Annotated in this window: 60 protein-coding genes (2 of these 60 only partly in view); 31 read left to right on the top strand and 29 right to left on the bottom strand. The window is 70.6% G+C overall.

Annotated elements, in window-relative coordinates; translation table 11 throughout:
- The 3 genes from CJZ86_RS09015 to CJZ86_RS09005 all read left to right on the top strand — a co-directional run.
- Positions 1–454: the end of a 50S ribosomal protein L11 methyltransferase gene (locus CJZ86_RS09015; RefSeq protein WP_094585613.1), read on the top strand. Its footprint begins 512 nt before the window's first position; 454 of the gene's 966 nt are visible here — the last part of the coding sequence; its start codon lies off the left edge, out of view; it ends in the stop codon at positions 452–454.
- A 142-nt stretch (positions 455–596) separates the two neighbouring features.
- On the top strand, positions 597–896 hold the full coding sequence (locus tag CJZ86_RS09010) for a ferredoxin (RefSeq protein WP_094585612.1): 300 nt from the start codon (positions 597–599) through the stop codon (positions 894–896).
- Positions 897–975: 79 nt separating this feature from the next.
- Positions 976–1,371, top strand: coding sequence for a DUF8632 family protein (locus tag CJZ86_RS09005; RefSeq protein ID WP_094585652.1), 396 nt, complete (start codon positions 976–978; stop codon positions 1,369–1,371).
- A gap of 67 nt (positions 1,372–1,438) precedes the next feature.
- Here the strand turns inward: CJZ86_RS09005 and psbV are convergent, their stop codons facing one another.
- Together psbV and rnz are read right to left on the bottom strand one after the other, a co-directional pair.
- On the bottom strand, positions 1,439–1,996 hold the full coding sequence (gene psbV, locus CJZ86_RS09000; protein WP_094585611.1) for a photosystem II cytochrome c-550: 558 nt from the start codon (positions 1,994–1,996) through the stop codon (positions 1,439–1,441).
- 96 nt (positions 1,997–2,092) lie between these two features.
- Positions 2,093–3,040: a ribonuclease Z gene (rnz, locus tag CJZ86_RS08995; RefSeq protein ID WP_094585610.1), complete on the bottom strand. Its 948-nt coding sequence runs from the start codon at positions 3,038–3,040 to the stop codon at positions 2,093–2,095.
- Positions 3,041–3,127: 87 nt separating this feature from the next.
- Here rnz and CJZ86_RS08990 point away from each other — a divergent pair, with 87 nt between their 5' ends.
- Positions 3,128–4,453, top strand: a complete 1,326-nt coding sequence (locus CJZ86_RS08990) for a SpoIID/LytB domain-containing protein (protein WP_094585609.1) — start codon at positions 3,128–3,130, stop codon at positions 4,451–4,453.
- A gap of 8 nt (positions 4,454–4,461) precedes the next feature.
- A complete protein-coding gene (locus CJZ86_RS08985) occupies positions 4,462–5,247 on the top strand; it encodes a glucosamine-6-phosphate deaminase (RefSeq protein ID WP_094585608.1) in 786 nt (261 codons plus the stop codon).
- 45 nt (positions 5,248–5,292) lie between these two features.
- Here the strand turns inward: CJZ86_RS08985 and CJZ86_RS08980 are convergent, their stop codons facing one another.
- Positions 5,293–6,069 (bottom strand): YebC/PmpR family DNA-binding transcriptional regulator, encoded by a 777-nt coding sequence (locus CJZ86_RS08980; RefSeq protein ID WP_094585607.1) that lies wholly within the window; start codon positions 6,067–6,069, stop codon positions 5,293–5,295.
- An 18-nt stretch (positions 6,070–6,087) separates the two neighbouring features.
- Positions 6,088–7,011: a tRNA pseudouridine(55) synthase TruB gene (truB, locus tag CJZ86_RS08975; protein WP_094585606.1), complete on the bottom strand. Its 924-nt coding sequence runs from the start codon at positions 7,009–7,011 to the stop codon at positions 6,088–6,090.
- A gap of 12 nt (positions 7,012–7,023) precedes the next feature.
- Here truB and CJZ86_RS08970 point away from each other — a divergent pair, with 12 nt between their 5' ends.
- Entirely contained in the window at positions 7,024–7,785 is a 762-nt protein-coding gene (locus CJZ86_RS08970) for a queuosine precursor transporter (RefSeq protein ID WP_094585605.1), read from the top strand.
- On the opposite strand, the gene rpmA is transcribed toward CJZ86_RS08970, so the two are convergent.
- Together rpmA and rplU are read right to left on the bottom strand one after the other, a co-directional pair.
- Complete coding sequence (gene rpmA, locus CJZ86_RS08965) at positions 7,782–8,048, bottom strand: 50S ribosomal protein L27 (RefSeq protein ID WP_094585604.1); 267 nt, start codon at positions 8,046–8,048, stop codon at positions 7,782–7,784. The genes CJZ86_RS08970 and rpmA overlap by 4 nt on opposite strands.
- Before the next feature lie 55 nt (positions 8,049–8,103).
- Entirely contained in the window at positions 8,104–8,502 is a 399-nt protein-coding gene (gene rplU, locus CJZ86_RS08960) for a 50S ribosomal protein L21 (RefSeq protein ID WP_094585603.1), read from the bottom strand.
- A gap of 149 nt (positions 8,503–8,651) precedes the next feature.
- Between rplU and CJZ86_RS08955 the strand changes: the two genes are divergently transcribed.
- The 3 genes from CJZ86_RS08955 (at position 8,652) to kaiC (ending at position 11,506) form a co-directional block, all read left to right on the top strand.
- Positions 8,652–9,500, top strand: a complete 849-nt coding sequence (locus tag CJZ86_RS08955; RefSeq protein ID WP_094585602.1) for a circadian clock protein KaiA — start codon at positions 8,652–8,654, stop codon at positions 9,498–9,500.
- Positions 9,501–9,509: 9 nt separating this feature from the next.
- Entirely contained in the window at positions 9,510–9,869 is a 360-nt protein-coding gene (gene kaiB, locus CJZ86_RS08950; RefSeq protein WP_094585601.1) for a circadian clock protein KaiB, read from the top strand.
- A gap of 92 nt (positions 9,870–9,961) precedes the next feature.
- Positions 9,962–11,506 carry a circadian clock protein KaiC gene (gene kaiC / locus CJZ86_RS08945; RefSeq protein ID WP_094585600.1) on the top strand — a complete coding sequence of 515 codons (1,545 nt, stop codon included), beginning with the start codon at positions 9,962–9,964 and terminating at the stop codon, positions 11,504–11,506.
- 16 nt (positions 11,507–11,522) lie between these two features.
- Here kaiC and CJZ86_RS08940 read toward each other — a convergent pair whose 3' ends face one another.
- Together CJZ86_RS08940 and purD are read right to left on the bottom strand one after the other, a co-directional pair.
- The gene (locus CJZ86_RS08940; protein WP_094585599.1) at positions 11,523–13,574 is read right to left on the bottom strand and encodes a HAMP domain-containing sensor histidine kinase; all 2,052 of its coding nucleotides are present in this window, start codon (positions 13,572–13,574) and stop codon (positions 11,523–11,525) included.
- The gene (gene purD / locus CJZ86_RS08935) at positions 13,571–14,929 is read right to left on the bottom strand and encodes a phosphoribosylamine--glycine ligase (protein ID WP_094585598.1); all 1,359 of its coding nucleotides are present in this window, start codon (positions 14,927–14,929) and stop codon (positions 13,571–13,573) included. Before purD ends, CJZ86_RS08940 begins: the two co-directional genes overlap by 4 nt.
- Positions 14,930–15,041: 112 nt before the next feature.
- Between purD and CJZ86_RS08930 the strand changes: the two genes are divergently transcribed.
- The 9 genes from CJZ86_RS08930 (at position 15,042) to CJZ86_RS08890 (ending at position 23,887) form a co-directional block, all read left to right on the top strand.
- Positions 15,042–16,241, top strand: coding sequence for a hypothetical protein (locus CJZ86_RS08930; RefSeq protein ID WP_233133928.1), 1,200 nt, complete (start codon positions 15,042–15,044; stop codon positions 16,239–16,241).
- Positions 16,238–16,996, top strand: a complete 759-nt coding sequence (purC, locus tag CJZ86_RS08925) for a phosphoribosylaminoimidazolesuccinocarboxamide synthase (protein ID WP_094585596.1) — start codon at positions 16,238–16,240, stop codon at positions 16,994–16,996. The genes CJZ86_RS08930 and purC overlap by 4 nt, the downstream gene beginning before the upstream one ends.
- Positions 16,997–17,039: 43 nt before the next feature.
- On the top strand, positions 17,040–19,493 hold the full coding sequence (locus tag CJZ86_RS08920; RefSeq protein WP_094585595.1) for a BamA/TamA family outer membrane protein: 2,454 nt from the start codon (positions 17,040–17,042) through the stop codon (positions 19,491–19,493).
- The gene (lpxC, locus tag CJZ86_RS08915) at positions 19,493–20,365 is read left to right on the top strand and encodes a UDP-3-O-acyl-N-acetylglucosamine deacetylase (protein ID WP_094585594.1); all 873 of its coding nucleotides are present in this window, start codon (positions 19,493–19,495) and stop codon (positions 20,363–20,365) included. Before CJZ86_RS08920 ends, lpxC begins: the two co-directional genes overlap by 1 nt.
- A 97-nt stretch (positions 20,366–20,462) precedes the next feature.
- Positions 20,463–20,891 (top strand): 3-hydroxyacyl-ACP dehydratase FabZ, encoded by a 429-nt coding sequence (gene fabZ / locus CJZ86_RS08910; protein WP_094585651.1) that lies wholly within the window; start codon positions 20,463–20,465, stop codon positions 20,889–20,891.
- Positions 20,892–20,910: 19 nt separating this feature from the next.
- On the top strand, positions 20,911–21,717 hold the full coding sequence (gene lpxA / locus CJZ86_RS08905; protein ID WP_094585593.1) for an acyl-ACP--UDP-N-acetylglucosamine O-acyltransferase: 807 nt from the start codon (positions 20,911–20,913) through the stop codon (positions 21,715–21,717).
- Positions 21,717–22,916 carry a lipid-A-disaccharide synthase gene (gene lpxB / locus CJZ86_RS08900; protein WP_094585592.1) on the top strand — a complete coding sequence of 400 codons (1,200 nt, stop codon included), beginning with the start codon at positions 21,717–21,719 and terminating at the stop codon, positions 22,914–22,916. The genes lpxA and lpxB overlap by 1 nt, the downstream gene beginning before the upstream one ends.
- A complete protein-coding gene (gene msrA / locus CJZ86_RS08895) occupies positions 22,907–23,533 on the top strand; it encodes a peptide-methionine (S)-S-oxide reductase MsrA (RefSeq protein WP_094585591.1) in 627 nt (208 codons plus the stop codon). Before lpxB ends, msrA begins: the two co-directional genes overlap by 10 nt.
- Before the next feature lie 150 nt (positions 23,534–23,683).
- Positions 23,684–23,887 (top strand): hypothetical protein, encoded by a 204-nt coding sequence (locus CJZ86_RS08890; protein ID WP_094585590.1) that lies wholly within the window; start codon positions 23,684–23,686, stop codon positions 23,885–23,887.
- 8 nt (positions 23,888–23,895) lie between these two features.
- Here CJZ86_RS08890 and CJZ86_RS08885 read toward each other — a convergent pair whose 3' ends face one another.
- From CJZ86_RS08885 to CJZ86_RS08865, 5 genes are all read right to left on the bottom strand, one after another.
- Positions 23,896–24,171, bottom strand: a complete 276-nt coding sequence (locus CJZ86_RS08885; protein WP_094585589.1) for a hypothetical protein — start codon at positions 24,169–24,171, stop codon at positions 23,896–23,898.
- Positions 24,172–24,255: 84 nt separating this feature from the next.
- The gene (locus tag CJZ86_RS08880; RefSeq protein WP_094585588.1) at positions 24,256–25,761 is read right to left on the bottom strand and encodes a leucyl aminopeptidase; all 1,506 of its coding nucleotides are present in this window, start codon (positions 25,759–25,761) and stop codon (positions 24,256–24,258) included.
- Positions 25,762–25,809: 48 nt separating this feature from the next.
- Positions 25,810–26,427 (bottom strand): hypothetical protein, encoded by a 618-nt coding sequence (locus tag CJZ86_RS08875; protein ID WP_094585587.1) that lies wholly within the window; start codon positions 26,425–26,427, stop codon positions 25,810–25,812.
- Positions 26,424–27,116 carry a ComEA family DNA-binding protein gene (locus CJZ86_RS08870; RefSeq protein ID WP_094585586.1) on the bottom strand — a complete coding sequence of 231 codons (693 nt, stop codon included), beginning with the start codon at positions 27,114–27,116 and terminating at the stop codon, positions 26,424–26,426. The genes CJZ86_RS08875 and CJZ86_RS08870 overlap by 4 nt, the downstream gene beginning before the upstream one ends.
- Positions 27,117–27,149: 33 nt before the next feature.
- Complete coding sequence (locus tag CJZ86_RS08865; protein ID WP_158219534.1) at positions 27,150–27,854, bottom strand: response regulator transcription factor; 705 nt, start codon at positions 27,852–27,854, stop codon at positions 27,150–27,152.
- Between the two features lie 176 nt (positions 27,855–28,030).
- Here CJZ86_RS08865 and CJZ86_RS08860 point away from each other — a divergent pair, with 176 nt between their 5' ends.
- From CJZ86_RS08860 to pyrF, 4 genes are all read left to right on the top strand, one after another.
- Positions 28,031–28,354, top strand: coding sequence for a DUF1825 family protein (locus tag CJZ86_RS08860; RefSeq protein ID WP_094585584.1), 324 nt, complete (start codon positions 28,031–28,033; stop codon positions 28,352–28,354).
- 6 nt (positions 28,355–28,360) lie between these two features.
- The gene (locus CJZ86_RS08855; protein WP_094585583.1) at positions 28,361–29,770 is read left to right on the top strand and encodes a flavin monoamine oxidase family protein; all 1,410 of its coding nucleotides are present in this window, start codon (positions 28,361–28,363) and stop codon (positions 29,768–29,770) included.
- Positions 29,771–29,912: 142 nt separating this feature from the next.
- On the top strand, positions 29,913–31,142 hold the full coding sequence (gene tyrS, locus CJZ86_RS08850) for a tyrosine--tRNA ligase (RefSeq protein WP_094585650.1): 1,230 nt from the start codon (positions 29,913–29,915) through the stop codon (positions 31,140–31,142).
- Positions 31,142–31,894 (top strand): orotidine-5'-phosphate decarboxylase, encoded by a 753-nt coding sequence (gene pyrF, locus CJZ86_RS08845; protein ID WP_094585582.1) that lies wholly within the window; start codon positions 31,142–31,144, stop codon positions 31,892–31,894. The genes tyrS and pyrF overlap by 1 nt, the downstream gene beginning before the upstream one ends.
- 22 nt (positions 31,895–31,916) lie before the next feature.
- Here pyrF and CJZ86_RS08840 read toward each other — a convergent pair whose 3' ends face one another.
- The 3 genes from CJZ86_RS08840 to CJZ86_RS08830 form a co-directional block, all read right to left on the bottom strand.
- Positions 31,917–33,575, bottom strand: a complete 1,659-nt coding sequence (locus tag CJZ86_RS08840) for a sensor domain-containing protein (RefSeq protein ID WP_233133927.1) — start codon at positions 33,573–33,575, stop codon at positions 31,917–31,919.
- A 382-nt stretch (positions 33,576–33,957) separates the two neighbouring features.
- Positions 33,958–35,184, bottom strand: a complete 1,227-nt coding sequence (locus tag CJZ86_RS08835; RefSeq protein ID WP_094585580.1) for a hypothetical protein — start codon at positions 35,182–35,184, stop codon at positions 33,958–33,960.
- A gap of 129 nt (positions 35,185–35,313) precedes the next feature.
- Positions 35,314–35,886: a peroxiredoxin gene (locus CJZ86_RS08830; protein WP_094585579.1), complete on the bottom strand. Its 573-nt coding sequence runs from the start codon at positions 35,884–35,886 to the stop codon at positions 35,314–35,316.
- A gap of 183 nt (positions 35,887–36,069) precedes the next feature.
- On the opposite strand from CJZ86_RS08830, the gene CJZ86_RS08825 reads away from it, so the two are divergent.
- The gene (locus CJZ86_RS08825) at positions 36,070–36,576 is read left to right on the top strand and encodes a DUF1993 domain-containing protein (RefSeq protein WP_094585578.1); all 507 of its coding nucleotides are present in this window, start codon (positions 36,070–36,072) and stop codon (positions 36,574–36,576) included.
- Between the two features lie 9 nt (positions 36,577–36,585).
- On the opposite strand, the gene CJZ86_RS08820 is transcribed toward CJZ86_RS08825, so the two are convergent.
- From CJZ86_RS08820 to CJZ86_RS08805, 4 genes are all read right to left on the bottom strand, one after another.
- Positions 36,586–37,644: a DUF3326 domain-containing protein gene (locus CJZ86_RS08820; RefSeq protein WP_094585577.1), complete on the bottom strand. Its 1,059-nt coding sequence runs from the start codon at positions 37,642–37,644 to the stop codon at positions 36,586–36,588.
- Positions 37,641–37,850, bottom strand: a complete 210-nt coding sequence (locus tag CJZ86_RS08815; protein WP_094585576.1) for a DUF8621 family protein — start codon at positions 37,848–37,850, stop codon at positions 37,641–37,643. The genes CJZ86_RS08820 and CJZ86_RS08815 overlap by 4 nt, the downstream gene beginning before the upstream one ends.
- Positions 37,847–38,152 (bottom strand): 2Fe-2S iron-sulfur cluster binding domain-containing protein, encoded by a 306-nt coding sequence (locus tag CJZ86_RS08810; protein ID WP_094585649.1) that lies wholly within the window; start codon positions 38,150–38,152, stop codon positions 37,847–37,849. The genes CJZ86_RS08815 and CJZ86_RS08810 overlap by 4 nt, the downstream gene beginning before the upstream one ends.
- 101 nt (positions 38,153–38,253) lie before the next feature.
- The gene (locus tag CJZ86_RS08805; protein ID WP_198960105.1) at positions 38,254–39,003 is read right to left on the bottom strand and encodes a TIGR02466 family protein; all 750 of its coding nucleotides are present in this window, start codon (positions 39,001–39,003) and stop codon (positions 38,254–38,256) included.
- 63 nt (positions 39,004–39,066) lie between these two features.
- On the opposite strand from CJZ86_RS08805, the gene CJZ86_RS08800 reads away from it, so the two are divergent.
- From CJZ86_RS08800 to CJZ86_RS08775, 6 genes are all read left to right on the top strand, one after another.
- Entirely contained in the window at positions 39,067–39,753 is a 687-nt protein-coding gene (locus CJZ86_RS08800) for a malonyl-ACP O-methyltransferase BioC (protein ID WP_094585575.1), read from the top strand.
- Between the two features lie 56 nt (positions 39,754–39,809).
- Positions 39,810–40,526 carry a DUF4336 domain-containing protein gene (locus CJZ86_RS08795; protein ID WP_094585574.1) on the top strand — a complete coding sequence of 239 codons (717 nt, stop codon included), beginning with the start codon at positions 39,810–39,812 and terminating at the stop codon, positions 40,524–40,526.
- Positions 40,523–41,503: an NAD(P)-dependent alcohol dehydrogenase gene (locus CJZ86_RS08790; RefSeq protein WP_094585573.1), complete on the top strand. Its 981-nt coding sequence runs from the start codon at positions 40,523–40,525 to the stop codon at positions 41,501–41,503. Before CJZ86_RS08795 ends, CJZ86_RS08790 begins: the two co-directional genes overlap by 4 nt.
- Positions 41,504–41,509: 6 nt before the next feature.
- On the top strand, positions 41,510–41,881 hold the full coding sequence (locus CJZ86_RS08785; protein WP_094585572.1) for an MGMT family protein: 372 nt from the start codon (positions 41,510–41,512) through the stop codon (positions 41,879–41,881).
- Positions 41,882–42,059: 178 nt separating this feature from the next.
- Complete coding sequence (locus tag CJZ86_RS08780) at positions 42,060–43,061, top strand: HD-GYP domain-containing protein (protein WP_198960104.1); 1,002 nt, start codon at positions 42,060–42,062, stop codon at positions 43,059–43,061.
- 19 nt (positions 43,062–43,080) lie between these two features.
- Positions 43,081–43,512, top strand: coding sequence for a PPC domain-containing DNA-binding protein (locus CJZ86_RS08775; RefSeq protein WP_094585571.1), 432 nt, complete (start codon positions 43,081–43,083; stop codon positions 43,510–43,512).
- On the opposite strand, the gene CJZ86_RS08770 is transcribed toward CJZ86_RS08775, so the two are convergent.
- From CJZ86_RS08770 to CJZ86_RS08730, 9 genes are all read right to left on the bottom strand, one after another.
- Positions 43,463–44,413, bottom strand: a complete 951-nt coding sequence (locus tag CJZ86_RS08770; protein ID WP_094585570.1) for a F0F1 ATP synthase subunit gamma — start codon at positions 44,411–44,413, stop codon at positions 43,463–43,465. The genes CJZ86_RS08775 and CJZ86_RS08770 overlap by 50 nt on opposite strands.
- 13 nt (positions 44,414–44,426) lie before the next feature.
- Positions 44,427–45,944, bottom strand: coding sequence for a F0F1 ATP synthase subunit alpha (atpA, locus tag CJZ86_RS08765; RefSeq protein WP_094585569.1), 1,518 nt, complete (start codon positions 45,942–45,944; stop codon positions 44,427–44,429).
- Between the two features lie 63 nt (positions 45,945–46,007).
- Positions 46,008–46,556 (bottom strand): ATP synthase F1 subunit delta, encoded by a 549-nt coding sequence (atpH, locus tag CJZ86_RS08760; protein WP_094585568.1) that lies wholly within the window; start codon positions 46,554–46,556, stop codon positions 46,008–46,010.
- Positions 46,556–47,083, bottom strand: a complete 528-nt coding sequence (locus CJZ86_RS08755) for a F0F1 ATP synthase subunit B (protein ID WP_094585567.1) — start codon at positions 47,081–47,083, stop codon at positions 46,556–46,558. The genes atpH and CJZ86_RS08755 overlap by 1 nt, the downstream gene beginning before the upstream one ends.
- A complete protein-coding gene (locus CJZ86_RS08750) occupies positions 47,080–47,562 on the bottom strand; it encodes a F0F1 ATP synthase subunit B' (protein ID WP_094585566.1) in 483 nt (160 codons plus the stop codon). The genes CJZ86_RS08755 and CJZ86_RS08750 overlap by 4 nt, the downstream gene beginning before the upstream one ends.
- Before the next feature lie 100 nt (positions 47,563–47,662).
- Positions 47,663–47,908 carry an ATP synthase F0 subunit C gene (gene atpE, locus CJZ86_RS08745; RefSeq protein ID WP_015110594.1) on the bottom strand — a complete coding sequence of 82 codons (246 nt, stop codon included), beginning with the start codon at positions 47,906–47,908 and terminating at the stop codon, positions 47,663–47,665.
- Between the two features lie 154 nt (positions 47,909–48,062).
- Complete coding sequence (atpB, locus tag CJZ86_RS08740; RefSeq protein ID WP_094585565.1) at positions 48,063–48,791, bottom strand: F0F1 ATP synthase subunit A; 729 nt, start codon at positions 48,789–48,791, stop codon at positions 48,063–48,065.
- 96 nt (positions 48,792–48,887) lie between these two features.
- Positions 48,888–49,319, bottom strand: a complete 432-nt coding sequence (locus tag CJZ86_RS08735; RefSeq protein ID WP_233133926.1) for an ATP synthase subunit I — start codon at positions 49,317–49,319, stop codon at positions 48,888–48,890.
- Between the two features lie 88 nt (positions 49,320–49,407).
- Positions 49,408–50,643 (bottom strand): class I SAM-dependent methyltransferase, encoded by a 1,236-nt coding sequence (locus CJZ86_RS08730; RefSeq protein ID WP_094585563.1) that lies wholly within the window; start codon positions 50,641–50,643, stop codon positions 49,408–49,410.
- A gap of 149 nt (positions 50,644–50,792) precedes the next feature.
- Here CJZ86_RS08730 and CJZ86_RS08725 point away from each other — a divergent pair, with 149 nt between their 5' ends.
- Positions 50,793–53,819 carry a phycobilisome rod-core linker polypeptide gene (locus CJZ86_RS08725; protein WP_094585646.1) on the top strand — a complete coding sequence of 1,009 codons (3,027 nt, stop codon included), beginning with the start codon at positions 50,793–50,795 and terminating at the stop codon, positions 53,817–53,819.
- A gap of 384 nt (positions 53,820–54,203) precedes the next feature.
- Positions 54,204–54,414, top strand: the 5' end (the start) of a protein-coding gene (gene apcA, locus CJZ86_RS08720) for an allophycocyanin subunit alpha (RefSeq protein ID WP_015110589.1). It continues 275 nt past the right edge of the window; the window shows 211 of its 486 coding nt (coding positions 1–211); its start codon is at positions 54,204–54,206; its stop codon lies beyond the right edge, outside the window.

Raw genomic sequence — 54,414 nt, 5'->3', positions numbered from 1 at the left:
GGCCGATCTGGGCTGCGGCAGCGGCATCCTGGGCCTGGCCGCCCTGCGGCTGGGGGCAGCCAGCGTGGCCGCCGCCGACACCGACCCCCTGGCGGAGCGGGCCACCCGGGAGAACGCCGCCCTGAATGGCCTGGGGCCCTCACCCATGGCGCCGGACGCCCCCTCAGCGCTGGCGGTCACCACGGGCTCGGCCGAGGCCCTGGTGGCGCTGCTGGAGGGACGTCCGGGGGATCTGCTGCTGTGCAACATCCTGGCGCCGGTGATCGAGGCCCTGATTCCCTGGTTCGGGCAGCTGCTGAGCCCCGGCGGCGTGGGCCTGCTCAGCGGCCTGCTGGTGGATCAGGCCCCAGGCCTGGAGAGGGATCTGGCGGCAGCGGGCTGGCGGGTGGAAGGGCGGGTCGAGCAGGACCGCTGGGGCCTGCTGCGGATCCGTTCGGCATCGGATGTTGCATAAGGCACGCTGATCTGTGTCCTGGCTTTGATTGGGCTTCCCGGCCTGCGAGCCCAAGATCGCCGGGAATGCCCCCTGTCGGATGTAGGAAGGGCGGGTCCTACAGGCCCTGGCTGCCGGGTGTCTGTGAGCTCCAATCTCTTCCATGGCTTCCTACAAGGTCACCCTCGTCAATGAGAGCGAGGGGCTGAACAAGACCATCGAGGTTCCCGACGACCAGTACATCCTCGACGCCGCCGAAGAGCAGGGCATTGACCTGCCCTACTCCTGCCGCGCCGGCGCCTGCTCCACCTGCGCCGGCAAGCTCACCGCCGGCACCGTCGACCAGTCGGACCAGAGCTTCCTCGACGACGACCAGATCGAGGCCGGCTTCGTCCTCACCTGCGTCGCCTACCCCACCTCCGACTGCACCATCAAGACCCACACCGAAGAAGAGCTCTACTGAGCTCCTCGCCGGGCGGTCCGGTTGGATCGCCCACTTGAACCCCGCGTTCTTCTCCGCCACCCTCAGGGGTGGCTTTTTCATGGCACTTCAGGTGGACACCGTGCTGGCCTCCGGCAGCGAGCATCCCAGCCCCGGCGGCCAGTACAGCTACCGGGTCCTGGGCCCCTGCTGCCGGCTGTTCGATCGGGAGGAGCTCCCCTGGCCCTGCTGCCGGCTGGCCTGGCGCAGCAAGGAACCCAGCTGGCGCCGCGTCGGCCGCCGCTTCGTGCCCGACCTGGCCGCCCGCCGCTGCCCCTCCTACGCCGTGGAGCTGCTGCAGCCGGGGGCCAGGCCCACCCGCACCGTGATCACCCTGTTCCCCCAGCGCCTGGCCCCAGGCCTGCAGGAGTGGTGGTACAGCAAGCTGCCGGGGTCGCTGGAGGCCGGCAACCTGGCCCCGCCACCACCGCTGCCGCTGCCGGCCCCGGCCCCCTGAGGCGCCGGCGTCCAGGCACAAAAAAACCGGCCGACGCAGGGCCGGCCGGCGGAGGTGGGCCGTGGGATCAGAAGTAGATCTTGCCGCCGCCCCACTGGATGCCCTGGACCTTGGGGGCCACCAGGATGTAGCCGGCGATCAGGCGCAGGTCCTCGTCGTCCAGATCGCGCATCTTCACGAACACGTCGCTGCTGCGCAGGCTGGGGTGCACGTCCGCGATGCTGTACTCACCGTCGTAGGAGGTGGGGTCCTTCATGTAGTCGACCAGGGCGTCCACCGAATCCCGGGCCGGGGTGGCCAGGGCCAGGGTCTCGGGGTCCAGGCCCACGTTCTGGTTGGTCTTGGTGATGCCACCGGCATGGCAGGTGCCGCAGCTTTCGTTGAAGAGCTTGCGGCCGGTCTTGACCTCCTTCTCGCTGAAGGTCACCAGGGTGCCGTCGGGGGAGACCGGCACGGTGAGATCCTCGGCGCTCCACTGGGCCGCGGCCGCGGGGCCCGCGAAACAGACCAGCAGGGCCAGGGGAAGGATCAGCAGCGTCCGGACCACGGCACGGAGGGCGCTGCGAAGGGGAGCGGTGCGACGGACGACTGACAGCGGGGCGGCTGAGCGAAGGAGGGGGGCCATGGGAGAAGCCGGCGGAATGGCGGTCGGACCGCAACTGAGACCTTGTATCACGGGCGACGGGTCCCCCGGAACGGAATCACGCGAACTGTTGCAGGCTCAGCCCCCGGTCCCCACCGTGAGGCTGAGGAAGTCCTTCGCCACCACCGTCTCGGGGAAGATGGCCCGGGCTTCGGCCACCAGGTCGTCGGGGGTCATGGGATTCCCCGCCACGTAGCGGGGGCTCAGGTGGGTGAGCACCAGCTGCTTCACCCCCGCCTCCAGGGCGGTCTGGGCGGCCATCGTGCTGGTGGAGTGCTGGCGGGCGATGGCCAGCTCCGCCTCGCCATGGGAGAAGGTGGATTCGTGGATCAGCAGGTCGGCGCCGCGGGCCAGGGCCACCGCCGCCTCGCTGAACACGGTGTCGGTGCAGTAGACGACGCTGCATCCCGGCCGGGGCGGCCCGCACAGGGCCTCGCCCCGGATCACCCGGCCGTCGTCGAGGGTGACGCTGCGACCGGCCTTGAGCTCGGCGTAGACCGGCCCGGGGGGAATGCCCAGGGCCCTGGCCCGCTCCACGTCGAAGCGGCCGGCCCGCGGCTTCTGATCCACCCGGTAGGCGTAGGCCGGCACCCGGTGGGTGAGGGCCGTGCAGCGCACCGTGATGTCGTCGTCGTCGAGCACCAGGGTGCCGCGGGCGGCGGCCTCCTTCACCCGGTGGGTGCGCAGGGGATAGCCGATGCGGGTCGAGGAGGTGCGCATCACGCCCTCCAGGTAGTCCCGCAGGGGATCCGGTCCGTAGAGGTCGATACCGGCGCAGCTGCCCGCCAGCCCCAGGCTGGCCAGCAGCCCCGGCAGACCGAAGACGTGGTCACCGTGCATGTGGGTGACGAAGATCCGGCGCAGCTGGGACACCCGCAGGTCGCTGCGCAGGAACTGGTGCTGGGTTCCTTCGCCGCAGTCGAACAGCCACAGCTCGGCCCGCTGCGGCAACCGCAGGGCCACGGCGGAGACATTGCGGGCGCGGGTGGGAACGCCGGAGCTGGTTCCCAGGAAGGTGACCTGCACACCCTGGCTGCCTCAGAGCGCATGCTGCCACGGCGCCGGCCGGTGTGCTGGCTGGCGCCGTGGCGCCCGCAGGATGACCCGTCCAGAATGAGCCGTTGTCGCTCGCGCACCCTCGTGACCCTCCTCCGTTTCGGATGGCGCGCCGGCCTCTCGCTGGCCCTGCTTCCCGCCGCCGTCGCAGCAGCGGTCCCCACGGAGGCGAGGGCGCCGGCCCCCGTGGTGCGGGTGCTGCTGCGGGAGGCCCCCACCCTGGAGCTGGAAGCCGGCAGCACCGTGCTGCGCCTCGGCGACGCCACGGGGCGCACCCTGGCGGAGCTGGCGCCGGGGGCGCGGCTGCAGCTGGTGGGCAGCGGCCCGGCCCTGGAGGCCAGGCTGGAGGGACCGACCGGGCCGCCCCGCCGGGTGGCGCTGCCGTCGGGCCAGGCCTGGATTGATCCCGCCCCGGGACGGGGTGCGGGCAGCGAGGCCGTGTTGACCCTGCAGCAGCGCCGCTACCGCGGCCGGCTGCTGGTGCGCAGCGAGGGCGATCGGCTGCAGGCGATCAACCTGATCGATGTCGAGAGCTACCTGCCCAGCGTGGTGGGCAGCGAGATGCCGGCCAGCTGGCCGCTGGCGGCCCTGCGGGCCCAGGCGGTGGCGGCCCGCACCTACGCCCTGCGCCAGCGCCGGCCGGCGGAGCCCTTCGACCTCAAGGCCACCGTCTCCAGCCAGGTCTACAAGGGGGTGGAGGCCGAAACCGACTCCACCCGCGAAGCGGTGCGCAGCACCCGCTCCCAGGTGCTGATGCATGGCTCGGCCCTGATCAACGCGGTCTTCCACAGCAGCAGTGGCGGCCTCACGGAGAACAGCGGCGACATCTGGCGCCAGCAACTGCCTTACCTGGTGAGCGTGCCCGATTACGACCAGGCCAGCCCGGTGCATGTCTGGCAGCTGCGCGTCGAGCCCGACAAGCTGGCCCGGGCCTTCCGGGAGATCGACGGGGCCTTCCGCATCGAGGTGCTCTCCACCACCAGCTCCGGCCGCATCCGCCAAGCCCGGGTGACAGGTCCCGGTGGCTCGCTGCTGCTCTCCGGCGCCGAGCTGCGCCAGCGGCTGGGCCTGCGCAGCACCCTGGCCCGGTTCGACTTCGAGGCGCCCCGGGCCGCCCCCTTCCCGCCGCCGCTGCCGTCCCTGCAGGGGGTCTTCACCCCCGAGGGGATCCGCTCCCTGGCCTCCGGCCTGGTTCAGGCCCCCTGGCGGGCCCCCCGCCCGCCCGCCGCGCCGACCCTGCTGGTGAGCGGCCGGGGCTACGGCCACGGGGTGGGCATGAGCCAGTGGGGCGCCTACGCCCTAGCCCTGCGCGGCGAAGACTATCGGCAGATCCTCCAGCACTACTACCAGGGGGCCAGGATCCAGCCCTACTCCGCCCTTTGAGGCACCCGTTGAGCCGCCACGCCCCCAGCGCCCCGGTCACAGCCCCTCTCACCGCCTCCATCGCTCCGATCGTGCTGGCCGATGCGGCGGCCGTGGGGGAGCGCGTGGCGGCCCTGCTGCTGGCTGATCGGCTGCGGCCGGGCCGGCCCCTGGGCCTGGCCACCGGACGCACCATGGAGCCCGTCTATGCCGCCCTGGCGCGACGGCTGGGGCGCCTGGAGCCCGCCCTGGCGGCGCAGGTGCGCCAGGGCTGGTGCAGCTTCAACCTGGACGAGTACGTGGGGCTGGGGCCCCAGGATCCCGCCTCCTTCGCCGCCACCATGGCCCGCCAGCTGGTGGAGCCCCTCGGCCTGGACCCCGGTCGGGTGCGGCTCCCCGATGGGCTGGCCTGCGATCCCGATGGCGAAGCGCGGCGCTACGGCGCCGCCGTGGCGGCCGCCGGCGGCATCGGCCTGCAGCTGCTGGGCCTGGGCCTCAACGGCCACGTGGGCTTCAACGAACCACCCGCGGGGGCGGCGGTGGCCTGCCGCTGCCTGGCCCTCAGCGACCACACCCGCCGCCAGAACGCCGGCGCCTTCGGGGGCGATCCCGGCGCCGTTCCCCGGCGGGCCATCACCCTGGGGATGGCCGAGATCCTCGCAGCCCGCCGGGTGCTGCTGGTGGTGACCGGCGGGGCCAAGGCGGCGATCCTGCGCCGCGCCCTGGGGGAGCCCCCCACGCCGGATCTGCCCGCCAGCTGGCTGCAGCACCACCCTGCCCTCACGGTGATCGCCGACGCCGAGGCCATGGGCTGAACCTCTGGCGCGGCAGAGGGCGGTGCGGAGGGCGGGGAGGTGGCCTCAGCCGGGCAGGGCGGCCTCCATCAGGGCCTCATCCGCCTCGAGATTGCTGGTGACGCTGCGCACGTCATCGAGATCCTCGAGCACATCCAGCATGCGCAGGCAGGCGGCCAGCACCGCAGCGTCCTCGAGGCGGCAGGGCAGGGAGGAAATCCAGCGATGCTCCCAGCCGGCCAGGGGCAGCCGCAGGTCCCGGAGCCCATCCTGGAGGGCTTCGAGGTCGGCATAGGCGCCGAACACATCGACGCCCTCGGCATCGATCTCGTAGCCCGCCGCCGCCGGGCCACCCCGCTCCTCCAGGGCCAGCAGGTCCTCCAGCAGGCGCTCCTCGTCGGCGCCGGGCAGGGCCAGCCGCACCACGGACCGCTGCTCGAACAGATAGCTGACACAGCCGGTCTCACCGAGGTTGCCGCCGTGCTTGCCGAAGGCCAGCCGCAGGTCGGCCGCGGTGCGGTTGCGGTTGTCGGTCAGGGCCTCGACCAGCACGGCCACGCCCCCCGGGCCGTAACCCTCGTAGCGCACCGCCTCGAACAGGTCGGCCCCGCCACCCCCCTGGCCGCTGCCCTTGGCCACGGCCCGGTCGATGTTGGCGTTGGGGAGCCCCGCCACCTTGGCCTTCTCGATCGCGGTGCGGAGCTGGAAGTTGCCGGCCGGATCAGCACCACCGCGGGCCGCCACGGTGATCTCCCGCCCCAGACGGGTGAACAGCGCTCCGCGCCGGGCGTCCACCACCGCCTTGGTGCGCTTGATCTGGGCCCATTTGCTGTGGCCGGCCATCGCGATGTCGCAGGGGGTTCAACCGGCGGCGTCGAACACCAGCCGGGGCAGGAGCAGGCCCTTGCCATCGGCACGGGCGATGCCGGCCAGGTTGCCATCCGGGGTGAGCACGGCAACCGCCCCCTCAGGCAACTGCTCCACCGTACGGGGCAGGGACCGGCCGCAGCGCCACGGGGACAGCTGGGCCGGATCGAGGCGTTGGCGCGGCAGATCCACCAGCACGTCGAGGGGATCCAGCAGCGGCGGGAGGGGGCCGCTCGCCAGACGCTCCATGGAAACGGCCTGGTGCAGCCCGAAGCCGAGGGCGGCGATGCGGCGCAGGCTGGCCAGGGCGCCGCCGCAGCCGAGAGCTTCCCCCAGATCCCGCGCCAGGGCACGCACGTAGGTGCCGGCGGAACAGCGCACCTCCAGCTCCAGGCGGCCGCGCTCGGCGTCCCAGCCCAGCAGGTCGAGGCCATGGATCCGCACCGGCCGCGCCGCCAGCGCCAGCTGCTCCCCCGCCCGGACCCGGGCGTAGGCCCGCTGGCCATCCACATGCACAGCCGAGACCTGGGGGGGGACCTGGAGGATTTCGCCCCGGAACCGGGCCAGGGCCAGCTCGAGGGCCTCGGGATCGAGGGGCGGAACGGCCGAGCGCTCCAGCACCTCGCCCTCGAGGTCGTCGGTGCCGGTGCGCACGCCCAGCTGGACGGTGCCGCGGTAGGTCTTGTCGCCGGGCAGGTAGGGCAACAACCGGGTGGCCGGGCCGAGGGCGATCGGCAGCACCCCGGTGACGGCTGGATCCAGGGTGCCGCCGTGGCCCACCCGCCGCAGGCCGTAGGCCCGCCGCACCCTGGCGACGCCGTCGTGGGAGGTCAGGCCGGCGGGTTTGTCGAGCACCAGAAACCCGCAGCCGTGGCGCGACGGAGGCGATGGCGGCAGCCTGGAGGGACCTTCTCCCATGCTCAGGCGCCGATGACGCTGCAGGACCGGCGCGAGGTCACCTTTCTGGTGCTGGCCGGCATCTTCCTGGGGACCATGGGCATGCTCAACATCCTGGGGCTGACCCGGTTCCTCCACCTGGGCAGCATCGGGTCCTTCCCGATCATCGTGGCGGTGGGGGCCCTGCCGTACCCCGTCACCTTCCTGTGCACGGACCTGATCAGCGAGATCTGGGGCGAACGGCGCGCCTCCCAGGTGGTGTGGGTGGGTCTGATGCTCAACGGCTGGATCGTCCTGGTGCTGTGGCTCGGTGGCATCCTGCCGGGCCTGGACGGATTCGGTGGGGTGGCGGGCCTGCCGGCCGACACCCACGCCGACGGGGTGCCGGTGTTCTTCGAGGTGCGCCGGCTGGCCTTCGGCGCCGTGGGGGCCTCCATGGCCGCCTACATGGCCGCCCAGTTCACGGACGTGCGCCTGTTCCATTTCTGGAAGCGCTTCAGCAACGGCAAGGCCCTGTGGCTGCGCAACAACGGCTCCACCCTGATCAGCCAGGTCGTCGACACGTCGGCGGTGGTGCTGATCAGCCACTACGCCGCCCATGTGCTGCCGATCAGGCCGGACGAGCCGGTGCTGCCCCAGCTGGGCGTGTTCATCGCCAGCGGCTACGTGTTCAAGCTGGTGGCGGCCCTGGCCGACACCCTGCCCTTCTACCTGCTGGTGGGCTGGCTCAGGCGCTATCTGGAGGTGCCGGGGGACGGCGCCGAACTGGCGGACGCCCCCCTGCCGGGGGCCTAGGCGGCGACGGCGATGTTGATGCGCTTGCGGTTGCGCAGGCCACGTTTGATGGATTCGAAGCTGACGACGCCATCCACCAGGGCGAACAGGGTGTCGTCGGAGCCGCGGCCCACGTTGACGCCCGGGATCACGGAGGTGCCGCGCTGGCGGATCAGGATCGAGCCGGCGCTGACGGTTTCACCGCCGTAACGCTTGACGCCGAGACGCTTGGAGTTGGAGTCGCGGCCGTTGCGGGTGGAGCCTGTGCCTTTCTTGTGGGCCATGGGAGAGCAGAGAAGGGAGAACGGGGGGGAACTGGAGGAGAGGCCGGGGGCCCGATCAGGCGATCGCCTTGCCGCCCACCTTGATCGACTGGACCATCACCCGGGTGAGCTCCTGGCGGTGGCCGTTCTTGCGGCGGGTCTTCTTCTTGGGGCGCATTTTGTAAACGATGATCTTCTGGCCGCGGCGATGGGCCAGCACCTTGAGCTCCACCGTGGCGCCCGTCACATAGGGCTGGCCCAGGGTGGTGCCGGAGGCGTCCTTCACCAGGAGCACGTTCTCCAGGGTCACGGTGCTGTCGACCTCGGCATTGAGGCGATCGAGATCGACGTAACGATCGGTCTGGAGCCAGAACTGCTGGCCGGAGGCCTCGACGATGGCGTAGGCGCCGGTGGCATCGCCCTGGGCACCGGTGGCGGGTGCGCTCAGGGTCTCCTTCTGGGGGGCTTGGGTCATCACTCAGGGGGCGTGGCCAGGCTGGCGGCAGGAAGCCACCATTGGGCCTGGACGCACGGAATCGAAAGACAGAACTAAGATCCTCCCGTCCGGGCCTCCCTTCCGTCAAGAATCAGCCCGGTCAGGGGATCTCCCCGCCGCAGCGGTCGATGCCCCAACCGGTTCTCAACATCCTCTCTCTCATCCAGACCCCGGCCCTGGCCGAGGCCTGCGTCCAGTGGCTCAGGGGCGGTCGCTACCAGCTGGTGCCGGTGGATCCCGCCGCCGGGCCCCTGGAGCAGCTGGAGCAGCGCCGCGAGGACTTCGACGGGATCCTGCTGGAGGAGGGCGCCGTCGACGGGACCTTCTTCGGCAGCCTCCACGACCAGGGCCTGGAGCTGCCGGCCGTGCTGATCGGCCCGGTGGACGGCGAGGTGAAGTTCCACGATGCGGAGGTCCGCCTCCCGCCCGACCAGCTGGAGCAGCTGAGCTACAGCCTGGATGCGGCCGTCTCCCGTTTCCTGCGCAGCAACACGCTGCCCGCCGGCAGCGAAGCCAAGGCGACCACCCCCGACGGCTGGAAACTGCCGAACCGGCTCAACGGGCGGCTCGGTTACCTGGGCGTCTACTACAAGCGGGATCCCTCCCGCTTCCTGCGCAACCTGGAAGCCGAGGAACGCAACGAGCTGCTGGACTCCCTGCGACGCACCTACCGGGACCTGCTGATCAGCTACTTCAAGAACCCCGCCGCGGCCAACCAGGCGATCGAAAGCTTCGTGAACACGGCCTTCTTCGCCGATCTGCCGATCACCAAGATGGTCGAGATCCACGTAAATCTGATCGAGGAGTTTCGAAAGATGCTGATGCTCAAAGGACAGAAGAACGATTTTCTCCAGGACTACCGGCTGGCCCTCCTCGATGTCATGGCTCACCTCTGCGAAATGTATCGACGCTCCATCCCGCCCGACCTGCCCATCGTGCCCGCCGTCGTGGCCGAATCCACCAGCCCCTCCGCCTGAGTCCCAGCCATGACCTTCCGCAAGACCTACATCCTCAAGCTCTACGTGGCGGGCAACACCCCCAACTCGATGCGGGCCCTCAAGACGCTGCGCGACATCCTCGAGTCCGAGTTCCGCGGCGTCTACGCCCTGAAGGTGATCGATGTGCTCAAGAATCCCCAGCTGGCGGAGGAGGACAAGATCCTGGCCACCCCCACCCTCGCGAAGATCCTGCCCCCACCGGTGCGGCGAATCATCGGCGATCTCTCCGACCGTGACCGGGTGCTGATCGGCCTCGATCTCCTTTACGAAGAGCTCACTGAGGATTTCAAGCTCGACATCGATGATCTGGAAGCCGACGATGTTCCCTCTCCCCCGGAAACCTCCTGAGCCCTGATCAAGGCCTGCCGCCGACTTCCGGACCAGGCCATCCCAGCGTCAACCCCGTTCCCCTTCAGACCCCTCGCGCTCCCATCTCTTCGATGCAGGATCCCAACGACCACGACGCCGCTGCCAATCGAATGCAGATGCAGAAACTTCCCACGGGGATCGAAGGTTTCGATGACATCTGCCATGGCGGGCTGCCGATCGGCCGATCGACCCTGATCAGCGGAACTTCGGGAACCGGCAAGACGGTCTTTTCCCTGAATTTTCTCTGCAACGGCATCCGGCAGTTCAACGAACACGGCATTTTCGTCACCTTCGAGGAGTCGCCCCTCGACATCCTGCGCAATGCCTCCAGCTTCGGCTGGAACCTGCAGGAAATGGTCGAACAGAACAAGTTATTTGTCCTTGATGCCTCCCCGGACCCCGATGGCCAGGAGGTGTCGGGCAGCTTCGACCTCTCCGGGCTGATTGAGCGGATCCACTACGCGATTCGCAAATACAAAGCCAAGCGGGTGGCGATTGACTCCATCACCGCCGTCTTCCAGCAGTACGACGCCATCTCCGTGGTACGCCGGGAGATCTTCCGGCTGATCGCCCGGCTCAAGGAGATCGGCGTCACCACGGTGATGACCACCGAACGGGTCGATGAATACGGCGCCATCGCCCGCTACGGCGTCGAGGAGTTCGTCTCCGACAACGTCGTGATCCTGCGCAACGTGCTGGAGGGCGAACGGCGGCGGCGCACGGTGGAAGTGCTCAAGCTCCGGGGCACCACCCACATGAAGGGGGAGTTCCCCTTCACCATGGGCGCCCACGGGATCAGTGTGTTCCCTCTGGGGGCGATGCGCCTCACCCAGCGGTCCTCCAACGTGCGCCTGAGCTCCGGCGTTCCCCGGCTCGATGAGATGTGCGGCGGGGGCTTCTTCAAGGACTCCATCATCCTGGCGACCGGTGCCACCGGCACCGGCAAGACCCTGCTGGTCAGCAAGTTCGTGGAGGACGCCTGCCGCAGCAAGGAGCGGGCGATCCTGTTCGCCTACGAGGAATCCCGCTCCCAGCTGCTGCGCAACGCCACCAGCTGGGGCATCGATTTCGAGCAGATGGAGCAGGACGGCCTGCTCAAGATCATCTGCGCCTATCCGGAATCCACCGGCCTTGAGGATCACCTGCAGATCATCAAGACGGAGATCAGCCAGTTCAAGCCGTCCCGGATGGCGATCGATTCCCTCTCCGCCCTGGCTCGTGGTGTCAGCCACAACGCCTTCCGGCAGTTCGTGATCGGGGTGACGGGCTATGCCAAACAGGAGGAAATCGCTGGCTTCTTCACCAACACCTCCGAGGAGTTCATGGGAAGCCATTCGATCACCGACTCCCACATCTCCACCATCACCGACACCATTCTGCTGCTGCAGTATGTGGAGATCCGCGGTGAAATGGCCCGGGCCCTGAACGTGTTCAAGATGCGCGGCTCCTGGCACGACAAGGGCATCCGGGAATTCGTGATCACGGGCAACGGGCCGGAGATCAAGGATTCCTTCGCCAATTTCGAGCGCATCATCAGCGGCGTTCCCCATCGGATCACCACCGACGAACGTGCCGACCTGGGCCGGATCATGCGCAGCGTCGACGGCGAGAGCTGAACCCGACCAGGGGCACCTAGGCGGGGATCCTTCGCTCCGCTTCGATCTCCGCCAGGGAGGCGGAGCGCTCCGCCTGGACCCGCAGTTCATCACCGTCGGCCTCCTCCAGGGGCAGGTCGAACCAGAAGGTGGTGCCCACCCCGGGCTCGCTGGCCATCCGGGCCTGGCTGCCGTGCTTCTCGAGGATGCCCCGCACGATCGAGAGCCCCAGCCCGGTGCCGGCTTCGGTGTGCACGGCGTTCTCGACCCGGAAGAAGCGCTCGAAGATCCGCGCCTGGTCGGCCTCGGAGATGCCGCAGCCGGTGTCGGCGATCTCGACCCGCAGCCGCGGCAGGCGCGAGGTGAGGGTGCAGGAGGGATGGTGCTCGGCTTCGCCGTCGGGATCCAGCGGGCAGTGGTCGGGCCAGGGGTAGGCGCGCAGCAGCAGCTGGCCGCCGCTGCGGGTGAACTTGAGGGCGTTGCCCACCAGGTTGTCGAACACCTGCAGCAGCAGATCCCAGTTGCCCCGCACCCGGGGCAGGTGCTGATCGCCGGCGAACAGCAACATCACCCCCTTCTCCTCGGCGTTGAGCCGGTAGGTGCGCAGGGTCTGCTCGATCGCCGGGGCCAGGTCCATGGGCTCCAGCTGCCAGACCCGGTCGGACTCCAGCCGTGACAGGTCGAGCACGTCGGTGACCAGACGCGAGAGGCGGTCGGTCTCGGCGTTGGCGATGCTCAGGAACTCCTTCTGCTCCTCGGCGCTGAGCAGGTCGCCCATGTCATGGAGCGTCTCCACGTAGCTCTTGATGTTGCACAGGGGGGTGCGCAGCTCGTGGGACACGTTGCTGATGAAGCGGCTCTGGGCCGCATTCAGCTCCACCTCCCGGGTGAGGTCCTGGATCGTCATGGCGATGCCCTTGAGGCTCTCGCCGCTGGCATCCCGCACCGACTGGAGCACGATGCGCAGGGTGCGGGGGGGATCCCCGAAGCTGCAGCGCACCTCGGTGGTGTCCCGCTCGCTGATGATCAGGCTCTCCAGCGGATCGTGCAGTTCCATCGCCAGCCGGTCCGGCAGTTCGGCGGCCAGCTCGCTGCCCTCCAGGTTGCGGCCCTCCCAGCGGAACAGGCGGCGGGCGGTGGGGTTGGCCAGCACGATCCGCCCCTCGGCATCGAGCAGCACGGCCCCATCGGCCATGGTGGCGATCAGCGACTGCTGCTTCACCTGGGCGGCGGTGAGCTCCTCGATGTTGGCCGCCTTGTAGACCTCCAGCTGGGAGGCCATGGTGTTGAAGCCGTTGAGCAGTTCCCCCAGCTCCCCACCCACCGGCAGGGCGATGCGGGTCTCGAAGTTGCCCCCGGCGATCGATCGCACCCCCCGCAGCAGCTCCTTCACCGGCTGGGTGATGGTGAGGGCGTTGAACACCGAGCCCAGGATCACCAGCACCCAGATCGAGATGAACACCGCCACCGTCACCTCCCGGGTGAGGGCGGCGCTGGCCAGGAGCGTCTCGTTGGGGTTGATGCCCAGGGCCACCACCCCCAGGTAGCGGCCGTCGCTCACCATCGGCACGAACACGTCGGTGACCTGGCCGTCAGGGGTGAGGTGCTGGCGGATCAGGGGGTTGTCGGGGCGGCGCTGGATGTCGGCCGGCAGCTCCAGGCGCCGGCTGAGCACGCGCTCGCCCATGCCGGTGCTGCCGCCCATCGGGATGCCGAGGTAGATCACCCCGTCGGAATCGGCGAAGAAGATGTAGCGAAGGCTGCGGCTGGACTGCCAGAAGCGTTCGGCCACCGAGGCCAGTTCCCGGTCGTTGCCCTCCGCCACCAGGGGGGTGACGTTGGCCGACAGCAGCAGCCCGAGATCCCGGGCGAAGCGGGTGTCGCTCATGCGGGCATCGCGCTGGATGCCGTTGAGGGCCAGGAAGGTGATGCCCGTCATCAGCAGGCTCACCACGAGGGTGGCGACCGCCAGCAGCTTGGTCTGGAGGCTGAACTCCGCCCACCAGCGCTGCAGCCGCGCCCGCCAGAGGCTGAAGGCTCCGGCGTCCTCGCTGCCGCCCAGGGTGGGACCGGAAACGGAGCGGGTCATGGCAGGGCCGGGCGTTGCGACCGCACCTGGTGGCCGATGTCGCGGCGGTAGACCATGCCCTCGAAACCCACCCGTTCCAGGCCGTCATAGGCCCGCTCGAAGGCCGTGTCGAAGTCGTCGGCCTGGGCCACCACCGCCAGCACCCGGCCGCCCGCCGTGACCACGGGGCCCGCCTCGGTGCGGCGGCTGCCGGCATGGAAGAGCTGCCGATCGGGGGCGTCCCCCAGATCGCCGTGGATCGCATCGCCGCGACGCACCTCGCCGGGATAGCCCTCGGCGGCCGCGATCACGCAGGCGCTGCAGCGCGGCGCGATCGTCAGCGGGGGGGCCTCCTCCAGGCGGCCGGTGGCGCAGGCCAGGAGCACCCGGGCCAGTTCCGGGCCGAGCAGGGGCATCAGGGTCTCGCACTCCGGATCGCCGAAGCGGCAGTTGAACTCGATCACCCGCAGGCCGGCCTCGGTGAGCATCAGGCCGGCGAAAATCACGCCGCGGTAGTCGATGCCCCGGGCCCGCAGGGCCGCCAGGATCGGCTCCAGCACCAGCTGGCGCACCTGCTCCAGTCCCGCCGCGTCCAGCAGCCGGGCCGGGGCGTAGGCCCCCATGCCGCCGGTGTTGGGGCCCGTGTCCCCCTCGCCGATGCGCTTGTGGTCCTGGGCCGGAGGCAGCAGCACCATGGAGCGACCATCGGTGAGGGCGAACACCGACACCTCCGGGCCGTGCAGGCGCTCCTCCAGCACCAGGGAGGGGGCGGCGGCGGCTTCCCCGGGGGCAGCGCTCTGGAAGCGGCCCGCGAACACCTCCTCGATGGCGTCGCGGCACTGCTCGAGGCTGTCGGCCACCGTCACGCCCTTGCCGGCGGCCAGGCCATCGGCCTTCACCACCAGGGGGCGGCCATGGCGTTCGAGGGCCTCCAGGGCCTGCTTGCGATCCGTCGCCGCCCAGTAGCCCGCCGTGGGCACGCCCGCCTCCTGCATCAGGTCCTTGGCCCAGCGCTTGCTGGCCTCCAGCAGGGCCCCGTCGGCCCCGGGACCGAAGACCGCCAGCCCCTCCGCCCGCAGCCGGTCCGCCAGGCCGGCCGCCAGGGGCGCCTCCGGTCCCACCACCACCAGGTCGATGGCGTGCGCATGGCAGGCCGCCGCCAGGGCGCCATGGTCGGTTTCGGCGATGGCCAGCTGGCCGCAGCCCGCCAGGGCGGCGGTGCCGCCGTTGCCGGGCGCCACCAGCACCTGCTCCACCCCCGGGCAGCGCGCCAGGGCCCAGCCCAGGGCGTTCTCGCGGCCACCGCCGCCCACCACCAGGATCCGGGCCGGCACCGGGGACGGGAGGGAAGCGTCGGAAGCGGTCAACGGGGCCATGGGGCGGAGGGGAAGCAGAACGGGGGTGGATCGGGGTGGAGAGCTCCCCTAGGTTGTGCGCCGGCACGGGTGCTGCACCGGTCGCCCTCACCAGCCTTGCTGCCACTCCCCTTTGCCATTCTCCCCGACCGCCGCCTCGACTGCCGTGCCGCCCAGCGGATCCGGGCCGACCCCCGTCCCGCCGGCGCCCCGGCTGGGCCGCGGCTGGTCCGTTCTCGGCGGCCTCGGAGCCCTGGCGTTGATGGGTCTGCTCCCGGGGATCGGGCCGGCGGCAGCCCGTGCCGCGGCCCCTGGGCCGGAGGCGGCGGTGACAAAACCCGCCCCAGCGGGAGCGGCGACCACCGCCACTGAAGCCAGCCCCAGCGGGCCGGCGGAACCCACGGGGGAGGCCGTCGAGGAGCGGCCGCCCCTCCTCACCGACAAGGAGTTCGCCGACCTGCTCCGCGACGGGGATCTGGAGCAGATCGACGTGGCCTGCCGGCAGAGCGCCGAGGCCGATCAGCTCGAGCGGCTTCGGCAGCTGCAGCAGCGGCTGCTGACGCTGCATCCGGCCCCCCAGCCCCTGGAGGTGGTGCTGGCCAATGCCGACGTGCTGCTCAGTTGCCGGGCGCCCAGCGAGGCCATGGACGTGCTCAACCGCTACGGCCCGGCTGCCGGAGCCGAGCGGGTCCAGTGGCTGCAGCTGCAGTGGCGGGCCGCCGCCGCCGGACTGGACCACCGCCGGGCGGCCCTGGCCCTGGAACGGCTGCGGAAGGAGAGCGGCACGTCCCTCGATGGCATCGCCCTGCCGCTGCAGCGCCGGGAGGATGGCACCGTGATCAGCCGCTCGGCCCTGGAGCTGCTGGCCCTGCACCTGGAATCGAGGGGCTTCCCCAGGGTCGGCGGCGAACTGCTGGTCCGGGCCCGCCAGGGCGGCCTGGGCGGGGCTCTGCGGCTGCAGCAGGCGGTGGGTCTGCTGGCGGAGCTGCCGGCGTCCCAGCGGGAGGCCCTGCTGGAGGCGGCCCTGGAGCAGGCGGCGGCGGCGAAGGCCTGGGGGCTGGTGGCCGAGCTGCTGGACACCCAGGCCGCCCTGCCCTCGGAGCGGGCCGTGGCCAGGCGCCTGCGGCTCAGCGGGCGCATCGACGACGCCTACGGCGAATGGCGCTGGCGGCGCGAGGATCCGGCGGCGGCGCCGCGCACCCGCCAGCTGGAGATCCGGCTGCGCTCCCCCCGGGATCCGGGCGGCCACGCCGCCGACCTTGCGGTGCCGGACCCGACTCCGACCCCGGCCCCGACCCCTACTCCGGCCCCGACCCCTTCCCCTGCCCCATGACCCTCTCCCCTGCCACCGGCCCCCTCCTCTACGAAGGCAAGGCGAAGCGGGTGTACGCCACGGACCAGGACGACCTGGTGGCGGTGGAGTACAAGGACGACGCCACGGCCTTCAATGCCCTCAAGAAGGCCCAGCTCCTGGGCAAGGGGGCCCTGAACTGCCGCATCTCCGCCCTGCTGTTCGAGCACCTCGAGCGGCTTGGGGTGCCCACCCACTACCTGGGTCTGCAGGGGGACCACTGGATGATGGTGCGGCCGGTGCGGGTGGTGCCGGTGGAGGTGGTGGTGCGCAACGTGGCCGCCGGTTCCCTCTGCCGCCAGATGCCGATCCCGGCAGGCACCCCCCTGGATCCGCCCCTGCTCGACCTGTACTACAAGGACGACGCCCTGGGGGATCCGCTGCTCAGCGAAGCGCGGCTGGAGCGCCTGCAGCTGCTCACGCCCGACCAGCTGGGGGCGATCCGGGAACTGGCCTTCCGGGTCAACGACGCCCTGCGCGATCTGTTCGCCCGGGTGGAGCTCGAACTGGTGGATTTCAAGATCGAACTGGGGTTCACCGCCGACGGCGCACTGGTGGTGGCGGACGAGATCAGCCCCGACACCTGCCGCCTCTGGAACCGGGCCGTGAGCGATGCCCAGGAGCGGATCCTGGACAAGGACCGATTCCGCCAGGACCTGGGCGGCGTTGTCGAGGCCTACGGGGAGGTCCTCAAACGGGTCCAAGGGGTCTGTCCCGAAGCGCGGGTCTACGGGTAAGGTCAGCGGAATTTGCGGCCTGGCCGCTCTGCAGACGACATCCATGATTGGCGTTCGCCTCGGCAGGCCCCACATCCTTCGAAGCGTCACGCCCCGGGCGGCGACCGCCTCCCTGCCCCTGCTCGTGGCCCTGCTGCTGGCCGGCGGCCAGGCCCGGGCCGCCGAAAGTCCCCCCGGCAAGGGCCAGGCCCCCGCAGGCCCCGTGGCCCAGGCCGGCGCAGGCGCCGTGGGCCAGGCCCCCGCAGGCTCACTGGCCCAGGCCGGTGCCGATCCCTTCGCCGGTCCGGCGGACGCCACCCCTCCGGCCGGGGCGACCCCGGTGACGCCCGCCCCCGCAGCCACACCGGCCCCCGCGACCACTCCCGCACCGGCCGCCACCCCCGGCGCCACGCCCAGCCCCCCCGCCGCCCGCGACGACCGGCCCGGCAAGCCCTCCCTGGGCCCGGCCCCCACCCCTTCGGCCTCCACCGAACCCCGGGTGCTGATCAGCGAGGTGGTGATCGAAGGCCTGGCCGACCATCCCGAGCGTGAGCGTCTCGAGCTGGCGGCCTATGCCGCCATGGCGGTGACCCCTGGCAACGCCATCACCCGCAGCGAGCTGGAAACGGACCTGCAGGCCATCTATGCCACGGGCTGGTTCTCCGACGTGCGGATCCAGCCCCAGGACGGCCCCCTGGGGGTGCGGCTGGTGGTCTCGGTGGTGCCCAACCCCGTGCTCACCAAGGTGAGCCTGGATCCGGCCGACGCCAAGGTGCCGGAAACGGTGGTGCAGGACACCTTCGCCAGCGATTACGGCAAGACCCTCAACCTGGTGACCCTGCAGGGCCGCATGCAGGAGCTGCAGAAGTGGTACGCCGACCAGGGCTTCTCCCTGGCCCGCGTCACCGGCCCCTCCCGGATCGGACCCGACGGCGACGTGCAGCTGCTGGTGCGCCAGGGCACGGTGAAGGGCGTGGAGGTCCAGTTCCTCAACAAGGAGGGATCGGCCACCAACGACAAGGGCCAGCCGATCAAGGGCAAGACGAAGGAGTGGGTGATCACCCGGGAGATCTCCATCAAGACCGGCGAGATCTTCAACCGCCGCAACCTGGAGGACGACCTCAAGCGCCTGTACGGCACCGGCCTGTTCAGCGACGTCAAGGTGACCCTGCGCCCTGAACCGGAGGATCCCGGCTCGGTGGTGATCGTGCTGGGGGTCGTCGAGCAGTCGACCGGCTCCCTCTCCGGCGGTCTGGGCTACAGCCAGAGCCAGGGCGTCTTCGGCCAGATCCAGGTGCAGGACAGCAACCTGTTCGGCCGGGCCTGGGACCTCTCCACCAGCTTCACCTACGGCCAGTTCGGCGGCCTGGCCGACATCTCCTTCAGCGACCCCTGGATCAAGGGGGACAAGTACCGGACGGCCTTCCGCTTCAAGGCCTTCGTCAGCCGGGACGCCCCCCAGGTGTTCCAGAGCCAGAACAACGGCAACTTCTTCACCGTTTCCGACTTCTACCAGGCCCCGGGCACCCAGGTCGCCTACAACATCTTCTCGCCGTTCAACCCCCTCCTCGACGTCTTCCCGTCGGTGACGGCGGCCCGCATCGCCGCCGAGACCAGCGGCCAGAACCTCAGCTGGTTCCAGTTCGACGGCAACAGCGTGCTGATCCAGCGCGTCGGGGCCAACGTCCAGTTCGTGCGTCCCCTCAACGGTGGCAACCCCTTCAAGCGGGCGCCCTGGACGGTGCTGCTGGGGCTGACCGGCCAGGTGGCCACGCCGATGGACTTCTCAGGCACCTCCCGCCGCTTCGCTCTGGCCACCCCGAACGAAGCCACCTCGCTGCTGGCCGCCCCCACCAGTTCGTTCATCTGCCTCGCTTACAACTGCGCCGCCCGCAACCAGCTGGTGGGCCTGCGGCTGGCGGCGACGATGAGCACCCTCAACGATCCCCGCAACCCCACCCAGGGCAACTTCCTCAGCATCGGCACCGAGCAGTTCTTCTCTGTGGGCCCCGATTCCCCCACCTTCAACCGGATCAGGGGCAGCTTCACCCACTACATCCCGGTGCGCTGGCTGAAGTTCTACAAGGGCTGCCGGCCGAAGGCCGGCGAGACCGAGGATTGCAAGCAGGCCCTGGCCTTCCAGGTGTCCGCCGGCACGGTGATCGGCGACCTGCCGCCCTACGAGGCCTTCTGCCTGGGCGGCGGCAACTCGGTGCGGGGCTACTTCGACTGCGATCTCGGCGTCGGCCGCAGCTTCGGCGAGGCCACGATCGAATACCGCTTCCCCCTGTTCAGCATCGTCAGCGGCGAGCTGTTCATCGACGGCGGCACCACCTTCGGCAGCCAGACGAAGGTGCCGGGCAACCTCGGCGGCCTGCTCAACAAGCCCGGTTCCGGCTTCTCGATCGGCACCGGCCTGATCGTCACCACCCCCGTCGGCCCGCTGCGCCTGGAGGTGGCCAGCCAGGACTTCACCGGCGAGTGGCGCTTCAACCTCGGCGTGGGCTGGAAGTTCTAGTGACCAGCTGGCCCAGCGACTATCGCCAGGCCTGGACCCTGCGCTCCTGCGTGGAGCGCACCGGGGTCGGGCTGCACAGCGGCGCCATCTCCCGGGTCCGTCTCGGCCCCTCGGAGCGGCCCGGCTACTGGCTGGGCTGGCTGGATGCGCCTGAACGCCCCCTGCAGCGTCTCGGCCCCACCCAGGTCAGCGACACCCGCCTCTGCACCTGCCTGCAGCTCGGCGATCGCCGCCTGGCGACGGTGGAGCATCTGCTGGCGGCCCTGGCCGGCACCGGGGTGAGCCAGGCGGAACTGTGGGTGGACGGGGAGGAGATCCCCCTGCTCGACGGCTCCGGCCTGCCCTGGGTGGAAGCGATCGCCGAGGCGGGCCTCAGCGAACGGGGCGAGCGCATCGAGCCCCCGCTGCCCCCGCTGCCCCTCACCCTGGGCCAGGGGCTGGGGTTCGTGACCGCCCTGCCCAACGACCGGCTGCGGCTGGCGGCGGCGATCGAGTTTCCCCAGGCGGCCATCGGCCGCCAGCTCTATGCCCTCGATCTCACCCCCGAGAGCTTCGTGTCCGAGATCGCGCCGGCCCGCACCTTCGGCTTCCGGGAGCAGGTGGAGCAGCTGCTGGCGGCGGGCCTGATCCGCGGCGGCGCCCTCGACAATGCCCTGGTCTGTGACGGGGACCACTGGGTGAATCCGCCCCTGCGCTTCGCCGACGAACCGGTGCGCCATAAGCTGCTGGACCTGCTGGGAGATCTGGCGCTGGTGGGCCTGCCGACGGCCCATGTCTTTGCCTACCGCGGTTCCCATGGCCTGCACACCGCCATGGCCGCGGCCCTTGCGGCCCAGGCGCCCCGCCTGCCCGTACCCGTACCGACCCACTGAATCCTTGACCGTTCTTCCCTCCGCCGCTCCCGAGGCCGCCACGGCCGCTGCCCCCGCCACGCCCGCGGGCCCCGCTGCGGACACGGCCCGGTCCGTGGTGCTCAGCAGCGAACAGATCCTCAACCTGCTGCCCCATCGCTATCCCTTCGCCCTGGTGGATCGGGTCATCGAGTACGTCCCCGGCCAGCGGGCGGTGGCCCTGAAGAACGTCACCTTCAACGAACCGCAGTTCCAGGGCCATTTCCCCGGCCGGCCCCTGATGCCGGGCGTGCTGATCGTCGAGGCCATGGCCCAGGTGGGCGGCCTGATCGTCACCCAGATGCCGGATCTGCCCAAGGGGCTGTTCGTCTTCGCCGGCATCGACGGGGTCCGCTTCCGGCGGCCCGTCGTTCCCGGCGACCAGCTGCTGATCACCTGCGAACTGCTCAGCCTCAAGCGCAAGCGCTTCGGCAAGGTGCAGGCCACCGCCACCGTCGATGGCGAGCGGGTCTGCTCCGGCGAGCTGATGTTCTCGCTCGTGGACTGACGCGATGTCGAGTGCAGCCATGACGACATCGGTGCATCCCACCGCCCTGGTCGATCCGAGGGCCCGGCTGGCCTCCGGTGTGGAGATCGGCCCCTATGCGGTGATCGGTCCGGAGGTGGAGATCGGCGAGGGCAGCCGCATCGGTCCCCACGTGGTGATCGACGGGCGGGTGCGGATGGGGAAGGGCAACCGGATCTTCCCGGGGGCCTGCATCGGCCTCGAGCCCCAGGACCTCAAGTACGGCGGCGCCCCCACCGAAGTGGTGATGGGCGATGAGAACACGATCCGGGAGTGCGTCACCATCAACCGCGCCACCGCCGAGGGCGAGCGGACCGTGCTGGGCAACGGCAACCTGCTGATGGCCTACAGCCACATCGGCCACAACTGCCAGCTCTCCGACCGCATCGTCATCGCCAACGGGGTGGCCGTGGCGGGCCACGTGGTGATCGGTGAGCGGGCCGTGATCGGCGGCGTGCTCGGCATCCACCAGTTCGTCCACATCGGCAGCCTGGCCATGGTGGGCGGCATGAGCCGCATCGACCGGGACGTGCCCCCGTTCATGACGGTGGAGGGCCACCCCGGCCGCATCCGGGGACTGAACCGCGTCGGCCTGCGCCGCAGCGGCATGGCCCTGCTGGACGACGGCGCCCAGTTCCGCCAGCTGCAGGATCTCTGGACCCTCATCTACCGCAGCGATCTGGTGCTGGCCGCCGCCCTGCGCCAGGCCAGGGAGCGGCCCCTGCTGGCCGCGGCCGACGAGCTGTGCGCCTTTCTGGAGGCCTCGGTGGGGCCGGGCCGGCGCGGACCGCTGCCGGCCCAGCGCTGATGGTGCGACTGCTGGTCAGCACCGGGGAGGTTTCCGGTGATCTGCAGGGCTCCCTGCTGGTCAAGGCCCTGCACGAGGAGGCGGCCCGCCGTTCCCTGCCCCTCGATGTGGTGGCCCTCGGGGGGAGTCGGATGGAGCGGGCCGGGGCCCAGCTCCTGGCGGACACCACCAAACTCGGGGCCATCGGTCTGTGGGAGCCGATCCCGCTGGTCATTCCCACCCTCAAGCTGCAGGCCAGGGTGCGCCGCTGGCTGAAGCAGCACCCCCCCGATGCGGTGGTCCTGATCGACTACATGGGGGCCAACGTGAACCTGGGCCTGCGCCTGCGGCGGCTGTACCCCCATGTGCCCATCACCTATTACATCGCTCCCCAGGAGTGGGCCTTCCGCCTGGGCGACGGCGGCACCACCCGGCTGATCGGCTTCACCGACCGCATTCTGGCGATCTTCCCGGAGGAGGCCAGCTTCTACGCCGCACGCGGCGCCCAGGTCACCTGGGTGGGCCACCCCCTGATCGACACCCTGCAGCAGCGCCCCTCCCGGCAGGACGCCCGCCAGCGGCTGGGCCTGCCGGCGGAGGCGCCGGTGCTGCTGATGCTGCCCGCCTCGCGGCGGCAGGAGCTGCGCTACGTGCTGCCGCCGATGGCCGCTGCGGTGGCCCTGCTGCAGCGGCAGCATCCCGACCTGCAGGTGCTGCTTCCCGCCGGCCTGCCGGGGTTCGAGGCGGTCCTGGCCGAGACCATGCGGGCGGCAGGAGCCACGGCGGTGCGGGTGATCCCGGCCGGTGAGGCCGATGCCCTGCGGCCCCTGCTCTGTGCCGCGGCCGACGCCGCCCTGACCAAATCCGGCACCGCCAACCTGGAACTGGCCCTGCGGGGGGTGCCCCAGGTGACCGGCTACCGGGTGAGCCGGCCGACGGCGTTCCTGGCGAAACATGTGATCCACTTCAACGTGGCCCACATCTCCCCGGTGAACCTGGTGCTGGAGGAACGGCTCGTGCCGGAACTGCTGCAGGACGATTTCACCCCGGACGCCATCCTGGCGGCCCTGCTGCCCCTGTTCGATCCCGCCTCCGGGGCACGGGAGCGGGTGCAGGAGGGCTACGTTCGGCTGCGGCAGAAGCTGGGGGAGCCGGGCGTCACCCGCCGGGCGGCGACGGCCATCCTCGAACCGTTCTCGGGACACACGCCATGCGACTGATCGCGCTGCTGCTGGGGTTGCTGCTCGCCCTCGGCGGGCCGGTGGCACCGGCCCTGGCGGCCACCGAGGAGGCCGTGCTGGCCGGGGGCTGCTTCTGGTGCCTGGAGCACGATCTGGAGGTGCTCCCCGGGGTCCTCGACGTGGAGAGCGGCTACAGCGGCGGCAAGGGGGCCAACCCCACCTACCGGCAGGTCTCGGCCGGCGGAAGCGGCCATCAGGAGGTGGTCCGGGTGCGCTTCGACAACACCGAGATCCGCTACGACACCCTGCTGCGGGCCTACTGGCGCAACATCGACCCCCTCGACGGCGGCGGCCAGTTCTGCGACCGCGGCGATTCCTACAGGCCCGTGATCTTCACCACCAGCGCCAACCAGGCCGTGGAGGCCCGCAACAGCCTGGTGGCGGCCGCCCGGGAGCTGGGCAAGCCGGCGGCGGCGATCAAAGTGACGATCCGGCCCCTGGCGAAGTTCTGGCCGGCGGAGGGCTACCACCAGAACTACGCCAAGCGGAACGGCGTCCGGTACAACTACTACCGCTGGTCCTGCGGCCGCGACCGGCGCCTGGACACGGTCTGGGGCCGGCGGGCCCGCACCAGCCAGCGCTGGCAGGGCGGCTGAGCCAGCGCCGGAGCCCTTCTGACGGGCCTTTGGCAGGGCGTACATCGGCGGTGATGCCGATCAGCCGCAGGGGAATCCGAACAGCCCTTCCCCCCCTGTCGCGACCGGGAAAATGCCTTAGCGTTTGTTCCATCACCGGAGGGCTTCTGTATGTATCTGCTGACCATCCGGGACGGTCTGCAGACGCGCCACATCGGGCCCTACGCGAGCCCGAGGCAGGCGTCCGACGATCTCGACAAGCTCCAGGCCCGTTTCGGTGACAAGGCCACCTGGCAGATCCACCGCCTCGAATCCCCCGCCGAACTGCACGCCCACATCCCCGGCAGGGGCGACACCGAGCCGGTGGCGGTCTGAGGGGTGGCTCAGGCCCGGGGCGGGGTGCGGGGATAGCCACGCAGCAGGCCGCTCTCGATCATCAGTCCGACCCCGGCGTTGATCAGGATCAGGCCCAGGGCCCCGTACCAGACCCAGGGGCCGGCCTCCGGCAGCGACTGCCCCTGGTCGGCCGCCGCCGCCAGGGCCGACCAGGTCTGGATGCCCTTGCGGATCACCCCCTCCCCGAAGAGGCAGAGCCCGGCGGGGAGCAGGAGCACACCGAGCTGGGCCTTCACGTACCAGCGGATCTTGTGAACGGCCATGGGGCGATGCGTTGTCTGGTCTGGAAGCAAACCTAGGCCGCAAGCTCCGGCCGCCAAAGCCGCCGGGGACGGCGGCGCTGCCGTTCAGACCGCGGCGCCCGCCACCAGCCAGGCCACCAGGGTGCGCACCCCGAAGCCGGTGGCCCCCGCCGGATCCAGCCCCCTCGCCTTGTCGCTCCAGACGGTGCCGGCGATGTCGAGGTGGGCCCAGGGCAGCCCCCGGGTCACGAAGTCCTGCAGGAAGAGGGCGGCGGTGATCGAGCCCCCGGGCCGCGGGCCGGTGTTCTTCATGTCGGCGACGTGGCTCTTGAGCCCTTTCTTGTAGGAACCGCGCAGGGGCATGCGCCAGAGGGCCTCGCCACCGGCCGTGCCGGCGGCGATCAGGGCCTCGGCCAGGCCGTCACTGGGGGACCAGAGTCCGGCGATCTCCTCGCCCAGGGCGATCACGCAGGCGCCGGTGAGGGTGGCGAGATCGACGATGGCATCGGGCTCCAGGCCGCAGGCGTAGACGAGGGCGTCGGCCAGGGTGAGGCGCCCCTCCGCGTCGGTGTTGTTGATCTCGATGGTCTTGCCGTTGGAGGCGGTGAGCACATCACCCGGGTGGATGGCGCCGCCGCTGATCATGTTTTCGCAGCTGGCCACGATCACGTGCACCTCCAGGCCGGCGGGACGGATCTCGGCGATGGCGCGGGCCGCCCCCAGCACCGCGGCGCTGCCGCCCATGTCGTACTTCATCATCTCGATCTGGGAGCCGGCCGTCTTGAGGTTGTAGCCGCCGGAATCGAAGGTGAGCCCCTTGCCCACCAGCACCACCCGCCGGGTCACCTCTCCGGTGGGCCTGATGGTGAGGTGGATGAACTTGGGGGGCAGGTCGGAGCCCTGGGCCACCCCCAGGTAGGCCCCCATGCCGAGGGCCTCACAGTCGGCCCGCTCCAGCACCTTGAGCTCGAGCCCGAAGGCGTCGGCGATGGCGGCGGCCTCGTCGGCCAGCGACTGGGGGGTCGCCTTGTTGGGCGGAGCCGCCACCAGCCGCCGGGCCAGTTCCACGCCGCTGCAGGTGGCTGCCACATGGGCCAGGCCCGCCGCCGCGGCCTCCCCCAGCCCGAGCACGGTCACCCGGGCCGGCAGGGGGCGGGGCTCGGCCTCGCTCTTGAAACGCTGGTCGTCATAGAGGCCGAGCCGCACCGCCTCCGCCATCGCCGCCGCCGCCGCCGCCGGCTCGAGCCCCTCCAGCGGGAACCACAGGCCGAGCTCCTCGGCACCGGCGCTGGCGGCCGTGCGGGCCGCACCGGCACCGGCCTGGCGCAGGGCGTCCAGCCCGAACTCGGCCGGATCCCCCAGGCCCACCAGGATCAGCGTCGCCGGGGTGCCGCCGGGCCGCTCCAGGGTGATCGTCTGGCCACTCTTGGCCTCGAAGCGGCGGCGCTGCAGCCAGCCCTCGAGGGCTTCCCCCACCAGCTCCTCGACCAGGTCCCGCCCGTCGCCGCTGCCGCCGCCGGCGAACAGACCCACCACCAGGGTGTCCCCCGTCCAGCTCTCCGTGAGGGGACGTTGGCCGTCCCGGTCAACGGCAAGACAGCGAAACTCCATGGACCCAGCGCAGGCGGCCCGTGATCGTAGCCAGGCCAGCCCTGGAATTCAGGCGGGATCGGCCGTGAACGGGGTGGCCCAGCGGTCCCGCGTCTCCTTGTTGAAGGGGGGCAGCCAGCGCCGGATCAGGGCCTGCTCCAGGGCCCGGCGGGGGGCGACCGCCGCCGGCACGTCCGACCAGAAGCGGATGCTCGGCCGCGCCTCCAGGCCCGCCCGCGCCAGGGCCTCGCCGTAGGCCGCCAGATAGTCCTTGCAGTCGTGGTCGCCCTTCCAGCGCTGGTCGGCCCGGCCCGTCTCGCCGACGTAGAGCAACAGGGGCAGCGACAGCTGGGGCGGGCGATCCATCACCAGATAGAGGGCCGCCCCCTGCTGGGGAAGCCGGGGCCAGCGCCAGAAGGACAGGCTCTGGGGGCTGAGGCTGAGGGGATCGAGGCGCCGCGCCTGCTCCAGGGGATCGCCGGGGTCGGCGGGGACGGGGAAGAGCTGCCCCTGCTGGAGGGGGGCGGCGGCAGCGGCGGCGGCACCGGTGGCGGCATAGAGCGGCGCCTGATGGTCGGCGAGTCGGGCCTGCCAGGCGAGCAGCTGCTCCCGCCACAGGGGCAGCGAAGCAGGCAGCGGGGCGCCGGCCACCGCCGCCGCCGGAAACAGTTCCCCCTGCCGACTCATCGGGCCCGCCCCGGGGCCGGGGGCAGCACCGGCCCCGGGGCGGCGTCGTAGCGGAACCGGCCGATCCAGCGCTCCACCTGCTCGGGGGAGATCTCCAGGCGGTGCTGGAGATCGGCCAGGTCCCGGAAGGGCTGGCGGGCCCGCTCCTGCAGCAGCCAGCGGCAGCGCTCCGGCCCCAGGCCGAGCCGCTCCTGCAGCAGCCGTTCAGAGGCCTGGTTGATCGCCAGTGGCGGCGGCAGGGGCGAAGGCCTGGGCTGGCCCCGGCGCCGGAAGCGCAGCACCGGCAGCCAGATCCCCACCTGGGCGGAGGACACCTGGAGCCCGGCGGCCAGATCCCCGGGGCCCGACCACTGCTGACCCTCGCCCTGAAGCCGGATCAGCCGGTCCACCAGCTCAGGGGGGCAGCCGGGCAGCCGCAGCCAGTCGCCGGCCTCGGCGAGGTTGACCTCGAGGCTCCAGCCCAGGGCAGCCGCCTGGCGCACCTCGGCCCCATCCCGGAACCGCAGCGCCGGGTTCAGGGCCAGCTTGAGGGCGAGCAGTTCCCGCTCGACCGCTTCTTCAGCGCCCATCCCGGCGGCCCCAGTCCCGGCGGCCCCTGGCTGCGGCGGTGATGGCGGCAGCGGCGGCAGCTGGCCGGTGGCCTCCAGCAGGCGGCGGGCCAGGGGATCCAGCCAGTGGCGTCCTGCCATGGAGGCCCAAGCGCGCGCACGTCGGGCCTGAAACTAGCGGGTGCCTCCCGGTCGGGGCCAGTCGACCAGGCCCAGCTGCAGGCCGATCACCACCGCCTGGATCCGGCCCCGGACCCGCAGCTTGAGCAGCACGTTGCGCACGTGGGTCTTGATGGTGTCGACGGAAACCATCAGCTCCCCGGCGATCTCGTGGTTCGTCAGGCCGTGCACCACCCGCTCGAGCACCTGCCGCTCCCGGGCACTGAGCGGCTCGGCGGCGTCACCGCCGGGCTCCTGGTCCGCCAGGACCGCCCCGACCAGCGCACGGTCGAGGTACAGGTCGCCGCTGAGCACGGCATGCAGGGCCTGGAGGCCGGAGCCGAGCAGCCGCGACTCCGACACGATGCCGTCGCAGCCCGCCTGCAGGGCCTGGCGGATCCGGGCGAAGCGGTGCTCCTGGGTCACCAGCAGCAGGGTGCGGACCTCGGGGTGGCGGGCCTTGACCTGCACCACCAGGTCGACGCCGCAGCCCTCCTCCAGCCGGTCGCTGACCAGCAGCAGGGCGGGTCGATGGCGGCGCACCTGGGCGAGCCCCTCGGCGGCGGTGGTGGCGGCCCCCAGGATCCGGGCGGGCGTGCCCATCAGCAGGGTGATCTGGGCCCGGCTGCCCAGGCACAGCACCAGCCGGACACCGTTGAGCAGCGCCAGTCCCCGGCTGAGGTCGTCACGCACCTGGGGCAGCAGGGGGGTGAGGTCCACGGGCGCAGCGGCGGGGACACCCCAGCGATGGGGGCCAGCCATCTTCACAAGGGAATCGGCTCCATTTCGGTATCGGCCATGGCGGGCCGGGCACCGCGATACGTGGATCCGCACTCCCCAGGGGTGCCCGGTCTCTGCAGAATCGATCTCTCCCGCAGTCCGGAGCAGACGTCCCCATGGCTTTCTTCGACTCCGAGATCGTCCAGGACGAAGCGAAGCGGCTGTTCAGCGATTACCAGCAGCTGATGCAGCTGGGCAGTGAATACGGCAAGTTCGACCGCGAGGGCAAGAAGCTGTACATCGAGCGGATGGAGGAGATGATGGAGCGCTATCAGGTGTTCATGAAGCGCTTCGAACTGTCCGAGGACTTCCAGGCCAAGCTCACCGTCGAACAGCTGCGCACCCAGCTGGGCCAGTTCGGCCTCACCCCCGAGAAGATGTTCGAACAGATGACCCTCACCCTCGAGCGCATGAAGGGCCAGCTGGATGCGGCGGGCTGATCCGGCGTGAAGGACGTCATCGTCGTCGGGGCAGGGCTGGCCGGGCTGGTGGCCGCCAGGGACCTGCGCAGGGCCGGCCTGACGGTGCAGGTGATCGAGGCGGCGCCGGCCGTGGGCGGCCGCATGGTGCGGGCGCCCCTGAACGTGGCGGGGGCCGGGCCAGCCGGGGGCCAGCTCGCCGCCTGGATCGACCTGGGCGGTCAGTGGGTGGGCGCCACCCACTCCCGTTTCCGCTCCCTGCTCGAGGAGCACGGCCTGCGCCGCTTCCCCTCCCCCCACGACGGCGAGACGGTCCTCTGTTTCGGCTCCCATCGCTGCACCTTCAGCGGCTTCTTCCAGGGGTTCCCGGAGGGGCAGCCACCCTCGGTGCCCAGGGCGGACTGGGAAGACGCGATGCAGGCCCTGGAGCGCTTCCAGGAGCTGGTGGTGTCCCTGCCGGAGGGCCATCCCCATCACCATCCCGACGCCGCCGCCCTTGACCGGCTGAGCTTCCAGGACTGGATCGAGGCCAACACCCACACCCCCTTCGCCGCCTGGTACTTCGCCTACTTCTGCCGGGCCGTCGGTTTTCTCGGGCCGGCGGAGCCGGAGCAGGTGTCGCTGCTGCACGTGGCCTGGGGGCAGCGCACGGCCTCCCAGGGCGACCACCCCGAGGAGGAGCTGATCCACGGCGGTGCCGGCCAGCTGCCGGCCTTGCTGGCCGAAGGCCTGGGGGACGCCCTGGTGCTGGGGGAGCCCGTGCGGGCCATCCACCAGAGCGAGGGTCCCTCGGGCCCCGGTGCGGAGGGCGCCATCACGGTGACCACCGACAACGCCAGCCACCGCTGCCGGGCGGTGATCGTGGCCATGCCGCCGGCGATGGCGGGCGCGATCCGCTTCACGCCCGAGCTGCCGGCCGATCGGCTCGCCCTCCAGGAGGGCATGGCCATGGGCCGCTGCACCAAGGTGCTGGTCGCCTACGACCGCCCCTGGTGGCGGGAGGCCGGACTGGCCGGCATCGGCATCGGCGATCGCCCCTGGGTGGAACTCTGCGCCGACAGCTCCGATCCCGAAACCGGTCTGGGGGTGATCGCCGCCTTCGTGGCGGGCCGCCGCCACGGGCGCTGGTCGACCCTGGACGCCGAGCAGCGCCGGGCGGCGGTCCTGGAGGATCTGGCCGCCTACTTCGGCCCGATGGCGCTGGAGCCGCTCGACTACGTCGAGAAGGACTGGCCGCGGGAGCCCTTCGTCGGCGGCGCCTTTGCCGGCTGGATGCCCCCCGGGCTGTGGACCGGCAGCGGCGACGCCCTGCTGCGGCCCCACGGCCGGGTGTTCTGGGCCGGCACGGAGGTGGCGGAGCGCTGGCCGGGCTTCTTCGAGGGTGCGGTGGCCAGCGGCGAGCGGGCCGCGGCCGATGTGGTGGCCCTGCTGGGCTGAGCGAGCGGAGCACCACGGCTGCCTACCATCCCCCCCAGGCAGGCGGCTGGTGTCGATGGGGGGAGCGGAGCACGCGAAACAGGCCGAACGGCCGGGAGATCCGCTGGCGGTGCCGCCGCTGGCCGACGCCCTGGCCCGGGGCATGGCTGACCTGTTCCCCGCCGGCAAGGATCCCGACCCGGATCAGCGGCTCGAGGCCCGGCTGGCGGAGGCGGAACGCCAGGGCCGGCCCCTGCGGGTAAAGCTGGGCATCGACCCCACCGGCAGCGACATCCACCTCGGCCACAGCATTTTGTTCCGCAAGCTGCGGGCCTTCCAGAACGCCGGCCACACGGCGGTCCTGATCATCGGCGACTTCACGGCCCGCATCGGCGATCCCACCGGCAAGAGCAGCACCCGCGTGCAGCTGGACGCGGCGGCGGTGGAGGCCAATGCCGCCACCTACCTGGCCCAGCTGGGCCAGGGCCAGCCCCCCGAGCGCTCCCTGCTCGACTTCGAGACCCCCGGCCGGCTGGAGGTGCGGCGCAATTCCGAGTGGCTCGCCGACCTGGCGCTGCCCCAGGTGATCGAGCTGCTGGGCATCAGCACCGTGGGCCAGATGCTGGCCAAGGAGGACTTCGCCAACCGCTACGGCTCGGGCACCCCCATCAGCCTGCACGAGTTCCTCTATCCCCTCCTGCAGGGCTACGACTCGGTGGCCGTCGCCGCCGACCTGGAACTGGGCGGCACCGACCAGAAGTTCAACGTGGCCATGGGGCGCGACATGCAGCGCCACTTCGGCCAGCGGCCCCAGTTCGGGCTGCTGCTGCCGATCCTGCCCGGCCTCGACGGGGTGCAGAAGATGAGCAAGAGCCTGGGCAACACGGTGGGGCTGATGGAGGACCCCCTCTCCATGTATTCCAAGCTCGAGAAGGTGCCGGACGCGGTGGTGGAGGACTACCTCACCCTGCTCACCGATCTGGACACGGCGGCCCTGCCCGCCAACCCCCGGGAGCGGCAGAAGGCCATGGCCCTGGAGGTCACCGCCAGCCGCCATGGGCGCGACGCGGCCCTGCAGGCCCAGGGGGATGCGGCCGGGCTGGTGGGCGCCGGCCTCGCCGGAGCGGGCAAGATATCGGGGGAGATAAGCGCGGACAGCGTGCCCGAGGCCTCCCTTGCCGGGCTGGCCTTCCCGCTGAAGGCCTTCTACCTGCTCAGCGCCCTGCAGGTCTGCGCCAGCAGCAGCGAGGGGCGGCGCCAGATCCAGGGGGGCGGCGTCAAGCTCGACGGCGAAAAGCTCAGCGACCCCAACCAGGAGTTCGCCAGCGCCGAGGAACTGGACGGCAAGGTGCTGCAGCTGGGCAAGAAAACCTTCCGGCGCCTGGTGGCCTGATGGTGGACGCTGCACGCCCCGGCACCGCCATGGAGCCCACCCTTGACCCGGCCGAGCGGATCATCCTCGCCCTCGACCGCCCCGACGCCGAGGCGGCCCTGGCCCTGGCGGCGGCGGTCCCGGAGCTGCGCTGGGTGAAGGTGGGCCTGGAGCTGTTCACCGCCGCCGGACCCGGCGTGGTGCGGGAGCTGCGGCGGCGGGGCCTGCGGGTGTTCCTGGATCTGAAGTTCCACGACATCCCCGCCACCATGGCCGGCGCCTGCCGCAGCGCCGCCCGGCTGGGGGCGGAACTCATCACCGTGCACGCCTGCGCCGGCAGTGAGGCCCTCGCCGCCGCCCAGGCCGCGGCCGAGGAGGGGGCCGCCGAGGAGGGGCTGGGCGCCCCCACCCTGCTGGCGGTGACCGTGCTGACCAGCTGGGACCCCGACCGCTTCCGCCACGAGCTGGCCATCGAACCTCCGCTGGAGGCCTACGCGGGTCAGCTGGCGGCGCTGGCGGCGGCCGCCGGCCTCACCGGAGCGGTCTGCTCCCCCCTGGAGGTGGCCCGGCTGCGGGCCGCCCATCCCCGGCCCTTCGCCCTGGTGACCCCCGGGATCCGTCCCGCCGGCAGTGACGCGGCCGATCAGCGGCGGGTGATGACACCGGCACAGGCCGTGGCGGCCGGCGCCAGCCAGCTGGTGATCGGGCGCCCGATCAGCGGCGCCGCCGACCCGGCGGCGGCCTTCGCGGCCTGCTGCGCCGAACTGGGCTGAATCAGCTCCGGCCGGCAGGGCCCTACGGTGCCAGGGGAGTCGCCTTGCCGTAGAGCCAGCCCTGGCCCCGCAGCCAGCCCTGGGAGGTGAGCAGACGGGCCTCCTCGATGGTTTCCACCCCCTCGGCCACGGTGTCGAGTTCCAGTCCTTCGGCCACCCCCACCAACGCCTGGGACAGCCGCAGGCTCTTGGTGTCCTTCGCCCGCATTGCACAGGTGAAGGACCGGTCCAGCTTCAGCCCGGCGATGGGCAGATCCCGGAGATGGCTGACCGAGGAGTAACCGGTGCCGAAGTCATCCACGTACCAGCGGACCCCACGGCCGGCGAGCTGCTCCATCTGCTGCCGGATCCGGTCGGTGACGCTGAGCAGGGCCGTCTCGGTGACCTCCAGATGCAGCCGATCCGGGCTCACCCGGGCGGCCTCGAGGGCTTCGGCCACCAGCTCGGGGTGATCGGGCTGGGCGAGGGTGGCCGCCGAGACGTTCACCGCCATGGTGAGGCCTTCGGGCAGCCGGGAGAGGGTCGCCAGGGCCTGGCGCAGCACCAGCTGGTCGATCCGGACGATCAGGCCGCGGCGCTCGGCGCAGGGCAGGAACTCGGCGGGAGTGACGTCGATGCCATCGGGGCGCACCCAGCGGGCCAGGGCCTCGTAGCCGGTGACCTCGCCGCTCGCGAAGCAGACGATCGGCATGAACCAGGCGGCGAACTCCTCCATCACCAGTCCGCGCTGGATCTCGGCCGCGAACAGCAGGCGCGTGTGGGCCTCGGTGGCCAGGGCGTCGTCGAGCAGGGCGAAGCAGTTGCGGCCCCGGGCCTTGGCCTGACGCATGGCGAGGCTGGCATCCCGCAGCAGCTCGTCGGGGAGGGCGCCGCCGGCGGTGGTGGCGATGCCGATGCTCACCGTGGGATCGATGGGCTGCCCGCCGATGGTGATCGACGCCCGGCAGGCCGTGAGGATCCTCTCGGCCGTATGGGCGGCCTCGGCCGCGGAGGCCAGATCACTGAGCAGGACGATGAATTCATCGCCGGTGCCGCGGCCCACCCGGTCCGGCTCGCCGATCTCCCGGACGATCCTCCCCGCCAGGAAGGCGATCAGCTGGTCGCCGCCGGCATGGGTGAGGGCATCGTTCACCGGGGTGAGCCCGTCCACGCCGATGCTGAGCACCGCCAGGATCGAGCCGGAGCCCGCCTGGCGATCGAGGGCCTGGCGGATCCGGGCCAGGGCGACGCTGCGGACGGCCAGGCCGGAGACGGCGTCGTGGCGCTGGCTGTGGTCGAGCTCCGAAAGCCGTCGGCGCAGGTCGGCCGGTTCGCTCGCCCCGCTCCATAGGCAGCAGAGCCACCCGCCGGCGGGGAACAGCCGCAGGGTCCGTGGCGCCACCGGGGCATCGCCCGGCCGGCCGGGGGCTGAAACCTCCACGGTCTGGCCAGCCTCGAAGGCCCGGACACCTTGCTCAAACAGGCCGCTGGGGCACTGGGACGGGTGGAGATCCAGCAGCCGGGCCCCCACGATCCGGTCGAGCTGGTGGCCATGGAGACGGCAGGCCGCCCCATTGGCATAGGTGCAGATGAAATCGTGGATGGCGCCGCCGGCGACCCGCTCGGGCCGCAGCAGCAGGAACGGATCCGGCAGGGCGTCGAGGATCGGCTGGAGGCCGGCCGCCGCACCCGCAGCCGCCAAGGAGGCGTCGGGAAGGGGAGAAGTCCGGGGCTCAGCCATCGCCGTCAACCTCTCCAGAAGAGGTTCACAGTTAACGGCAGTATCGCTGATCACCTTTTTGCGTTTTCTCTGCCGGGAAACCGGATGCAGGAAAGGAAACGTGTCGGAAAAGCCCATCGAAACCGTTCACCATCTCCATGGGGCGTGATGCAGATCCGGGGCAGAAGCACTGGGGTGAAGCAGCCCTTCTGCGGCAAATCTGTAGAGATCACAAAAAAAATGCTAGTCGACTTTCCTGGTTCAGCCACCGTGACGGCGCCGCCGTTGGCACCGGGAGAAGCAATGGATCCCCGGCAGATGTTTGCTGCCAGCGGATGGTTGATCCCCGCAGGATCCGGGCCCATCAGGTGTCCGGCCGCCGCGCGGCCGCTTCGGCCCCGGCCGCCTCGGCCCGCTCCAGCTGCCGGGCCGCCCAGCGCCCCAGCCGCCCGGAGCCGGCCAGCTGCTGGCGGAGTCGCTCCATCTCGGCGCGCCGCTGCCGGCGCCGCTGCTCCTCGCTGGGCACCCGGTCGTCGAAGGGCACGTGGGAGCGCATCGCCAGCCAGGCCCCCAGGTGGCGCAGGGGGGTCGGATCGGTGGCGTGGTCGTCGACCCGCAGGGGCGGATCGGGGGGCCTGAGGGCCTGGAGGCGGTAGGAGCGGTCCCCTTCGGAATCGACCAGCTCGACCAGCTCCAGGGCCCGGGCTTCCCCCAGGGTGCGCAGGCGCTGGCCGAAACGGCGCTGCAGCACCAGGACCCGTGGCTCCAGCCGCCACTCCAGGCGCCCGAAGGCCAGCCACAGCTGGCCCCAGCCGCCGGCCAGGGCCAGCAGCGCCAGCGGAATCCCCAGGGCCCAGAAGACCGGCCCGGCGGGGCCGCCCCGCAGCAGCAGGGCCAGCAGCCCCCAGAGCACCAGATTGACCAGGCCCATCACGCGGCGCTGCTGCCGCCGCAGGGCCTGCTCGGGCACCAGCAGCGCACTGCCGAAGGAGGGGGTGAGCTCCTGCCAGCCCGCCGGCAGGACCGGCACCGCGGGAATCTGGGCCTGGCCCGGGCCATCGGCCGGGTCTTCGGCGAGGGGGCGCAGGCCCAGCCGCCGGTTGAGCTGATCGGCCGCCTCCTGCCGCTCCCGCAGGCTGCCGAGCCGGGTGATCTCGAGGCTGCGACCGGACAGCTCGGCCACCAGCGGCCCCCCCCAGGCGCCCGCTCCGCGCACCTGGAACTGACGGATCTCCCGGCAGGGCATGGCCCGCCGGCGGCGGAAGGGTCCGCGATGGGCCTCGCGCACGAGACTGCCATCCGCCCCGAGCACCAGTCGATCCTCCGACCAGAGAGCGCCCAGCACCTGTCGCAGGGCAACGGCGCCGCCGACACTCCAGAGGCTGAGCCACACCAGTAGAAACAGAACCGCCGGCAGGGCCCACTGGCCGGTGGCCAGCCCACTTCCCAGCAATCGCCACAGGACCCAGAGGGCGAAGATCTCCCCCGCCAGCCAGCCACACAGCCAGAACGACAGGAACGCCGCCACGAAAAAGCGGCCGGGACCCTGGGGGCGGAAACGGAAGCTGGTGGTGCCGATCCCGTCACTCACCGTCTCGTCCGCCCCCGGCTGATGGGCCCATGCTGGCGACGCTTCGCCGTTGGGGCATCCTCCCGAAAACGGGAAGCCCCCGGCTCCTTTGCAGGAGTCGGGGGCGATCTGATCAGCGGTGGCGAGGCCTCAGCCGACGAATTCGCGGCTGGGGGCGGAGACGCCGGCGGGGGCGGTGCCCTTCAGGTAGGCCAGCATCGTGTCGGCGTCAGAGCACTCAAAGGGGTCGGTGGGGCAGTTGTCCTCGAGACCGGGCTCCACGAACATCTTCTCGACGGTGCCGTCGTTGACGAGCATCGAGTAGCGCCAGGAGCGGGCACCGAAGCCCAGGTTGTCCTTCTCGACGAGCATGCCCATCTTGCGGCTGAACTCACCGTTGCCGTCGGGCAGCAGGAACACCTTGTCGGCGCCCACCTGCTTGCCCCACTGGAACATCACAAAGGCGTCGTTGACGGACACGCAGACGATGCTGTCCACACCCAGGCCCTTGAACTCCTCGTACAGGGCCTCGTAGCGGGGCAGGTGGTTGGAGGAGCAGGTGGGGGTGAAGGCACCGGGGAGGGAGAAGACCACCACCTTCTTGCCCTTGAAGATGTCGTCGGTGGTCAGGTCCTGCCAGCGGAAGGGGTTGGGGCCGGGCACGGATTCATCGCGCACACGGGTCTTGAAGACGACGCTGGGGACCTTTTCGATGACAGCCATGTGAATGTGTGAAGAACGACTTGACGACGCGCCGCCCGGAGCAGCGATCGCAGAGAGCTTAACTCGCAATCGGTCCGCCTTAGGGGGGAAACCGGCTGAGTGTTTCTGCTCATCGCCGCTGCCGGGCCACCCGCTCGACCGGCCTACAGTCCGCTTCGCCTGCCCCCGGCCCCCGCCCCAGCCATGACCCTCTCGATGTTCGAGGCGGCCGTTCCGCCCATGGCCCGCAGCCTGCGCAACCTGGCGGCGATCCTGGCCAAGGCGGCTGCCCACGCCGAAGCCAAGGGGATCGATCCCGCCGTGCTGCTGCAGGCCCGCCTCTACCCCGACATGTTCCCCCTGGTGCGCCAGGTGCAGATCGCCACCGACATCGCCCGCCGCGGCCTGGCCCGGTTGGCCGGGGTGGAAAGCACATCCATGGAGGACAACGAAGCCGGCTTCGACGACCTCATCGGCCGCATCGAGACGACCCTCACCAGCCTGGAGGCCTTCACCCCCGAGCAGATCGACGGCACCGAAACCAAGGCGATCGAACTGCCGATCCGCGGCGAGACGCTCCGCTTCAGCGGCCAAAGCTTCCTGCTGCTCTTCGTGCTGCCCAACGTCTATTTCCACGTCACCACCGCCTACGACATCCTGCGCCACAACGGCGTGGAGCTTGGCAAGCGGGACTTCCTCGGCGAGCCCTGAGCCCCACCCTCAGCCTGGGCCTTTAAGGGTCGGCAGGGGCCGCCGCAGGGCCGCCGGATCGACGCCCTCCCGCAGGGCCAGCACGATCCCGGCCGCTTCGGCGTAGCTGGCGGCCGGGATCACCGGCAGCCCCAGGGCCTCGCCACCCACCTGCAGGAGACAGGGGTTCCCCTCCACGGCGATCACGGGCACGCCCCGCTCGGCGCAGGCCAGCACCGCCTCCCCCCCCAGGGCCCCCGCCGGCGCCACCACCGCCCCGAGATCGGCGCCGTGCAGCAGGCCGTTGCCGCTGGCCGGTTCGGGGCGCAGCGAGGGGGCCCGGCTGAGGCCCACCAGCACGCAGGGCAGGAAGGTGTGGCCCAGCTCCTCGGCCGCCGCCCGCGGATCCAGAGCGGGGTCGGGCGGCAGCGGCGCCAGGGCGGGGGCATGGGCACAGGGCACCCCCAGGTGGCGCACCAGCAGGTGGCTGATCACCGCCTCCGCCCCGGCCAGGCCATCCACCCCCGTGCCGTGGCGGTAGGCCGCCAGGGCGTCGCTGCCGGGCTCGTCGGGGAAGCGGGCCACCACGGCGATGGCCGTGGCTCCGGCCGCCAGCAGCGCCTCACCGGCCCGCAGCAGGGCGTCGGGGCGGCCGATGGTGCCCCAGCTGCTGCCACTGGGCCCGATCGAGAGGCTCACCTCCAGGGGGCCATCGCTGCTCAGCACCGGACCGATCGTCAGCCCCAGGCTGGCGCGGCAGGCCTCGATCACCTGGCGGTGGCGCAGCAGCAGCTCCGCTTCGATGCCCGCATCCAGCAGCACGCCCACCCGCTGGGAGGGCACCGGAGCGAGGGCCAGCTCGCCGGCGGCGAAGCGGTCGAGGCTCCAGCCCTCCACGTAGTGCAGGCGCCGGTCGCTCCAGTAGAGGGAGGCGGCGTTCATCACGTTGGGGTGGGTGATCAGGCAGCCGCTGGCCGCCGCCAGCAGCCGGGCCGCCGGCAGCCCATCGCCGGCGAAGCCGCCCACGGCGCAGCCCACCCCGGTGGGGATCACCAGCAGGGTGGGCAGGGGCGGGGCCGCCGCGCTCAAGGGCCGGGTGCCGGCACCGGCGCCACCACGATCCCCTCGAGCCGCAGGCCGCGGCGGGGATCCACCGCCGTGATCGCCCAGCGCAGGGGCTCGGCGCCCTCACCGGCCAGGCGGCGGGCCTCCCGGGCCAGCCCCTGCCGCAGCTGGGGCAGCAGCGGACCGGGGGAGGCCTGCAGCCACAGCTCCAGGGGCACCAGGGCGCTCACTTCTGGAACTGACCGAACTGGGCCTCGTAGAGGGCGTCCTCCTGGCCGGCCAGCAGGTCGAGGTCGGCGAGGGGATAGGAGACGCACAGCAGGGCATAGCCCTTGGCCTGCAGCTCGGCCTTGACGCCCATGGCATCGGGCTGGTGCACGGTGCCGCTGCGCAGCAGGGCGGCGCAGGTGGTGCAGACACCCGAGCAGCAGGAGCTGGGCAGGGGCACCCCGGCGGCCTCGGCGGCGCTCAGCACCGTCTGGTCGCTGCGGCAGGGAAAGCTGTAGGCGGTGCCATCCAGGCTGGCGCTGATCTGGAAGACGGGGAGCTCCGACGCAGTGGCTGGGCTCGTCGCTGGGGTGATCTCGGACACGGGGGATGGGGGTCGGGGAGGGGCGGCGTCGGCAGGGCGGCTCAGGCTCCCGGCTCGGTCCCATCTTCCCCGATCGCCAGCCAGCGACCGGGGTGGGGGGCGAGGTACTCGCCCGGATCGGGCGCGTTCGCCGGGGCCGTGAGCACGAAGTCGATGCTGAGCGAGAAGCGGGTGTCCTCCGGGTCCCCGTTGGGCAGCACCGCATGGTCCACCGACGAGGGGAACAGCAGCAGCAGCCCCGCCCGGGGGGCCACGTCGTGCCAGGGGCGGTTGAGGGCGGCATCGGCCCCGATCGGGCCGTCCTGGCCCACCGCCAGCCCCGGCACCAGCTCATTGACTTGCCGGGGAGCGAACAGGCGCAGGCAGCCGCTGCGGCCGCTGCCGTCACCATTGAGGTAATAGATCGCGCTGAGGTGGGCGTTGGGGTGGTGGTGGCGCCCCACCTGCTCGCCGGCCTCGCTGATCACCGGCCAGCTGCGCTGCACCTGCAGGGCCAGGCGCCGGCGATCAAAGCCCAGCGCCGCCAGATACTTCCAGGCATGGCCCGCCAGCCGGCCGATCAGGGGGGCGAACAGGGGGTCGCGGTGCAGTTCACCGGCGCCGCGCACATCGCCGGTCCAGGCCACGCCCTCCTCGCTGGGGTCCCGCTCCCGCAGCTCCAGGGCCCGCTGCAGCAGCAGGGCGGTGTCGAGGGGATCGGGGGCCAGCTGCACCCGGCCCAGGGCCATCGGGAACAGGGACTCGATCGCCAGCGCGGCGGGGGTGGCGGCGGGGGCGGCGGCATCGGCCATGGACGAACCGGGCGGGAACGGGACAATCATTCCCTGGCTTGAGCTCACCCCTCCAGTTCCACCATGTTCACCCTGGATCAGGTCGTCCCCTGGGGCCGCTCCTTCGAGGAGTACGGGGCCATGTTCGCCCTCTCGGCGGACGACCTGACGGGCCGGATCCTGGGCTGCGGGGATGGACCGGCCAGCTTCAATGCCGAAGCCAGCCGCAGGGGCACGGCGGTGATCTCCTGCGATCCGATCTATCGCTTCAGCCGGGAGGAGATCGGCTCCCGCATCGCCGCCACCTACGACCAGGTGATCGAACAGATCCGGCAGAACCACAGCGACTTCGTCTGGGAGGCCATCCCCACGCCCGAGGAACTCGGCCGACGACGCATGCAGGCCATGGGCACCTTCCTGGACGACTATCCGGCCGGTGTGGCCCAGGGGCGCTATGTGGAAGCCGCCCTGCCCTCCCTGCCCTTCGCCGACGCCAGCTTCGAGCTGGCCCTCTGCTCCCATCTGCTGTTTCTGTACAGCCTGCAGCTCGATGCCGCTTTCCATCGGGCCTCGCTGCTGGAGCTGGTCCGCGTGGCGCGGGAGGTGCGGGTGTTTCCGCTGCTCACCCTGGGCGGTGAAGTGTCGCCCCACCTGGAGGAGAGTGCGGCAGCCCTGCGCGCGGAGGGTTTCACGGTGGCGATCGAAGCGGTGCCCTACGAATTTCAGCGCGGCGGCAACGCGATGCTGCGGATTCTTCGCCCGGCGGGCTGAGGCAGACCTCCTGTTGGCCCAGGCCCTTAGGTTGGGCCCAGCCTTCCGCCACACCCATGCTGCGGCGCCTCGCCGATGATCTCTGGGTGGCCGAACAACCGCAGCGCTACTTCGGCCTGAGCATCGGCACCCGGATGACCGTCATCCGCCTGGAGAACAGCAACCGGCTGGTGATCCTTTCGCCGATTCAGCCAACCCCAGAGCTCGAAATCGAACTGGCCGCCATCGGTGTCGTCACCGACATCGTGGCGCCCAACGCCTTCCACCATCTCTATCTCCAGGCCTTCCAGCAGCGCTTTCCCCAGGCCATCAGCTGGGGTCCGTCCTTCCTGAGGCAGAAGTGTCCCCACCTGGAGCTGGACCGTCTGCTCAACGCGCAAGAGCCCTCCCCATGGCCGGGATTGCTGCTGTGCGGCCTCAGCGGGCTCCACACCCTGGGGCCCACCGGCCCATCGCCGCTGCACGAGGTGGCGTTCTGCCACACCCCCAGCCGGACCCTCGTCCTGACGGACAGCGCCTTCCACTTCGATGCCTCCGCCCCCTGGCTCACCCGCTGCCTCACCCGGATCGGCGGTGGTTACGCTCGCCTGGAGCCCACCATTCTCGAGCGCCTGGCCACCACCGACAGAGCTTCGCTGCTCAAGGCCATGAAAGCTCTCCTGCGGTGGGACTTCGACCGGGTGATCGTGGCCCACGGCGCCGTGGTGGAAACGGGCGGCAAGCAAGCCCTCTCCAGGGCCTATTCCTCCTTTCTCGGATCCCCCCTGCCATGAAGGCCGTGCTCGCCGAACGCTACGGGCCGCCGGAGGTGCTGCAGATCCGAGAGATCGCCACACCCACCCCGAAGGCCAAGGAGATCCTGATCCGGATCTATACCACCACGGTCACCTCGGCCGACTGGCGGATTCGGAGCCAGACGGTGCCGACGGGATTCGGCCTGATCATGCGGCTGGTGTTCGGCCTGCGAAAGCCCAGGCAGCCGATCCTCGGATCGGAGCTGGCCGGGGTTGTCGCGGCGATCGGCAGGGATGTCACCCGATTCCAGGTGGGGGAGCGGGTCTTCGCCTTCAGCGACATGGCCATGGGCTGCCATGCCGAGTACCTCTGCCTGCCCGAGGACGGCATGGTGGTGGCCACACCGCCCGGCCTCACGGACGCCACGGCCGCCGCGCTGTGCTTCGGCGGCACGACGGCCCTGGATTTCCTGCGCCGGGCCAGGGTGCGACCCGGCGAGAAGGTGCTGGTGAATGGGGCCTCCGGGGCGGTGGGCAGCGCCGTTATCCAGCTGGCCCGGAACGCCGGGGCCGAGGTCACCGGGGTGTGCAGCTCCGCGAACCTCGAACTGGTGCGCTCCCTGGGGGCGACCCAGGTCGTCGACTACACCCGGGAGGACTTCAGCCGCAACGGCGAAACCTATGACGTGATTGTCGACACGGTCGGCACGGCGCCCTTTTCTCGCTGCCGGCGCTCACTCCGGAAGGGGGGGCGGCTGCTGCTGGTGCTGGCCGGACTGCCCGACATGCTGAAGGGGCTGTGGGTCTCGCTGACATCCGGCCGCAGCGTGATCGCCGGCCCCGCGACCGTGAAACGCGACGATCTGCTCACGCTTGCCGCCCTGGCGGAGGCGGGAGCGTTCCAACCCGTGATCGATCGGATCTATCCGTTCGATCAGATCGCGGAAGCCCACCGCTATGTCGACACAGGACGAAAGAAGGGTAACGTCATCATCTCGGTGCGCGAGCCGAGCTAGTCATTGATGGCAAAGTCCGAGGCTTTCGCCCGCATCAAGGATCAGGTGCTCCGGATCGTCGCGGCGATTCCCGAATCGAAGATCACCACCTACCAATCCATCGGCGAGCATCTGGCGGTGATGCCCAGACACGTGGCCTACATCCTCAGCCAGTTGGACGACAACACGAAGCTGGACGTGCCCTGGTATCGCGTCGTGTCAGCAGACGGAAGCCTGGGCGCGACCAAGCGCGATCCCAACGGCGATACCCAGGCCCAGCTGCTGCAACGGGAAGGGATCGACGTGGTCGGCCATGCGGTCGCTCCCCCGCTGGAGGCCGTTGTTCTCCCGGCCGCCGCGTTGCCCCACGGGATCCCCAGACAGGTGCGTGGTCGCTGACCCAGGTGTAGCGTGAAAACAACAGAAAAGCATCGACCGCCGTTGCAGGTGCTTCGTGCTGATCTGCTCCTCTGGGAGTGACGGCGAGATGGACGCTGGCATAGGGAAGCGATACGGGCCCCGTGGCGGGAGGAAAAAGGGGGTGGCATCCCGCTCCCTCGAGGGTCTGAGGCTGCCCTTGGAGCTGGCCCTCATCGAACGGATGAAGGAGCTCCACTGCCTCCACCAGATCGAGCGCATCATCAGCACCAGCCAGGGCACGATCGACGAGATGCTGGCGGCGATCGTCACGACGATCCCGGCGGCCTGGCTGCATCCCGCCAGCGCCATCGCCCGAATCCGCCACGGCGACCGCCGCTACCAGACGGGTGATCTGGAGCGTTGCCAGTCGGTGCAGTCTTCGGAGATCAGGGTCAACGACCGGGTGTACGGCTCGGTGGACGTGGGCTACACCGACCGTTTCGAGGAGGCCAGCGAAGGGCCCTTCCTGGCGGAAGAGCGCTTGCTGCTGGACACGATCGCCACCCGACTCGGCAGCCTCGTTGCCAGGGAGCTGGCGGAGGCGGGCTGGATCGACACCCTCAGGGAACAGGAGCTGCTCTACCGGCACCTCGTCTCGGTGCTGGGGGCGATGGCGGAGATGCGGGACCCCTACACCGCCGGACACCAGAAGCGAGTGGCCAACCTGGCGGTCGCGATCGGGGAGGAGCTGGGGCTGGCACCGAAGGAGTTGGAGGGCCTGCGGCTGGCGGCGTCCGTGCACGACATCGGCAAGATCATGGTGCCGGCGGAAATTCTCTCCAAGCCCACCAAGCTGACCTGCCTTGAGTACGACCTGATCAAGGAACATGCCGAGGCCGGCTTCCAGATCCTCAAGGACGTGGCCTTCCCCTGGCCGATCGCGCGCATCGTCCATGAGCACCACGAGCGGATGGACGGCAGTGGCTACCCCAACGGCCTGACGGGCGATCAGTTGCTGCCGGAATCCCTGATCGTGGCCGTCGCCGACGTGGTGGAATCCATGTGCGCCCACCGCCCCTACCGGGCCGGCCTGGGCACCGAGGCCGCCCTCCGGGAAATCGAGAAAAACCGCGGCGTGCTCTACGACTCCCTCGTGGTGGACGCCTGTCTGCGGGTCTTCCGCGAGAAGGGTTACCGCTGCGCCTGTTCCAACGCCTGAAGAAGGGCGCCGCCACGCCATGCCGTACCGACCCCTCCGTCTACCGCCGGGCGTGGATCTGCGCGGCGAACTCGAACGGCTCGCTCAGGCGGACCCGGAGTTCTGCGGCTTCATCGTCTCTGGGATCGGCAGCCTGGAGCGTCCCGTGCTGCGCTTCGCCGATCAGGCCCGGGGGGTCGTGCTGGCGGGGCCGCAGGAGGTGATCACGCTGGCGGGCAGCGTGAGCAGGGATGGGGCCCACCTGCACCTGGTGGTGGCCGACGCCGAGGGGCACACCCTGGGGGGGCACCTCTGCCACGGAAGCCGGGTGCGGACGACAATGGAAATCCTGCTGCTCTGCCCGGAAGGCTGGCAGCTGGGCCGGGAGCGGGATGCCGCCACCGGCCACCTGGAGCTGACGATCAGCCCATCGCGGCCGCGCCACCCACCACTTCCAGGATCTCCTGGGTGATGGCCGCCTGGCGGGCCTTGTTGTAGTCGAGGGTGAGGGTCTTGGCGAGCGCCTTGGCGTTGTCGCTGGCGTTGTTCATGGCCGTCATCCGGCTGGCCAGTTCGCTGGCGGCCGCTTCCTGGAGGGAGCGCAGCAGCTGGTTGGCCAGGTAAAGAGGCAGCAGGGCATTGAGCAGCTGCTCCGGGCTCTGCTCGAACACGAAGTCGGGCTGCAGGGCCGGCTCGGCGTTCTCCACCTTGCCGATCTCCACCCCGAGTCGGCCGTCCCGGGTGATGAGACGGAAGATCTCATCGTCGGAGCTGGCGATGCCCTGGGGATCGAGGGGCAGCAGGGTCTGGACCACCGGCTGGGAGCTCACCAGGTTGATGAAGCGGGTGAAGACGATCTCCACGCGGTCGGTGCTGGCGGAGAGGAACTCGGCGAGCACTTCGTTGGCGATGTCGTTCGCCTCCTGGGAGGTGGGCACCTGCTCCAGACCGGTGAAGGTGGCCCGGATCGGGTAGGAGCGGTTGGTGAAGTAGGTGATGGCCTTGCGGCCCATCAGCACCATGTCCACCGTGAAGCCCTGGCCCTTGAGCTCGGCGAAGCGCTGCTCGGCCCGGCGGATCACGTTGGCGTTGTAGCCGCCACAGAGGCCCCGGTCGCCGGTGACCACCAGCAGGGTGATGGTGCCCACCGGCCGGCGCTCGGCCAGCAGCGGTGAATCGGCGCCCTCGAAGCCCATGCGGGATTCGAGGTTCTGGAGCACCCGGGCCAGGCGGTCGGCGAAGGGGCGGGTGCGCAGAACCTGCTCCTGGGCGCGACGCACCTTGGCGGCGGCCACCAGCCTCATGGCTTCGGTGATCTTGCGTGTGTTCTTGACCGAACTGATCCGGTCACGGATTGCCTTGAGATTGGCCATGGGTGGAGATTCCTCAGGCGGCGGCCAGCATCGTGGAGGTGACCTCGCGGATGGCCTCCTTGAGCATGGCTTCGGATTCGTCGCTCAGCACCTTGTCGGTCTGAACCTTGCTGATGTACTCGGGCTTGCTGCTCTTGAGGTACTCACGCAGTTCGCGGGCGAACTGGGGAACCAGCTCCACGGGCACGTCGTCGATCAGACCCTTGACGCCCGCGTACACCACGGCCACCTGCTCGGCCAGGATCAGGGGGCTGAACTGGGGCTGCTTGAGCAGCTCGCGCAGACGCTTGCCCCGGGCCAGCTGGGCCTGGGTGGCGGCATCGAGGTCGGAGGCGAACTGGGAGAAGGCGGCCAGCTCGTCGAACTGGGCCAGCTCCAGCTTCAGGGTGCCGGCGATCTTCTTGATGGCCTTGGTCTGGGCGGCGCCACCCACCCGGCTCACGGAGATGCCCACGTTGATGGCGGGCCGCAGGCCGGAGTTGAACAGGTCGGAGCTGAGGAACACCTGGCCGTCGGTGATCGAGATCACGTTGGTGGGGATGTAGGCCGAGACGTCACCGGCCTGGGTCTCGATGATCGGCAGGGCGGTCATGCTGCCCTTGCCCATGGCGTCGGACAGCTTGGCGGCCCGCTCCAGCAGGCGGCTGTGGCAGTAGAAGACGTCGCCGGGGTAGGCCTCACGGCCGGGGGGACGGCGCAGCAGCAGGGACATCTGGCGGTAGGCCTGGGCCTGCTTGGTGAGGTCGTCGTACACCACCAGGGTGGCCTTGCCCTTGTACATGAAGGACTCGGCGATGGCCGCGCCGGTGTAGGGGGCCAGGTACTGGAGGGCGGCCGCTTCCGAGGCGCTGGCCGCCACCACCACGGTGTAATCAAGGGCGCCGCGCTCACGCAGCACTTCCACCACGTTGGCCACCGAGGCGTTCTTCTGGCCGATGGCCACGTAGACGCAGACGACGTCCTCACCTTTCTGGTTGAGGATGGTGTCGATGCAGATGGCGGTCTTGCCGGTCTGGCGGTCGCCGATGATCAGCTCGCGCTGGCCCCGGCCGATGGGAATCATGGCGTCGATGGCCGTGATGCCGGTCTGCATGGGCTCATGCACCGACTTGCGCTGGATGATGCCAGGCGCCATCGACTCGATCAGGCGGGTCTCGGTGGTGGCGATCTCACCCTTGCCGTCGATCGGCTGACCCAGGGCGTTCACCACCCGGCCCAGCATGGCGTCGCCCACGGGCACCGCCGCGATGCGGCCGGTGGCCTTGACGGTGCTGCCCTCCTGGATGCCCAGGCCCTCGCCCATCAGCACGACGCCGACGTTGTCGTCCTCCAGGTTCAGCGCCAGGCCCTCGGTGCCGTCTTCGAACAGCACCAGCTCGCCGGCCATCACCTGCTCGAGGCCGTAGACCCGGGCGATGCCATCACCGATCTGCAGGACGGTGCCGACGTTGCTGACAGAGACCGACTTGTCGTAGTCGGCGATCTGCTTCTTGAGGATGGCGCTGATCTCGTCGGGGCGGATGGAAACCATGGGTGGGAGTCCCCGGAGGGGAGGCGATGAAGTGGGGAGGAGTGGGGGGGAGGGAAGGAAGCGTCAGCTCACGTTGGCGAGCGTCAGGCCCAGGCGCCGCACCTGGCCGGCGAGGCTGGCGTCGATCACCCTGGAACCGACACTGAGGATGAAGCCGCCGATCAGGGCAGGATCCACCGCGAGGCTGATCTCCACCTTGTCGGTGCCGGCCACGGCCTTGGCCTTCTCGGCGAGCAGCGCCTGCTGGTCCTCGCTCAGGGGACTCGCCGAGGTCACGGTGGCCAGGGCGATCTGGTTCTGCTCGCGGTAGAGATCCAGGAGCCGCTCCAGGACGGCATCGAGGAAACCGATGCGCTGGCGGTCGGCCAGCAGCTTGAGCAGATTCAGGAAGGAGGGGGAGATGTCCTTGCCGAAGAGTTTCTCGAGCGCCGCCTTCTTGCCTTCGACCTCGAGGACCGGGGAGGCCATCGCCTCACGCAGGTCGCTGGAGTCGTGCCAGAGGGCGAGGATCGCCCGGGCCTGATCGATCACCGCCTCGGTGTCGCCGTTGGCGTCGCACACCTGAAGGAAGGCGTCGGCGTAGGGGGTGGTGATGGTGTTGAGCAGAGGCATCAGGCGTTCCCCATCGATTGAATGGACTGATCGATCAGCTGGGCCTGGGTGCTGGCATCGAGGCGACCGGGCAGGCTGACCAGGGCCTTGGCGATGGCCATCTCGGCGGCCTCGCGCTGCAGCAGCCGGCTGACGCGGGAGACCTCCGAATCCAGGTCGGACTGGGAGTCCTGCTTCAGGCGCGCCATCTCCTCGACGGTGCGCTTCTCGCTCTCGAAGCGGATGGCCTCGGCGCGGACCTTGCCGTCGGCGCGGATCTTCTCGGCGCGGGTGCGGGCCTCACCCAGGCTCTTCTGGGCCTCGGCGAGGGAGGCGGTGGCCGCGTTCAGCCGCTCCTCGGCGTCCTTGAGTTCCCCCAGGATCCGCTCGCGGCGGCGCTCCAGGATGCCCCCAAGGAAGCCCCTCAGGAACCACGTCAGGCCGGCGATGACGATCGCCAGGTTGATGATGTTGGTCTCGAAGATGTCGAGGTTGAGGCCGAAGCTGCCGTGGCTCGCGAGGAGCGGCGGGATGGTGGAGGTGATCATGAGGCGGTCAGGAGACGGTCGACGATGAGGTCGGCGAGCTTGTCGGCATCGGCCTCGAGAGCGCTCAGAGCTTCGGCGCGCTGAGCATCGATCTTGCTGCGGGCGCTTTCGCGGCTGGCGATGGCGTCCGCCTGGGCCACCGCCAGGGCCTCACGGTAGAGACGGTCGGAATCCTGCTCGGCCTCCAGAATCACCTTCTGGGCTTCGAGCCTGGCCCCCTTCAGCTGTTCCTTGAGATCAGCCTCGAGGCGCTCGGCCTGGGCGAGCTTCTCCTTCGCCTGGGTCCGGCTGGTGGCGATGTAGCCCTCACGGTCCTCGACGGCCTTGCCGACCGGTCGGAAGAACAGGCTGTTGAGAATGAAGGTGAGGATCACCACCTGCAGCGCCATGAGCGGCAGGGTGGCGTCGAGGTCGAACAGACCTCCCTCGGGCGACCCTGCGGTCGCACCTGCCTCGGCAAGCAGAAGCCAGCTGGTCATGGGGCAATAAGGCGGGCGGTGGTGGAGGCGTGGATGGAGCCGGGGGTGGAGAAGGGCCGCAACGAACGGGCGGCCCTGTCATCCCCGCGATGGCCTCCGATCAGGAGAAGGGGTTGGCGAACAGCAGCACCAGGGCGACCACCAGGCCGTAGATGGTCAGCGATTCCATGAAGGCCAGGGAGAGCAGCAGGGTGCCGCGGATCTTGCCTTCAGCTTCGGGCTGACGGGCGATGCCTTCGACGGCGCCGCCGGAAGCGGTGCCCTGGCCGATGCCAGGACCGATGGAGCCGAGACCGACGGCAAGACCAGCAGCCACGACGGACGCAGCGGAAGTAAGGGAATCCATGGTGGGGTTAGAAATGTGGGGCGCCGGGGAAGCGCGGAAGGAACCTTGTCGAGAACCCTGCGCCGGGGACACCTGGGAAGGCGGGCCCGGATCGAGCCGGACCTGCGCGCAGAGAGTTTGCCAGACCGGGGGGACGGGCCGGCGAGGGGCAGACCTAGTGGTGCTCCTCGTGGACGGCCTCACCGATGTAGTAGGCCGCCAGCGTGGCGAAGATCAGGGCCTGGATGGCGCTGGTGAACAGGCCGAGGAACATCACCGGCAGGGGCACCACCAGGGGCACCAGGAACGCCAGCACCGCCACCACCAGTTCGTCGGCAAGGATGTTGCCGAACAGACGGAAGGAGAGCGAGAGCGGCTTGGTGAAGTCCTCGACGATCTTGAAGGGGAGCATGATCGGCGTGGGTTCCACGTAGTACTCGAAGTACCGGAAACCCTTGCGGCTCAGGCCCGCATAGAAGTAGGCCAGCGACACCAGCAGCGCCAGGGCGATGGTGGTGTTGATGTCGGCGGTGGGGGCGCCCAGTTCACCGCTGGGCAGGTGGACCAGCTTCCAGGGGATCAGGGCCCCGCCCCAGTTGCTCACGAAGATGAACAGGAACAGGGTGCCGATGAAGGGAAGCCAGTCGCGGTAGGCCTTCTCACCGATGTATTCGCGGGCGATGTCGCGCAGGTAATCCCAGAGGAACTCCAGCAGGTTCTGCACGCCCCTGGGATCGCGCTCCAGGCGGCGCGTGCCGACCACGACCACGGCGAGCAGGGCGCCGATCACGACCCAGGAACTCAGGAAGACCTGGCCGTGGATCTTGTAATTGCCGAGCTGCCAGTAGAGGTGCTGGCCGACCTCGAGGGCGGCGAAGGGAAGGGCTAGGGGCAACGGAGCCATCGGGGGTAGGGCCTGGCGGAACGTCTGGGCCGCCGGAGCGGCTGAAGAGGGCCGCCGGAGCGGCTGAAGAGGGCCGCCGGAGCGGCTGAAAAGGGATCAGGTGTCGAGGACGGCCTGAACGATCAGAGCGGGCTTGTAGAGGAGAAATCCCAGCACGGCGGGCAGGATCTCGAGGACGGGGAGCCTGGCGGCCGCGACCACCAGCACCACCGGCACCAGCAGCTGGGCCTTGCCCACCCCCTTGGTTTCGACGCCGAAGCGGGTCACGCTGCGGGCCAGGAGGCGGAGGTACAGGAGCCCCGCCAGGGCTCCCACCAGCAGACTGAAAGCGGTGGGAAGGTCGAACCACAGGGCCGTGAGGGGCACCGCCAGGGCGGTGACACAGACCGTGGAAAGAAGCATCCGGCGCTGCAGCCGCAGGTAACCGTCCATGCCGTTGTTCACCGTCGCCGGAGCGGCGGCGAGTTCAGGCTGGGGGGGAGGCTCGATGGTCGGATGGACTGCGACCTCTTCGGTCGACGTCTCCATGGGGGGGACGGCATCCGGGGAGGGGGTCAGGGCAGCCTGCAACCGACGAGGCTCCGTCTTGGCGTGCGGACTTTATCACTCGGCCCGTTCAGGCTCTAAGCAACAGAAGTACCCGCTCCTCCAGGAGCCGCCGCGCCGCCGCCAGCCGCTCGGCGGGGCCCTGGGCCAGGGGAAGCGCCCCGATCGGCGTGCCGGCAGGAGCCGCCTCCAGGGCCTCCATCAGGGCCCGCTCCTCCTCCGAGATGGTCAGGGGACGCAGGTCGGGACCCAGCAGTGCCGTGGAGGGCCAGCCCCACAGGCAGCGGTTGCACTCGCCCCCGGCCGCCAGCAGGGCCGCGTCGCTCCACTCCTGCGTCGCCGTGCCGCTCCAGGCGTCGGGCGCCCCGTCGCCGTCCTGGCGCCGCAGGAAGAACTCGAAGTGGCTGATGTCGGGATCGAGGCTCTCCACCAGGGCCCACTGCTGCCGGGGCGACAGCGCCCGGGCCCGCTCCAGCAGTTCCCCCTGCAGCAGCCGGGCCGGATCCCAGACCTCGGGATTGGAGAAGCCGGCGAAGCGGATGCCGGGCTGGTCGACGAAGCGGAACAGGCGCTCCAGGTCGTAGCTGGTCTCCTGGGGGTGGAGGTACATATCCGCGAAATTGGCATCGGCGGCGGTGTCGAGGGCCCAGCGCTGCTCGTGGTGCCGCCGCAGGCGGTTGGTCTCGGGCAGGGTGGCGAACAGCTCCCGGCCCAGCCGCAGACCCGCCGGTCCGGTGCCCACCCCCATCAGAGCCAGGGCCCGCTGGGTGCGGTGGATCTCCCAGCGGCCGCCGTCGGCATAGAGAAAGAGGTGCAGCAGGCCCCCCGGCCGCAGCAGGGGCACCAGGGCCCGCAGTCCCTCCTCGGGCCGGTCGAGGTGGTGCAGCACTCCCACCGAGTTGATGTAGTCGAAGGGGCCTTCCCCCGCCAGGTCGAGCAGGCTGCGCTGCTCGATGCGCAGCTCCGCCACCCGGGCGGCGGCCCCGGAGCGGGCGGTGCGCTCCCGGGCCACCGCCAGGGCACCGGCGCTGATGTCCACCGCCAGCACGCTGGCGCCGGGGTTGAGATGGCAGAGGTAGTCGGTGCTCACCCCGGTGCCGCAGCCGGCGTCGAGGATCCGCCAGGGCCGCGGCGGCGGCGGCAGGGCCCCGTCCACGGCCGCCACCACGCTGTCCACGCACCAGCGCCAGTTGTATCCAGGGGGCGGGCCGTCCTGGAGGGGGTCCCCCGGGTAGGGGAAGCGGTCGTAGAAGGCGCTGACCACCGGCGTGGCGGCATCCAGCGGGGCCTCCGGGGGGTGATCCATCAATGCCTTGGTGCGGGTTCCGGCAGCATTCCACGGCGCCGGCCGCCGTTCAGCGTGAGCGCATCAGAAGGCTGCAAACATTTGTTCATCCCGCCCCGGAGGGCCAGGGGGCCAGCCGTAACGTGACCCAGCCCGGCTCGCTCTCGTTCATGACCGTGACCGCCAGCAGCGGCAGCACCAGGGTCGCCCCCCAGCGCTACGACACCCTGCCGCTCTCCAGCGTCCGGAAGGCGGAGCAGCAGGACCGTTTCCCCGACGGCGGCGAACTGGACGCCCTGACCACCTTCTTCCGCAGCGGCCAGATCCGCGTCGAAGCCGCCCGACGGATCTCCGCCAACGCCGACGCGATCGTGGCCAAGGCCGCCAACCGGATCTTCACCGGCGGCACGCCCCTCTCCTATCTCGACGCCCCCCTCAGCACGCCGAGCGTGGGCGCCGCCGACGGGGTCGCCCTCGCCGCCGACCAGGCCGCGTTCCAGCGCTCGGTTCGCACCTTCGCCCAGGGATCGGGGGGCAGTGGTCTGCTCGGCCGCATCCTCGAGGGTGTCCAGGCCGACGCCGACGTGCGGGTCGTGCTGCCCAGCGGCTTCAACCCCATCTCGGTGGCGATCTACGGCAACGCCCGCATGCGCAAGTCGCTGCGGGACCTGGCCTGGTTCCTCCGCTACGTGGGCTATGCCGTGATCGCCGGTGATCCCAGCATCCTGGCGGTGAACACCCGCGGACTCCGCGACGTGCTTGAGAAGGCCTGCTCCCTGGCGGCCACCAACGTGGCCCTGCAGGAGATGCGTGCCGCCGCCGCCGGACTGTTCAAAGGGGAGCCGGACTCCCGCCAGCTGGTGATCGACTGCTTCAACGTGCTCCTCAAGGAGCTCGAGATCCCCACCCCCTCCACCCGAGCGCGCCTGGGCAGCCCCGTCAACCAGGGCCTGCAGCTGCCGGCGATCTATGCCCTTGCCGCCGAAGGTTCCCAGCGCTTCGTGATGAAGCCGGGCCTCTCCGGAGCCGAGAAGGCCGAGATCATCCGTGCCGCCTACCGCCAGGTGTTCGAGCGGGACATCGTCAAGGGCTACTCCCAGGTGGTGTGCCCGGTGGAGGCCACCCAGGTGCGCCAGGGCCAGCTCTCGATGCGGGAGTTCATCCGCGCCCTCGGCCGCAGCAAGGTCTACCGGCGCCAGTTCTACGGCCGCTTCTCCAACAGCCGGGTGGTGGAGCTCGCCTTCCGCCACTTCCTGGGCCGCGGCGTGAGCTCGATCGAGGAGTTCCGCCAGTACTTCGCCATCGTCAGCGCCAAGGGCCTGGGCGGCCTCGTCGATGCGCTGGTCAACAGCATGGAGTACGCCCGGGTCTTCGGTGAGGAAACGGTCCCCTACCTCCGCGACATCGGCGAGGAGGCCCAGGAGAGCGCCGGCTGGGGATCCAACCGCAACCTCTTCCGCTTCAGTGCGCCGTTCGAGGGGGCGCCCCAGTACATCACCCTCTACGCCTCCTACCGCCAGCCCCTCGCCGACCAGCACCCCTACGGCGGCGGCAACGATCCCCTGGCCCTCACCTACGGGGCGATCTTCCCGTCCAGCACGGCGTCGGTGGCCACCCGCCCGGCCCCCTTCAGCTACGACACCCGCCGGATCCTGATCGGCAACGGCATGGCCCAGCCCGGGCCCATGGACAGCGCCCAGTTCCGCAAGGCCACCCCGCGCCGAGTGGGGCCGAAGGTGGTGCGCCTGAGCCAGATCGCCACCGGCGGCAGCTCCACCCCCCGCCGGGGCGGCCAGCCCAGCATCCGCGGCACCGAATCCAGCACCCAGGCCGTCATCAATGCGGTCTACGTGCAGGTTCTCGGCACCGCCGGCTACGCCGGCGAGCGCAACAAGGTCGAGGAGATCAAGCTCGAGAACGGCGACATCAGCCTGCGGGAGTTCGTCCGCCAGGTGGCCCGCTCCAACGCCTTCCGCCGTCGTTACTGGAGCGGCCTCTACATCACCAAAGCCATCGAGGTGATGCACCGCCGCATCCTCGGCCGTCCCACCTTCGGTCGCTGGGAGATCAACGCCTACTTCGACACCGCCGCCCGCAAGGGCTTCTACGGCGTCGTCGACGCCATGATCGAAGGCCGCGAATACAACGACTGCTTCGGCGAGGACACCGTCCCCTACGAGCGCTTCATCACCCCGGCCGATCGCAACGCCCGCCGCGTCCCTGGTCTGGTGCGCACCCTCGAAACGGTTGCCGACATCACCCCCCTGCAACGGCCGACCGTGCCGGTGTCCCAGGAGATCCGCACCGTCGGCGATCTGGTCCCCCGCAACCTGACGGCCAGGCCCAAGGTGCGCGGCCAGTGGAAGGCGGATGTGGCCGGCGGCCAGAGTGCGTCGACCTCCATGGGCGTACCCAGCGGTCCCGGAACCCTCCGGGAGCCCCCTGCCCCCACCCGCAGCTGGAGCCAGTCCCCCTGGCAGCCCGGCGGAGGCGCCGCCCCCGTCTGGCGCAGCGGCGTCTCCACCGCCGGCAGCGTCAATGGCTACGCGGCCCCCGCCAGCATCGGCCTTGCCAGTGGCTGGAAGGCCCTGGTGGGCACCAACCTCCTGAGCGGTGTCGCCACCGCCCCCGACGGCGCCATGGCCAAGGCCCTCCGACCGGGCGCTCCCCAGGGATTCGGTCGCCGTCAGAGCCTCTCCAGGCCCGTGCAGCTGCTCCGCGATCCCAGCGAGACCCAGGTGCAGGAAGTGGTGCAGGCGGTCTACCGCCAGCTCCTCAACCGCGTGCCCTTCGCGGCCGAGCGCCAGATGGATCCCGAGTCCCAGCTGCGTGACGGCCAGCTCTCGGTGGCCGAGTTCGTGGCCCAGATCGCCGGCAGCGATCTCTTCCAGCAGCGGCTCCAGCGGATGGCCCCCCTGCGGGCCGCCTCCGCCGCCTACCTGGCCCTGCTCGGACGGGCCGCCATGCCGGGTGAGGTCAGCCGGTTCCTCGCCACCCGCGCCACCGCCGGCCAGCAGGCCGCCGTCGCCGAACTGCTCAGCGCCCGGGAGTACGCCACCGCCTTCGGCCAGGACACAGTCCCGTACCTGCGCGGCCTCGGCACCGAGGACGGTGTGCCCCTGACGACCGTGAACCGCACCGCCGCCCTCTACGGCGGCAACGCCGGGCTCACCCCCTCGCTGCGGGGCGCGATCTGATCCGCCCCCGAGCCATCCCGGGTCGCCCCTGAAGGAGTCCCTGCGGCTCATCCGATGATCCCCCGGGTCAGTCCCGGGGGGTTTCTTTTGCTCCGTCTCTACAACGAGACGGAGAGATTGGGCTGTCGATGCACTTGCGACGTCGTGGACGGCAAGCTCAAAAGATGAACAATTGCTGCGCTTGGACGGTGATAACAACTCCGGCCAAAGCCGTTGCAAGCCAAGGGATCTCGCGGGGCGATCCGCCGTGAAGAACTGTTACCGGCTGCCATGGGAGCGACGGCCCTTGCCACAGAATGATGCGACGGTCGGCCAAGCCGATCACCCTTACCCACCGGATACCGGTCTCCTTCACGGTGACCGCTTGTTTCGAGGCAGAACTGCATGAGCATCGTCTCCAACTCGATCATCAACGCGGACGCCGAAGCCCGCTACCTCAGCCCTGGCGAACTTGACCAGATCAAGTCGTTCGTGGCAGGAGGTCAGCGTCGTCTGCGCGTCGCCCAGGTCCTGGCTGAAAGCCGGGAGCGCATCGTGAAGCAGGCCGGAGGCCAGCTTTTCCAGAAGCGCCCCGATCTCGTTTCCCCCGGCGGCA

The organism is Synechococcus sp. BO 8801 (assembly GCF_002252675.1).
In the GTDB taxonomy this organism is placed as follows: Bacteria; Cyanobacteriota; Cyanobacteriia; order PCC-6307; family Cyanobiaceae; genus Cyanobium.
The sequence above is the reverse complement of the archived record's forward strand: the minus strand, read 5'-3'. Positions and strand labels throughout refer to the sequence as shown.

Coding starts and splice junctions, on each gene's coding strand:
- CJZ86_RS08885 (WP_094585589.1), bottom strand. CDS start 24,171: ATGGCCGTTCACAAGATCCGCTGGTACGTGAAGGCCCAGCTCGGTGTG.
- kaiB (WP_094585601.1), top strand. CDS start 9,510: ATGACCTTCCGCAAGACCTACATCCTCAAGCTCTACGTGGCGGGCAAC.
- psbV (WP_094585611.1), bottom strand. CDS start 1,996: ATGGCCCCCCTCCTTCGCTCAGCCGCCCCGCTGTCAGTCGTCCGTCGC.
- atpE (WP_015110594.1), bottom strand. CDS start 47,908: ATGGATTCCCTTACTTCCGCTGCGTCCGTCGTGGCTGCTGGTCTTGCC.
- CJZ86_RS08770 (WP_094585570.1), bottom strand. CDS start 44,413: ATGGCCAATCTCAAGGCAATCCGTGACCGGATCAGTTCGGTCAAGAAC.
- CJZ86_RS08755 (WP_094585567.1), bottom strand. CDS start 47,083: ATGATCACCTCCACCATCCCGCCGCTCCTCGCGAGCCACGGCAGCTTC.
- atpB (WP_094585565.1), bottom strand. CDS start 48,791: ATGGCTCCGTTGCCCCTAGCCCTTCCCTTCGCCGCCCTCGAGGTCGGC.
- CJZ86_RS08955 (WP_094585602.1), top strand. CDS start 8,652: ATGCCCCAACCGGTTCTCAACATCCTCTCTCTCATCCAGACCCCGGCC.
- CJZ86_RS08800 (WP_094585575.1), top strand. CDS start 39,067: ATGTTCACCCTGGATCAGGTCGTCCCCTGGGGCCGCTCCTTCGAGGAG.
- purD (WP_094585598.1), bottom strand. CDS start 14,929: ATGGCCCCGTTGACCGCTTCCGACGCTTCCCTCCCGTCCCCGGTGCCG.
- tyrS (WP_094585650.1), top strand. CDS start 29,913: ATGGCTGACCTGTTCCCCGCCGGCAAGGATCCCGACCCGGATCAGCGG.
- rplU (WP_094585603.1), bottom strand. CDS start 8,502: ATGACCCAAGCCCCCCAGAAGGAGACCCTGAGCGCACCCGCCACCGGT.
- CJZ86_RS08940 (WP_094585599.1), bottom strand. CDS start 13,574: ATGACCCGCTCCGTTTCCGGTCCCACCCTGGGCGGCAGCGAGGACGCC.
- lpxA (WP_094585593.1), top strand. CDS start 20,911: ATGACGACATCGGTGCATCCCACCGCCCTGGTCGATCCGAGGGCCCGG.
- CJZ86_RS08775 (WP_094585571.1), top strand. CDS start 43,081: ATGCCGTACCGACCCCTCCGTCTACCGCCGGGCGTGGATCTGCGCGGC.
- CJZ86_RS08980 (WP_094585607.1), bottom strand. CDS start 6,069: ATGGCCGGCCACAGCAAATGGGCCCAGATCAAGCGCACCAAGGCGGTG.
- CJZ86_RS08825 (WP_094585578.1), top strand. CDS start 36,070: ATGACCCTCTCGATGTTCGAGGCGGCCGTTCCGCCCATGGCCCGCAGC.
- CJZ86_RS08860 (WP_094585584.1), top strand. CDS start 28,031: ATGGCTTTCTTCGACTCCGAGATCGTCCAGGACGAAGCGAAGCGGCTG.
- CJZ86_RS08920 (WP_094585595.1), top strand. CDS start 17,040: ATGATTGGCGTTCGCCTCGGCAGGCCCCACATCCTTCGAAGCGTCACG.
- rpmA (WP_094585604.1), bottom strand. CDS start 8,048: ATGGCCCACAAGAAAGGCACAGGCTCCACCCGCAACGGCCGCGACTCC.
- lpxB (WP_094585592.1), top strand. CDS start 21,717: ATGGTGCGACTGCTGGTCAGCACCGGGGAGGTTTCCGGTGATCTGCAG.
- CJZ86_RS08990 (WP_094585609.1), top strand. CDS start 3,128: ATGAGCCGTTGTCGCTCGCGCACCCTCGTGACCCTCCTCCGTTTCGGA.
- CJZ86_RS08830 (WP_094585579.1), bottom strand. CDS start 35,886: ATGGCTGTCATCGAAAAGGTCCCCAGCGTCGTCTTCAAGACCCGTGTG.
- CJZ86_RS08875 (WP_094585587.1), bottom strand. CDS start 26,427: ATGAGTCGGCAGGGGGAACTGTTTCCGGCGGCGGCGGTGGCCGGCGCC.
- CJZ86_RS08880 (WP_094585588.1), bottom strand. CDS start 25,761: ATGGAGTTTCGCTGTCTTGCCGTTGACCGGGACGGCCAACGTCCCCTC.
- CJZ86_RS08735 (WP_233133926.1), bottom strand. CDS start 49,319: ATGGAGACGTCGACCGAAGAGGTCGCAGTCCATCCGACCATCGAGCCT.
- CJZ86_RS08795 (WP_094585574.1), top strand. CDS start 39,810: ATGCTGCGGCGCCTCGCCGATGATCTCTGGGTGGCCGAACAACCGCAG.
- purC (WP_094585596.1), top strand. CDS start 16,238: ATGACCCTCTCCCCTGCCACCGGCCCCCTCCTCTACGAAGGCAAGGCG.
- msrA (WP_094585591.1), top strand. CDS start 22,907: ATGCGACTGATCGCGCTGCTGCTGGGGTTGCTGCTCGCCCTCGGCGGG.
- CJZ86_RS08970 (WP_094585605.1), top strand. CDS start 7,024: ATGACGCTGCAGGACCGGCGCGAGGTCACCTTTCTGGTGCTGGCCGGC.
- atpH (WP_094585568.1), bottom strand. CDS start 46,556: ATGCCTCTGCTCAACACCATCACCACCCCCTACGCCGACGCCTTCCTT.
- CJZ86_RS08890 (WP_094585590.1), top strand. CDS start 23,684: ATGTATCTGCTGACCATCCGGGACGGTCTGCAGACGCGCCACATCGGG.
- CJZ86_RS08805 (WP_198960105.1), bottom strand. CDS start 39,003: ATGGCCGATGCCGCCGCCCCCGCCGCCACCCCCGCCGCGCTGGCGATC.
- CJZ86_RS08785 (WP_094585572.1), top strand. CDS start 41,510: ATGGCAAAGTCCGAGGCTTTCGCCCGCATCAAGGATCAGGTGCTCCGG.
- CJZ86_RS08750 (WP_094585566.1), bottom strand. CDS start 47,562: ATGACCAGCTGGCTTCTGCTTGCCGAGGCAGGTGCGACCGCAGGGTCG.
- CJZ86_RS08730 (WP_094585563.1), bottom strand. CDS start 50,643: ATGGATCACCCCCCGGAGGCCCCGCTGGATGCCGCCACGCCGGTGGTC.
- kaiC (WP_094585600.1), top strand. CDS start 9,962: ATGCAGGATCCCAACGACCACGACGCCGCTGCCAATCGAATGCAGATG.
- CJZ86_RS08870 (WP_094585586.1), bottom strand. CDS start 27,116: ATGGCAGGACGCCACTGGCTGGATCCCCTGGCCCGCCGCCTGCTGGAG.
- CJZ86_RS09010 (WP_094585612.1), top strand. CDS start 597: ATGGCTTCCTACAAGGTCACCCTCGTCAATGAGAGCGAGGGGCTGAAC.
- atpA (WP_094585569.1), bottom strand. CDS start 45,944: ATGGTTTCCATCCGCCCCGACGAGATCAGCGCCATCCTCAAGAAGCAG.
- CJZ86_RS08725 (WP_094585646.1), top strand. CDS start 50,793: ATGACCGTGACCGCCAGCAGCGGCAGCACCAGGGTCGCCCCCCAGCGC.
- truB (WP_094585606.1), bottom strand. CDS start 7,011: ATGGGAGAAGGTCCCTCCAGGCTGCCGCCATCGCCTCCGTCGCGCCAC.
- CJZ86_RS08790 (WP_094585573.1), top strand. CDS start 40,523: ATGAAGGCCGTGCTCGCCGAACGCTACGGGCCGCCGGAGGTGCTGCAG.
- CJZ86_RS09005 (WP_094585652.1), top strand. CDS start 976: ATGGCACTTCAGGTGGACACCGTGCTGGCCTCCGGCAGCGAGCATCCC.
- pyrF (WP_094585582.1), top strand. CDS start 31,142: ATGGTGGACGCTGCACGCCCCGGCACCGCCATGGAGCCCACCCTTGAC.